The organism is Centipeda flueggei ATCC 43531, from assembly GCF_000160695.1.
GTDB classification, from domain to species: Bacteria; Bacillota; Negativicutes; order Selenomonadales; family Selenomonadaceae; genus Centipeda; species Centipeda flueggei.
The window spans coordinates 426,532-484,202 of the sequence record NZ_GG694006.1; the positions used below are offsets into that span (position 1 = coordinate 426,532).

At 54.2% G+C, this 57,671-nt stretch carries 54 protein-coding genes (1 of these 54 running past the window's edge); 3 read left to right on the forward strand and 51 right to left on the reverse strand.

Annotated elements, in window-relative coordinates:
• Window positions 1–42: 42 nt before the first annotated feature.
• From HMPREF0908_RS02080 to HMPREF0908_RS02295, 44 genes are all read right to left on the reverse strand, one after another.
• On the reverse strand, window positions 43–1,431 hold the full coding sequence (locus HMPREF0908_RS02080) for an aminopeptidase (protein ID WP_006689769.1): 1,389 nt from the start codon (window positions 1,429–1,431) through the stop codon (window positions 43–45).
• 16 nt (window positions 1,432–1,447) lie between these two features.
• Window positions 1,448–2,410: a tRNA dihydrouridine synthase DusB gene (dusB, locus tag HMPREF0908_RS02085; RefSeq protein ID WP_006689770.1), complete on the reverse strand. Its 963-nt coding sequence runs from the start codon at window positions 2,408–2,410 to the stop codon at window positions 1,448–1,450.
• Between the two features lie 5 nt (window positions 2,411–2,415).
• Window positions 2,416–3,183: a type III pantothenate kinase gene (locus HMPREF0908_RS02090; RefSeq protein ID WP_006689771.1), complete on the reverse strand. Its 768-nt coding sequence runs from the start codon at window positions 3,181–3,183 to the stop codon at window positions 2,416–2,418.
• Window positions 3,184–3,249: 66 nt separating this feature from the next.
• Complete coding sequence (locus HMPREF0908_RS02095; protein WP_006689772.1) at window positions 3,250–4,221, reverse strand: biotin--[acetyl-CoA-carboxylase] ligase; 972 nt, start codon at window positions 4,219–4,221, stop codon at window positions 3,250–3,252.
• Between the two features lie 90 nt (window positions 4,222–4,311).
• Entirely contained in the window at window positions 4,312–5,667 is a 1,356-nt protein-coding gene (locus tag HMPREF0908_RS02100) for a glycosyltransferase (protein ID WP_040572336.1), read from the reverse strand.
• 21 nt (window positions 5,668–5,688) lie between these two features.
• Entirely contained in the window at window positions 5,689–6,477 is a 789-nt protein-coding gene (gene rfbF / locus HMPREF0908_RS02105; protein WP_006689774.1) for a glucose-1-phosphate cytidylyltransferase, read from the reverse strand.
• A 53-nt stretch (window positions 6,478–6,530) separates the two neighbouring features.
• Window positions 6,531–7,397, reverse strand: coding sequence for an NAD-dependent epimerase/dehydratase family protein (locus HMPREF0908_RS02110; protein WP_006689775.1), 867 nt, complete (start codon window positions 7,395–7,397; stop codon window positions 6,531–6,533).
• On the reverse strand, window positions 7,394–8,689 hold the full coding sequence (locus HMPREF0908_RS02115) for a glycosyltransferase (protein WP_040572337.1): 1,296 nt from the start codon (window positions 8,687–8,689) through the stop codon (window positions 7,394–7,396). Before HMPREF0908_RS02115 ends, HMPREF0908_RS02110 begins: the two co-directional genes overlap by 4 nt.
• 11 nt (window positions 8,690–8,700) lie before the next feature.
• Window positions 8,701–9,249, reverse strand: a complete 549-nt coding sequence (locus HMPREF0908_RS02120) for a dTDP-4-dehydrorhamnose 3,5-epimerase family protein (protein ID WP_006689777.1) — start codon at window positions 9,247–9,249, stop codon at window positions 8,701–8,703.
• Window positions 9,250–9,261: 12 nt separating this feature from the next.
• Window positions 9,262–9,858 (reverse strand): HD domain-containing protein, encoded by a 597-nt coding sequence (locus HMPREF0908_RS02125; RefSeq protein ID WP_006689778.1) that lies wholly within the window; start codon window positions 9,856–9,858, stop codon window positions 9,262–9,264.
• 192 nt (window positions 9,859–10,050) lie between these two features.
• Entirely contained in the window at window positions 10,051–11,115 is a 1,065-nt protein-coding gene (locus HMPREF0908_RS02130) for an FkbM family methyltransferase (protein ID WP_006689779.1), read from the reverse strand.
• A gap of 12 nt (window positions 11,116–11,127) precedes the next feature.
• Window positions 11,128–11,400: a hypothetical protein gene (locus HMPREF0908_RS02135; RefSeq protein ID WP_006689780.1), complete on the reverse strand. Its 273-nt coding sequence runs from the start codon at window positions 11,398–11,400 to the stop codon at window positions 11,128–11,130.
• 12 nt (window positions 11,401–11,412) lie between these two features.
• Window positions 11,413–12,423: a radical SAM/SPASM domain-containing protein gene (locus HMPREF0908_RS02140; RefSeq protein WP_006689781.1), complete on the reverse strand. Its 1,011-nt coding sequence runs from the start codon at window positions 12,421–12,423 to the stop codon at window positions 11,413–11,415.
• A complete protein-coding gene (locus tag HMPREF0908_RS02145) occupies window positions 12,420–13,439 on the reverse strand; it encodes a radical SAM/SPASM domain-containing protein (protein WP_006689782.1) in 1,020 nt (339 codons plus the stop codon). The genes HMPREF0908_RS02140 and HMPREF0908_RS02145 overlap by 4 nt, the downstream gene beginning before the upstream one ends.
• Before the next feature lie 12 nt (window positions 13,440–13,451).
• Window positions 13,452–14,480, reverse strand: coding sequence for a radical SAM/SPASM domain-containing protein (locus HMPREF0908_RS02150; RefSeq protein WP_006689783.1), 1,029 nt, complete (start codon window positions 14,478–14,480; stop codon window positions 13,452–13,454).
• Between the two features lie 39 nt (window positions 14,481–14,519).
• A complete protein-coding gene (locus HMPREF0908_RS02155) occupies window positions 14,520–15,671 on the reverse strand; it encodes an FkbM family methyltransferase (RefSeq protein WP_006689784.1) in 1,152 nt (383 codons plus the stop codon).
• The gene (locus HMPREF0908_RS02160) at window positions 15,668–17,233 is read right to left on the reverse strand and encodes a glycosyltransferase (RefSeq protein ID WP_245522896.1); all 1,566 of its coding nucleotides are present in this window, start codon (window positions 17,231–17,233) and stop codon (window positions 15,668–15,670) included. The genes HMPREF0908_RS02155 and HMPREF0908_RS02160 overlap by 4 nt, the downstream gene beginning before the upstream one ends.
• A gap of 46 nt (window positions 17,234–17,279) precedes the next feature.
• Entirely contained in the window at window positions 17,280–19,130 is a 1,851-nt protein-coding gene (locus HMPREF0908_RS02165; protein ID WP_040572338.1) for a glycosyltransferase family 2 protein, read from the reverse strand.
• Window positions 19,131–19,251: 121 nt separating this feature from the next.
• Window positions 19,252–21,246 (reverse strand): ATP-dependent zinc metalloprotease FtsH, encoded by a 1,995-nt coding sequence (gene ftsH / locus HMPREF0908_RS02170; protein ID WP_040572339.1) that lies wholly within the window; start codon window positions 21,244–21,246, stop codon window positions 19,252–19,254.
• Window positions 21,247–21,258: 12 nt separating this feature from the next.
• A complete protein-coding gene (gene hpt, locus HMPREF0908_RS02175; protein WP_006689788.1) occupies window positions 21,259–21,804 on the reverse strand; it encodes a hypoxanthine phosphoribosyltransferase in 546 nt (181 codons plus the stop codon).
• Window positions 21,801–23,192 (reverse strand): tRNA lysidine(34) synthetase TilS, encoded by a 1,392-nt coding sequence (tilS, locus tag HMPREF0908_RS02180; protein WP_006689789.1) that lies wholly within the window; start codon window positions 23,190–23,192, stop codon window positions 21,801–21,803. The genes hpt and tilS overlap by 4 nt, the downstream gene beginning before the upstream one ends.
• Before the next feature lie 170 nt (window positions 23,193–23,362).
• Window positions 23,363–23,809, reverse strand: a complete 447-nt coding sequence (locus HMPREF0908_RS02185) for a S1 domain-containing RNA-binding protein (protein ID WP_040572340.1) — start codon at window positions 23,807–23,809, stop codon at window positions 23,363–23,365.
• A gap of 106 nt (window positions 23,810–23,915) precedes the next feature.
• Complete coding sequence (locus tag HMPREF0908_RS02190) at window positions 23,916–24,215, reverse strand: FtsB family cell division protein (protein WP_040572341.1); 300 nt, start codon at window positions 24,213–24,215, stop codon at window positions 23,916–23,918.
• A gap of 13 nt (window positions 24,216–24,228) precedes the next feature.
• Window positions 24,229–25,353: an MGDG synthase family glycosyltransferase gene (locus HMPREF0908_RS02195; protein WP_006689793.1), complete on the reverse strand. Its 1,125-nt coding sequence runs from the start codon at window positions 25,351–25,353 to the stop codon at window positions 24,229–24,231.
• A gap of 88 nt (window positions 25,354–25,441) precedes the next feature.
• A complete protein-coding gene (locus HMPREF0908_RS02200; RefSeq protein WP_006689794.1) occupies window positions 25,442–26,218 on the reverse strand; it encodes an SDR family NAD(P)-dependent oxidoreductase in 777 nt (258 codons plus the stop codon).
• A gap of 59 nt (window positions 26,219–26,277) precedes the next feature.
• The gene (locus tag HMPREF0908_RS02205; RefSeq protein ID WP_040572342.1) at window positions 26,278–26,550 is read right to left on the reverse strand and encodes an HU family DNA-binding protein; all 273 of its coding nucleotides are present in this window, start codon (window positions 26,548–26,550) and stop codon (window positions 26,278–26,280) included.
• Window positions 26,551–26,707: 157 nt separating this feature from the next.
• A complete protein-coding gene (locus tag HMPREF0908_RS02210; protein ID WP_006689796.1) occupies window positions 26,708–27,391 on the reverse strand; it encodes an SAM-dependent methyltransferase in 684 nt (227 codons plus the stop codon).
• A complete protein-coding gene (mfd, locus tag HMPREF0908_RS02215) occupies window positions 27,384–30,677 on the reverse strand; it encodes a transcription-repair coupling factor (protein ID WP_006689797.1) in 3,294 nt (1,097 codons plus the stop codon). Before mfd ends, HMPREF0908_RS02210 begins: the two co-directional genes overlap by 8 nt.
• Window positions 30,674–32,281, reverse strand: a complete 1,608-nt coding sequence (locus HMPREF0908_RS02220; protein ID WP_006689798.1) for a CTP synthase — start codon at window positions 32,279–32,281, stop codon at window positions 30,674–30,676. The genes mfd and HMPREF0908_RS02220 overlap by 4 nt, the downstream gene beginning before the upstream one ends.
• Before the next feature lie 22 nt (window positions 32,282–32,303).
• Window positions 32,304–32,633: a DNA-directed RNA polymerase subunit delta gene (gene rpoE, locus HMPREF0908_RS02225; protein WP_006689799.1), complete on the reverse strand. Its 330-nt coding sequence runs from the start codon at window positions 32,631–32,633 to the stop codon at window positions 32,304–32,306.
• Window positions 32,634–32,662: 29 nt separating this feature from the next.
• Window positions 32,663–34,321 carry an arginine--tRNA ligase gene (gene argS / locus HMPREF0908_RS02230; protein ID WP_040572343.1) on the reverse strand — a complete coding sequence of 553 codons (1,659 nt, stop codon included), beginning with the start codon at window positions 34,319–34,321 and terminating at the stop codon, window positions 32,663–32,665.
• Window positions 34,299–34,769 carry a YwiB family protein gene (locus HMPREF0908_RS02235; RefSeq protein WP_006689801.1) on the reverse strand — a complete coding sequence of 157 codons (471 nt, stop codon included), beginning with the start codon at window positions 34,767–34,769 and terminating at the stop codon, window positions 34,299–34,301. The genes argS and HMPREF0908_RS02235 overlap by 23 nt, the downstream gene beginning before the upstream one ends.
• 78 nt (window positions 34,770–34,847) lie before the next feature.
• Complete coding sequence (locus HMPREF0908_RS02240) at window positions 34,848–35,312, reverse strand: chemotaxis protein CheX (protein ID WP_006689802.1); 465 nt, start codon at window positions 35,310–35,312, stop codon at window positions 34,848–34,850.
• 3 nt (window positions 35,313–35,315) lie between these two features.
• Entirely contained in the window at window positions 35,316–36,179 is an 864-nt protein-coding gene (locus tag HMPREF0908_RS02245) for a response regulator (protein WP_006689803.1), read from the reverse strand.
• Between the two features lie 65 nt (window positions 36,180–36,244).
• Complete coding sequence (locus tag HMPREF0908_RS02250) at window positions 36,245–36,610, reverse strand: VOC family protein (RefSeq protein WP_006689804.1); 366 nt, start codon at window positions 36,608–36,610, stop codon at window positions 36,245–36,247.
• 105 nt (window positions 36,611–36,715) lie between these two features.
• Window positions 36,716–38,188 carry a sodium/proline symporter PutP gene (putP, locus tag HMPREF0908_RS02255; protein WP_040572344.1) on the reverse strand — a complete coding sequence of 491 codons (1,473 nt, stop codon included), beginning with the start codon at window positions 38,186–38,188 and terminating at the stop codon, window positions 36,716–36,718.
• 178 nt (window positions 38,189–38,366) lie between these two features.
• Entirely contained in the window at window positions 38,367–38,528 is a 162-nt protein-coding gene (locus HMPREF0908_RS02260) for a rubredoxin (protein WP_006689806.1), read from the reverse strand.
• Between the two features lie 127 nt (window positions 38,529–38,655).
• Window positions 38,656–39,423 carry a response regulator transcription factor gene (locus tag HMPREF0908_RS02265; RefSeq protein WP_006689807.1) on the reverse strand — a complete coding sequence of 256 codons (768 nt, stop codon included), beginning with the start codon at window positions 39,421–39,423 and terminating at the stop codon, window positions 38,656–38,658.
• Entirely contained in the window at window positions 39,416–41,110 is a 1,695-nt protein-coding gene (locus HMPREF0908_RS02270; protein WP_006689808.1) for a sensor histidine kinase, read from the reverse strand. Before HMPREF0908_RS02270 ends, HMPREF0908_RS02265 begins: the two co-directional genes overlap by 8 nt.
• 252 nt (window positions 41,111–41,362) lie before the next feature.
• Window positions 41,363–42,376 (reverse strand): extracellular solute-binding protein, encoded by a 1,014-nt coding sequence (locus HMPREF0908_RS02275; RefSeq protein ID WP_006689809.1) that lies wholly within the window; start codon window positions 42,374–42,376, stop codon window positions 41,363–41,365.
• A gap of 361 nt (window positions 42,377–42,737) precedes the next feature.
• Window positions 42,738–44,567, reverse strand: coding sequence for an excinuclease ABC subunit UvrC (gene uvrC / locus HMPREF0908_RS02280; protein WP_006689810.1), 1,830 nt, complete (start codon window positions 44,565–44,567; stop codon window positions 42,738–42,740).
• A 1-nt stretch (window position 44,568) separates the two neighbouring features.
• Complete coding sequence (locus tag HMPREF0908_RS02285) at window positions 44,569–46,236, reverse strand: 2-isopropylmalate synthase (protein ID WP_040572493.1); 1,668 nt, start codon at window positions 46,234–46,236, stop codon at window positions 44,569–44,571.
• A 36-nt stretch (window positions 46,237–46,272) separates the two neighbouring features.
• On the reverse strand, window positions 46,273–47,181 hold the full coding sequence (locus HMPREF0908_RS02290) for a DUF2156 domain-containing protein (protein WP_040572345.1): 909 nt from the start codon (window positions 47,179–47,181) through the stop codon (window positions 46,273–46,275).
• Between the two features lie 83 nt (window positions 47,182–47,264).
• Window positions 47,265–48,230 (reverse strand): type I phosphomannose isomerase catalytic subunit, encoded by a 966-nt coding sequence (locus tag HMPREF0908_RS02295; protein ID WP_006689813.1) that lies wholly within the window; start codon window positions 48,228–48,230, stop codon window positions 47,265–47,267.
• Window positions 48,231–48,436: 206 nt separating this feature from the next.
• On the opposite strand from HMPREF0908_RS02295, the gene uraA reads away from it, so the two are divergent.
• Window positions 48,437–49,696 carry a uracil permease gene (gene uraA, locus HMPREF0908_RS02300; RefSeq protein ID WP_040572346.1) on the forward strand — a complete coding sequence of 420 codons (1,260 nt, stop codon included), beginning with the start codon at window positions 48,437–48,439 and terminating at the stop codon, window positions 49,694–49,696.
• Window positions 49,693–50,577, forward strand: coding sequence for an RluA family pseudouridine synthase (locus HMPREF0908_RS02305; protein ID WP_006689815.1), 885 nt, complete (start codon window positions 49,693–49,695; stop codon window positions 50,575–50,577). The genes uraA and HMPREF0908_RS02305 overlap by 4 nt, the downstream gene beginning before the upstream one ends.
• A 67-nt stretch (window positions 50,578–50,644) precedes the next feature.
• Here the strand turns inward: HMPREF0908_RS02305 and HMPREF0908_RS02310 are convergent, their stop codons facing one another.
• The 4 genes from HMPREF0908_RS02310 to HMPREF0908_RS02325 form a co-directional block, all read right to left on the reverse strand.
• Window positions 50,645–51,415, reverse strand: coding sequence for a basic amino acid ABC transporter substrate-binding protein (locus HMPREF0908_RS02310; protein ID WP_006689816.1), 771 nt, complete (start codon window positions 51,413–51,415; stop codon window positions 50,645–50,647).
• 148 nt (window positions 51,416–51,563) lie between these two features.
• A complete protein-coding gene (locus HMPREF0908_RS02315) occupies window positions 51,564–51,860 on the reverse strand; it encodes a zinc-ribbon domain containing protein (protein WP_006689817.1) in 297 nt (98 codons plus the stop codon).
• Between the two features lie 244 nt (window positions 51,861–52,104).
• The gene (locus HMPREF0908_RS02320; RefSeq protein WP_006689818.1) at window positions 52,105–52,797 is read right to left on the reverse strand and encodes a response regulator transcription factor; all 693 of its coding nucleotides are present in this window, start codon (window positions 52,795–52,797) and stop codon (window positions 52,105–52,107) included.
• Window positions 52,769–54,283, reverse strand: coding sequence for a HAMP domain-containing sensor histidine kinase (locus HMPREF0908_RS02325; RefSeq protein WP_006689819.1), 1,515 nt, complete (start codon window positions 54,281–54,283; stop codon window positions 52,769–52,771). The genes HMPREF0908_RS02320 and HMPREF0908_RS02325 overlap by 29 nt, the downstream gene beginning before the upstream one ends.
• Before the next feature lie 166 nt (window positions 54,284–54,449).
• On the opposite strand from HMPREF0908_RS02325, the gene HMPREF0908_RS02330 reads away from it, so the two are divergent.
• Complete coding sequence (locus HMPREF0908_RS02330; protein ID WP_006689820.1) at window positions 54,450–55,031, forward strand: hypothetical protein; 582 nt, start codon at window positions 54,450–54,452, stop codon at window positions 55,029–55,031.
• Between the two features lie 77 nt (window positions 55,032–55,108).
• On the opposite strand, the gene HMPREF0908_RS02335 is transcribed toward HMPREF0908_RS02330, so the two are convergent.
• The 3 genes from HMPREF0908_RS02335 to HMPREF0908_RS02345 all read right to left on the reverse strand — a co-directional run.
• A complete protein-coding gene (locus HMPREF0908_RS02335) occupies window positions 55,109–56,035 on the reverse strand; it encodes a DUF1848 domain-containing protein (RefSeq protein ID WP_006689821.1) in 927 nt (308 codons plus the stop codon).
• Window positions 56,036–56,129: 94 nt separating this feature from the next.
• On the reverse strand, window positions 56,130–57,416 hold the full coding sequence (locus HMPREF0908_RS02340) for an ArsB/NhaD family transporter (protein ID WP_006689822.1): 1,287 nt from the start codon (window positions 57,414–57,416) through the stop codon (window positions 56,130–56,132).
• Between the two features lie 33 nt (window positions 57,417–57,449).
• Window positions 57,450–57,671 carry the 3' portion of a hypothetical protein gene (locus HMPREF0908_RS02345; protein ID WP_039980991.1) on the reverse strand. Its footprint extends 75 nt past the window's final position, so 222 of the gene's 297 nt are visible here — the last part of the coding sequence; the start codon falls outside the window, past its right edge; the stop codon is at window positions 57,450–57,452.

The window sequence follows — 57,671 nt, forward strand, 5'->3', positions numbered from 1 at the left end:
GTACACTGCGTGCTTTTTTACCGTGTGGTGGAAAATAAAATCTCAAACACTTTGCAGGAAGGTATCATATCCCTTTTTCATTTCATAGATGTCCGCCTTGCTCGTAACCTCCCACGGTGCATGCATGCTCATCACTGCAACCCCGTTGTCGATCACGTTCATCCCATAGCGCGCCATAATGTAGGCAATCGTCCCGCCGCCGCCGAGATCGACGCGTCCAAGCTCTGCAAGCTGATAGCGGACGCCGTTTTCATCCATCATGCGGCGCAGTTCGCCCAGATACTCTGCACTCGCGTCACTGGAGCCGGACTTGCCGCGTGATCCCGTGAACTTGTTGAATACCATTCCTCGTCCAAGATAGGCAACGTTCTTCTTCTCAAACGCATCCGCATAGAGCGCGTCATAGGCGCTCGAAACATCCGAGGAGAGCATCCGCGAACAGGCGAGCGTACGGCGCAGGGAGAGCTCCGTATACTGCCCGCAGGCAGAGAGCACCTCGGCGACCATGTTTTCAAAGAAGCGCGACTGCATCCCTGTCGCGCCGACGCTGCCGATCTCCTCCTTGTCAACGAGGAGGCAGCACCCCGTACGCCGCACATCCGCCGTCTCAACCATGGAGCGGAGTGCCGTATAGGAGCAGACGCGGTCATCCTGTCCGTAGCCGAGCACCATGCTGCGGTCAAATCCCAGCTCACGCGCACGGCCTGCCGGAACGAGGGTCAGCTCTGCCGACTGGAAATCCTCCTCATCAATGCCGTACGTCTTCCGGATGAGAGCCAGCACGCCATCCTTGACGGACTCTTTTTCCTCCTTTGCGAGGGGGATTCCGCCGATCAGCACATCGAGTTTCTCACCCTCGATCACCTTTGCCGCTTTTTTCTCCAGCTGCTCCTGCGAGAGATGGACGAGCAGATCCGTCACGCAGAACACGGGGTCGTCCGCCTTCTCCCCGAGCGTGATCGTGACCGTTGTGCCGTCCTTCTTGACGACAACACCGTGCAGGGCAAGCGGAATCGTCACCCACTGATACTTCTTGATGCCGCCGTAGTAATGCGTATCAAAGTACGCCAGTCCGCCGTCCTCATAGAGCGGATTCTGCTTCACATCAAGGCGGCACGTGTCGATGTGTGCACCGAGGATATTCATGCCGTGTTCCATCGGCTCTGTGCCGATATGAAAGAGCACAATCGCCTTTTTCATATTGACGGCGTAGACCTTGTCCCCCGCGCGGAGCTGCGTCCCCTCAGCGATAATGTCCGCCAGATCGCGGTAGCCCGCCGCCTCAGCAGCACGTACCGCCTCCTGCACACTCTCACGCTCCGTCTTGCAGTCCGAGAGGAAATCAATATAGCCGCGTGCGAGCGCATCCACCGCTGCGCGTTCCTCTGCCGAATAGCCCGTCCAAACGGACTTTTTCTTATCGTCACTCATAATGGTTCCTTTCTACCTATACTCCCCATGCCCCATGGAGAATCTCTGCAAACTCTGTCCGCGATGCCGCGCGGTTGAATCGCTCACGCAGCTCTGCGCTGCCCTTCAGACCGCGCGTGTACCACGCCGCATGCTTGCGCATCTCGCGGATCCCAATGTACTCGCCCTTGTACCCGACTAAGAGATCGAGATGGCGCAGAATCACCGCCGCACGCTCCGCCAGCGTCGGCGGCGGCAGCTCCTCCCCCGTATGCAGCCAGTGAATCAGCTGCGGAAAAATCCATGGATTTCCCTGCGCACCGCGCCCGATCATCACTGCATCTGCCCCCGTGATCTCAAGTGCACGTTTGAGATCGGCAGGACGGCGGACATCCCCGCTCACGATGACGGGAATCCCGACCGCACGCTTCACCGCGGCAATCGCTGCATAGTCCGCGCTGCCGCTGTAAAACTGCTCGCGCGTCCGCCCATGCACGGCGACCGCGTCCACGCCGACCGCCTCCGCCATGCGTGCGATTTCCACTGCGTTGCGCGAGGCATCGTCCCAGCCGAGCCGCATCTTCACCGTGAACGGCAGACGCGTCGCACGGCGGATCGCCGTCAAAATCTCCTCCGCCCGCTTTGGGTCACGCATCAGTGCTGATCCTTCGCCGTTCCTGACGACCTTCGGTGCGGGACATCCCATATTGAAATCGAGGATATCCGCCGTTCCAAGCTCCTCGATATACGCCGCCGCCTCGGCTGCCATCCTCGCCGACTTGGCAAAGATCTGCATCGCAATCGGACGCTCATCCGGCTCCGTACGCAGCATATTCATCGTGTGCTCATTGCGGTAGTGAATGCCCTGACTGCTGACCATCTCCGCGAAGGCGAGCGGGCAGCCCATTCCATGCGCAATCACGCGGTAGGAAGTATCCGTGACCCCCGCCATCGGCGCGAGAAAAATCGGATCGTCAAAGGCAAACGCGCCGAGTTTCATTGGGTTCACGGCAGATTCCTCTCATAGAGGACGCGCAGACCCGTCAGCGTCAGAAAGTGATCGACCTTGTCGATGGTCTGGGACTCCTTTGCTACCATACGAGCAAACCCGCCCGTGGCAACGACCTTCATCTCCATCGCGAGCTCCGCCTTGATGCGGCGCACGATTGCATCAATCTGACCCACGTAGCCATAGATGATGCCCGCCTGCATGCCCTGAATCGTACTGCGGCAGACCACCGTCTTGGGCGGTACGAGCTCGATGCGCGGGAGCTGCGCTGCCCGCTGAAAGAGCGCTTCGGCACTTGAGCCAAGTCCCGGTGCAATCACGCCGCCGAGAAAATCTCCGTTCTCTGCCACAATGTCAAATGTCGTCGCCGTTCCAATGTCGATCACGATCAGCGGGCCGCCGTACTGCTCATGTGCACCGATGACATTCACAATACGGTCTGCACCGATGGACCGCGGATTCTCGTAGTTCAGCCGAATCCCCGTCCGTATCCCGGGACCGACGATGAGCGGGCGGATGTGGAAATATCGCTCGCACATCTTGCGCAGTGGGACGACCAGCGGCGGTACAACCGACGAGATAATGACGGCCTGAATATCCGACAGAGAGAGCCCCTGATAGTGAAAGAGCTCATTGATCAGGATGCCATACTCATCTCCTGTCTTCTGACGATCTGTCGAAATGCGCCAATGCCGCAGGAGCTTCGCCCCGTCATAGGCCCCCATCACGATATTGCTGTTTCCGATGTCCAGTACAAGCAGCAAATTCCTTCCTCCATACAAACGTCTCTGCCATTCTGTCACGTAAACGCTTTGCGCACGTATACGTACTCATTTCTTCGGACGAATCGAAACGTCTCCTGCGAGCACGCGCCGCCGCCCCATCTTTGTATCGACAAAGAGCGCTCCGTCTGCGTCAATATCCGCCGCAACGCCCTCGAACTCCTCGCCTGCCGGGCCTATAACGCGTACCGTCTGCCCGAGCGTCACGGCATACTTGCGCCACGCTGCAAGCACAGGAGCAAAGCCTTCCCGCTGTACCTCCTGATAGAGCACATCCACCGCACGCAGGAGCTCCTGCAAAAATGCTACGCGCGGCAGCGGCGTCCCCTTCATCTGCATCAGCGATGTCGCCGTGTCCCGCAGTTCCTCGGGAAAATCCTCACGTGCAATATTCACGTTGATGCCGATTCCGATCACGACATAGTCCACGCGATCCATCTCTGCACTCATCTCCGTGAGAATACCGACCAGTTTACGCCCCTTATGAATAATATCATTCGGCCACTTGATTGCTGCACGCAGACCGAAATGCTCCATCGCGCGCGCAACGGCAACCGCCGCCATCAGTGTACACTTTGGTGCATCCTGCGGCAGAAACGTCGGGCGCAGGAGAATACTCACCCAAATTCCTTTGCCCGGCGGTGAGAAAAAATGCCGCTCCATACGCCCGCGTCCCGTCCCCTGGCTGTCGGCAACAACGACCGTGCCGTCCTCTGCGCCCTCATGTGCCAGCTGTTTCAGGACAAGATTCGTCGAATCCACAGCATCATAGCAGATGATCTTTTTCCCAACGAGTGCCGTTCCCAGATCCTTTGTGATCTCCGCCTCAATCAGCCGATCCGGAGCAGCCCGCAGGATGTATCCGCTGCGCGGTGCACTTGCAATGTCATAGCCCGCCTCACGCAGTGCCGCAATCTTCTTCCACACTGCTGCGCGCGTCACACCGAGCCGTGCCGCAATCTTCTCCCCCGAAACACAGCCCCCTGCCTCACGCAGCAGTTCCAATACATCGCTCCGCATCGCCGCACCTCCAAACAAAAAGTGATCTGCCCCATTATACAGCAGATCACTTTTCCACGCTACAAAAACATTGAACGATAAATCCGATCTCTAAACACGCTTCGCCCGAACAAGCCACTGATAGGCATCGAGGTCCTCCGCATCCACAGAGATCGTTTGGAGTGACAGAAGTTCCTCGCGCAGCCGTTTCCCTATGTCAGGAGATGGAACGGTTACGTATCTCATGTCCTGGATATCAAATTGGGCTTCCTGAAAGAGCTTGATTATCTCTTTTTTCGTAAAAAACCGGAAGTGCGTCCGATCCAAAATTCCCATATCTTCGTAGGTCCAGCGGCCGGAAAGAAGACCATAAAACGTGCTGATATGGGCCACATTGGGAATACTCGCGATAACTTCTCCGCCGGGAGCGAGCAGTTCCCGCATATTCTCGATTGCTTTCCATGGATTCTGTAAGTGCTCAATGACATCGCCCATGACGATATAGTCGAAGCGTTCGGCAACTTGTGATGGATCAAGACGCTCTACATCCATCGAAAGAATCGTCGCATACGGTGCAGCAATTTCTGCTGCCTTTTCGTTCAGTTCCACACCATAAAGACGTACTGATGGATTTTGTGCACCGATTTCCCGCAGGGTCGCCCCACAGGCGCAGCCGATCTCAAGGACACGCAAACCAGCTTTTGAGAAGTCCATCAAAGACATAAGATCTCTGCGCGGGAAAAATGAATAGTCCAGTGAAACGCCCCATTTTTCATGGAAGAAATCACATTCCCGTCGATAGCTGTCCGACGTCGTATCGGGATTTTCTCCATCACGATGCACATAGGTGCTCGGCAAGGACGCCAGCCCATAGCCTGCCCGTGTCATACGGACCGTAAAGTCATAGGACGCGAGTGCAGGAAGAGAGTAACGCTCATCGAGATTTCCTGCCGCCGATACGGCATCTCTCCGTGCCATCAGCGCAAACATCTCCACAAAGATTTCTGGACGAGGCGGATTCCCCTGCGCACGAATCTCCTCCGCCACATGCACATAGTCATTCCACGAGAGATAGTCGTTCGGTGGGATCAGCTGCGCCCTCCGATATGCCACAGGGGCAACGCCAATCACTGCCCCAACGTTTGGGTCCGCAATGAGCACATCCAACATATCCTCCACCGTATGCTGCGCGAGCATCACATCTGCATGAAGGAAAAGAAGGACCTCCCCCTCTGAGGCTCGAATCCCCTCATTCACCGCATGTGCATAGCCATGATGCTCCTCACTGCGAAGTATACGAACATGGTCCATCGCATCAGATGTAAAAATCTGCTCATCTGCCGACGAACCATCATCGACAACAATCACTTCATACGGAATACGCACTGTATTCCGTACAGAAAAGAGGCAGCGTTCCAGATGTTCCCGCATGTTGTAAACCGGAAGGATAATGCTTAATTTTGCCACCTGATTACCTCACAATCTCTGCTATGCCCACAGCTTCCACGGAGCACTGTTCTTATTCCACATATCATTCAGCCGCAGCTTATCTCGCTGGGTGTCCATGCACTGCCAAAAGCCGTTGTGTTTATAGGCATGCAGCCCTCCCTCTCGTGCAATGCTCTCAAGCGGTGTCGTCTCAAAAACACACAGATCATCATCCCGCAGATAGTCAAATACTGTCGGCTCAGCAACCATAAAGCCGCCGTTGATCCATCCGCCGTCTTCCTTCGCCTTTTCGACAAAACGGTTAATTTCGTTCGTTCCAGAATCAATATCCAACACGCCAAATCTGCCGCCGGGCTGAATCGCTGTCATCGTCACCACGGCTTTTCCATGATTTTTTTTATGTGTGTCGAGCAAATCATGAATGTCTACATCGCTCACCCCATCACCATAGGTCAGCATAAAGGCCTCATTTCCAATATACTTCTGCACGCGCTTAATACGCGCGCCTGTCTGCGCATCAAGCCCTGTATCGACAAGCGTTACCTTCCATGGTTCAGAGACATTGTTGTGCACGGTCATGCGATTGCCCTGTGTAAAGTCAAAGGTAACATCTGAGGTATGCAAATAGTAGTCTGCAAAGTATTCCTTGATCATATACCCTTTATAGCCAAGGCAAATGACAAACTCATGAAACCCATAGTGGGAGTAAATCTTCATAATATGCCAGAGAATTGGTTTCCCACCGATTTCAATCATGGGCTTTGGTCTGGACACAGACTCCTCGCTGATGCGCGTTCCACGTCCACCTGCCAGAATCACGACCTTCATACAGTTTCTCCCCTCTGCTGCCAACAGACCGGCATCAACAACGCCTGAGATGCTTACATCAATTCTTTATACATTCGCTCCCAACCTGGCAGAATCCTGCCTCCGCGCCATGGCATCATCACTTCACGCGCCCGATATGGCTTTGCCCCCCAGTCCACAGGAAACTTTACCCCCAAAAGGAGTTCATAGCGACGAACCAATTCCTTCAGCATAATGGCATGCCCTGATGACACAGCATAGTTGCCGCATCGCTCAATATGCCCTTCTGCAAGATACTGTCCTGCCAATAGAAAAGCTCTTGCGGCATCCTTTACATGGACAAAATCCACGTACTGCTCTCCTTCTGACAGAGCAAGCCGTTTTCCCTGCGCAGCAAGTGTCGGCAAAACGGCAAGAAGCTTATTCCTGCGATCATGTTCTCCATACGTATCAAACAGAGTCAACCGGATGCTGTGCAGATCGTGCGCCGACTCATAGAATCGAACCATCGCATCAAACGCCTCTTTTGATGCCGCATACAGATTCACCGGCTCATATGCATCACCACGATAGTACTGCCACGAAGACCGCGCATACACGAAATTTTGTACGCCATGCTGTGCCATGGCGTCGAGCAGCTTTGTCCCAAAGGTGATATTGGCGGAAATCAGTGCATCAATTTCCGCCGGAGAATGTACCGTCGTATAGTACGTGGCGAGATGAAAGACAACATCCGGCGCAGCTGTACGCACGATCTCCAAGAGAGGCATTTGATCTGCATCATAAAACTGCATATCGTCCCGCACCGTCGGCGGCAGCACATCGCGCTGCGATGTCGAGCGTACAACGGCCGAAACATGCCACCCCTCCGCATGCAGACACTCCGCCACATATCCTCCGACAAAGCCTGTGGCGCCTGTAATCAATGCCCGGTACTTCATTGTTCTCCTCCGCAAAACTCATTCCGCCATTCCTGCAGCTGAACATCCGCAGGAAACACACGCGCAAAATGCGGCAGTGAGCTTTTGTTCTCTTCCCTGAGGATCGGCGGCAGTTCACGCATGACCGGTTTTTGTCTGCAAAAAAGATCACGCAGTTCAACAGGCAGTCCATACAGAAAGAACTCATGCGGTACGCGCCCAACGGCATGACAAAAACAATACTGCCGCTCATCCTCTTGGAGCACTTCGTCATAGAGCTCATGCAGCTGCCGCACCGTATTGGCAACAGAGAAATCATGCCGGACTTTTTCCCGCGCTGCATTCCCCAAACGAACACGCTCCTCCGGATGTGCAAAAAGGAACTCAATGGCCCGGCGGTAATCGTCCCTGTTTTTAATCAACATGCCCGTTTCATTATGTGTAATGAGATACTTTTCCGCACACTGATCAAGTGCAATCACAGGAAGCCCTGCTGCCATGGCCTCCAGAAGTGCATTCTCCGTCGTACCAAAATGATGGGAGCTCAGCAGATAGCCGAATACATCCATCTTCGCAAGCTCCGCACTCACATCCCGCACATAGTCAACAAAGCGGAACTTTTCCTCAATCCCAAGGGAGCGCGCTTCCGCGCGAATCTGCGTCACGTTGGTCAGATCGCCGACCAAAACGAACTCAATCCCAGGGACATGCGACACGGCCGCACAGTACCTCACAAAGTCCCGATTCATCTTCGCATAGGACTGGGTACCAACATAGCCGACAACGAATCGGTCACTACGCACACGCGGCTCATGTGGACGGATCGCATCGAATCCGCCCGAACTGTGGATCATCGACGTATGCGCACGCGCCCATGTGCGCTCTGCTTCACTCCAATAAGGATTATCCAGTGAGTACGGCGATGTAAAAATAAAACGCTGCGGCACACGCAGGAATGCAGGCGAAATATACGGATACCAACAGCCGGAGACATGTGCCCAGACCGTCAGATGCATCCGTGTCTGCGGAAAATCTGCCAAAAAAGCCGCCATGCGCGGATGGTGCCACCATTCGATCTGCACAACATCCGCAGCATGAACGGCTGCCTCAATTTCCTTTCTGCCCGGTGCGCAAAGAATCTCCACCCCATTCGCACGGCAGGCATCAATAAAGTTCATCTTTTGCGGCTGCTCCAGCAGCAGAATGCGGTGCCGATACGGGGCGTTTGTGCGTGCCGCATACGATGCAGCGCCCGAGAGCACCTTGCCGACACCGCCGCCCATATGCGTCGTAATATGCAGTACTTCGCGCATAGAGGTCTCCTTCACTCGAACACAAACGGGCTGACAAACTCATCCAGCAGAGGAAACAGCGCATCCCGTGCCGACAGAATAGGATGAGCGGCGTTCCACGGAATTCCTGCCGAATCCCATCGTACACCTGCATCACAGTCCGGTGCATAGACACTCGTTACCTGATACATCATCAATGCATTTTCACTGAGCACATAAAAGCCATGCGCCATCCCTTTCGGGATATAGATCATTGTGCCCTCTCCCGCGCACAGATGAAAGAGCTCGTGCTGTCCATACGTCGGCGAACCGCAGCGCAGATCAACAACCGCGTCCAGGACTTCCCCCTGTGCACAATAAACGATCTTTTCATGATCCATTGGTGGGGTCTGAAAGTGAAGTCCGCGCAAAACACCACAATGGGAAACAGAAAAATATTCTTCCGCAAAGGACGTGGGGAGCCCCAATCGCCGAAACTCCTCAACATGAAAGGTCTTGATGAATATGCCGCGCTGGTCTGCACGTACAACGGGACGAATTCTCAGACATCCGGGCAGCAAGGTCTCCTCTGCATCAAACATACTTACGCCTCCTCACAGCGGCACAACAGTACAGAGCCCGAGCACAGACTCCACCGACCGTCCCATCCTGCGCTCGAATTCTGCTTTCATCGCAAACAGCTTCCGCCAGCGCGGCATCGAAGTATGATCTACGCCATAGCGGAGCATGATATCCATCATACGCCGTTCAATCGCCACAATCCCCTCATGGGTCGCCATCGCGTCGCAAAGCTGAATGAGCTGATCATACAGTGTATAGGTTCGCTTCTGCAGAAAATGATCCAAAAACGCATAATCCTCATCGCTCAGATCCCATCCTCCGTTAACGCCCGTGATGTCCTGCACGGGAAAAGAATGCGTCAGGCATATCTCTGCAGCCTCTGCATCGCCCTCTGCCAGCAGAAAGCGATAGCCTAGGATCACATGATTCATGCCCATCTCGCCAAATCTGCGTCCAATATCGTGCAGAGCGCCAAGAACAAAGGCACGTTCTGCATCCAGTTCTTCGATATGGACAGCGATACGCTCCGCCGCCGTTCCTACGGCAAGCGAATGGAAAATCCATCCGCCATTGTTAAGAGTACGCGCTTGATCCAGATGGCACAAAGCGTCCCTGCGTGAGATTTTCACATTTGACCTCTTCCGCACACAATGATGGAATCACTGATAAAATGCGGTTGCCAGATTGGCGTAGATTTTTTGTCCGATTAAGGCAGCAAACCGGACGCAGGGCAGAGGCTATGTGGAGGATTTGCTAACGATAAGCGGGCGAAAAAGATGCGTCAAGATGGTTGTTCCGAATTTATCAGTGCTTCCTTATATTCAAACTGCATAAAATACAGACTCTCCGCTCGTCACACTGTGATGACGGAAATAGAAGCGATATCCGCCATAAAACGACTGAATCAACAGCGGTATACGAATATAATCTTCAAGGCTGTGATAAACGCAGACGGCAAGTTTTGGATGAGACTCACGGATTGTCCGCTCTGCCCCATGGAGAGCATTGTACTCTGCCCCCTCGATATCCATCTTAATCAGTGTCGGCGCTTCGGTCATCACTGCATCGAGCGGCATTGCCGTGATCTGCGCCCCATCTCCGTCTCCCTCAATCCCCAAACGAGAAGCAGAGGGGGTTGCCTGATTTCCTGAAAACGAGAGCCGCTCCTCCACATTCCAAAGAGCATAGGGATAGAGGGAGACCTGCGGAAGATCCACATATTTTTTCTTGAGCAGCTCACAGCTCTTCCCATCCGGCTCAAATGCATGCACGCGGACTTTTGGATTCATGGCGAGTGCCTTGTCGATCTCCTCACCGCCGCATACGCCCGCATCCACAAACACCTCGTCATCACGAAGCGTCGGAATCACATCGTTGGCAAAGTACTGATTGGCATCAACAAGCGAGAAATCCACCGGCCGACCATGAACCATATTATCAATCAGGCTGCGATAGAGTCGGCGTGATTTCTCATCGGCAAATGAGGCACAGATTGTATCAATATCCTGCTCATGCTCCGCAAAGTAACATGACGCATCCATCTGAACAGCAGATCGTATATCCGCCTTTACTTCCTGCTTCTCCAACTGAGAGATGATTTGCAGCAGATTGATGCCGGTGACCCCAACAATGATAACAAGAGGCTGATCCGTCAAATAATACCGGCGGCAAAGCTCGAAGATTTGCTCAGATGACTGTACTTCGATTCCGTCAATCGTTGTGCCCTGCTTACTTTCTGCGTTATCACAGTAATAAAGCGGTTTCTGCAGCATGTTCCGCTCTGCGCAGTATCTCCGATAAAATGCGCGCGCCACACGCCCTGTCCCCCAGAGCACATAGTCCCTCCCGCACAGCTCAGCAAAGACATTCGTTCTTTCAGCACACATGCGTCTCACTCCTCAGTGGGTTGAATCAGATCCAATATATTGATGATATAGAACCATTCCTATGTTGTACTTCTTGAGATATGCCTGCACCGTCTCGGCAACATTCCCCTCCTCATGGTTCATGTTGACCGTATATACTCTCAGCCCTGCCGTCTTCATACAGGAGGATGCATAAGGGATACTCAGCGGGAACTGATACCATTCACCGACTTTGTCAACGAAACGCGGCATTACCAGTATATAATTCAACAAAAGTGCCCTCAAATAGATTATCAGCGGATTCACCCGAAATATCTCCTACGCAATCACACCGCGTGCCAACAGAGCCGCAACATCCGCATCAAGGATATCTTCCTCAAACATGGCATACTGATATTGTTGGCATTTTGCACAAATTGGATACTGCCCTTTATGAAATTCCAGTTGTGCGCGGCGAAACAGTTCCATCTTTTTCCCTTGCCAGATCGACCGCATGGATTCTTTGGAAAGGTCACCAAGAATATAGGGCGTTTCCATCGAACAGCAGGGCACGATCATTCCATCAGGGTTCAGCTGCATCATATAGAAAGGCTGCGGACAGACAGCGGCGTGTCCAACGGCAGCGCCGTTCTGCGTCACGTCCGCAGTGCCGCCAAGACTGTCATAATCAATCTGTGATACGGCGGGGATAAGATGCTCCACGGCAATGAAGTCAGAAATGTCCCCAAATGTATCCAGAAAAGTCTGCTCCTCCCCCTCTTTCAGGGCACAGTCAATAATCTTTATATAGACCTTTGACGATTGACGATGCTCATAAAAAAAACGAATCTGCTCAACGAGTGTACGAAAAATACCGCTGCGTCGTGTATGTGCGTATGCCGCATCATCAAGTCCTTGTATTGATATACGAATGCGTCCAATCCGTGCTGCAATAAGCGCACGCGAAAGTTCCTCCGTAAGGGCAAGCCCGTTCGTCACGATATCGATGGTATCGGCAACACCACGCTCTGCGGCATAGGCAACCATATCGGCGATACGTGGATGAAGCAGCGGCTCACCTGTCCCGGCAAAACGGAGCATCTTCAATGGATGCGGGAACTCCATCAGCCCGTCAATACATTTCCGATAGATTTCGTCATCCAACACAGCCTTGCCCGCAACAAATCCGCGCTGTTCCGTCGGAACAGAGTGAATGCAGTACGCACAGGCAAGATTGCATCCGTAGATGGGAAATATTTGCACAGAAAAAGGCGTGGAAAGCGGCAGCACGTCAGCGAGACGAGTGCGTTTTCCTCCCGGAGTCTGTCCGTCAATGCGCTGTGCTTTCATCGATGCACCTCCGCGAGACGTGACAAAATCCCCTGTGCCGCATCATCAAGATGATCCTCCGGATGTGCTACGTCATTCGGCGCACAGCAGTTTGCACAGCGTATATTCTCACTGCGACGGCCTTCCAGCTGCATCCGCCAAAACTCATGCATCTTTTCACCATGCCACATATCCAGAATATGACCATGATGAACGTTGCCGAGTACAATGGGCTTATAAATGGTGTCGCACGGCTCGACATCACCATTCGGAAAAACTCCGAGCATGTAGAATGCAAGCGGGCATACCTGATAAATACGATCGGTCTTAACGCCGTTGCGGTCAGTCTCGATCACCATATCCTTTGTCATCTCAACACCATCATAGGCGGGCAGCATGTGCTCGATGTACATCCGATCGGTACAGTCGCTAAAAAGGCGATAAAACTGCTCCTCTTCCCCCTCATCCAGGGCAACATCCATCACCTTGAGGAAGAGATTGGTCTGTTTCTTATGTGCATAAAAATAGCGAATGTTTTCGACAAATTCATCAAAATCTACCTTTGCCCGACAGATATCCTCATATTTTTTTGAGGAGAGTCCCTGCAAAGAAACACGCAGCGTATCCAGCCCCGCATCGATCAGTGCATCAGAAAGAGTCGGGCGAAGCAGCGATGCATTCGAGATAATCTCAATGCGCTCAGCGACATTCTTCTCCTTGGCGATGCGCACCATATCGGCAATGTGAGGATTCAGCAGCGGTTCCCCTTGCCCCGTGAGCGAGAGCATTTTGAGCTTCTGCGGGAACTCGGCAAGCTGTTCGATGGTCTTCTCATAGGTCTCCATCGTCATGTGCTCAGGTGTGAAGTCATACTGTTTCTTCATCTCAGTGAAGCCGAGCGAATGGCCGCAGTAGGCGCATTTGAAGTTGCAGAAAGTCGTTGGAAAGACAAATGCACTGTATGGCGTCGCAAGGGGGAGCACTGAGGCAAGCTGGACACGGTCTGTCCCGTAGATGGGTTTAATCTCTGATGCCATAACTCCTCCTCCCTAGTCTTCAAAGAGCGGCAGCAGACGTTCTGCATCGTCATCCAGCTGTTCCATCGGATTGTTGATCGCATTAAAGCATGTACACGTTGCACAGTCCGGAATTTGATCCTTCTCTTTCTTCAGCATCTTGCGCAGAAATCCCCTGCGTCGGCTGCCGTTCCAAATCTCCACGAGGGTATGCTCTTTCGCATTTCCCATGGAGAGATTCCTGCCAAGCCCCGGGACAGGACAAGGAAAGATATCTCCCTCGCAGCCGATCTGCATAAAGTAGAAGGACTGAGCACAGACCTTACGATTTACGTCAAGCTCTTCTCCATAGAAATTCTTTGTGCCGTCAACAATCTCACGCAGTCCATCCATCTGCTGCTGCATGACAACGAGATGCTCAATGTAGATGCGATCGGCAAAGGGGCTGAAAATCCGGAAAAATTTCTCCTCGTTTTCCTTCGTTTTGAGCGTCGCGTCAATCGCCTTGATGTAGATTTGTACGTTTCCCTTATGTTCGTAAAGATATTTCAAATTCTCCAAATAATGGTCAAAGTCAATACGGACACCGCAAGTTTCCTGATAGCCCTCGGCGTCCAGTCCCTGCACAGAGATATTGATATTTGTGATGCCTGCTTCTACAAGTGCTTTACTTTTCTCCGGTGTCAGAAGGAGCCCGTTGGTGATGACCTCGACGCGTCCGGCAATCCCCGCCTCTACTGCCATCCGCACATAGTCCGGCAGACGCGGATTCATCAGCGGCTCACCGAGTCCTGAGAATACGATTCGTTTGATTCCCCCCTGCGGAAATGCTTTCAGATCATGGATGATCTTCTCAAAAAAGCCCTCGTCAATGTGCTGCATACGATGTCCGAGTGCGCGGAACTCCCCATCCGCCTCATCACGTGTGGAGTGAATGCAGTAGAAGCATTTGAAATTGCAATATTTCGTCTGCTCAATATAGACGGTAAACGGAGCGGCGAGCGGGATGATCTCCGCAAGCTTCTTCCTCTTCGTATCATAGTTTGGCTTAATCTCTGCCATTACTCTTCTCTCTCCTAGCGGCGATCCTTCGCCACGTGGTCATGGAACGGCATACACGACCGTTTCCAGCCCCATAAATTGATAGTTGCGGATATAAATGCGATATCCGTCATACAGCGACTTGATCTGCAGAGGGATCTCCCACAGATGCGAAATATCGTGATAAACACATACGGCAAGCTGCGGATGATACTGACGGATGAGTCCTGTTGCTCCTGCAAGTGCCAGTGGCTCCATCCCCTCGATATCCATCTTGATCATCGTCGGTGCGAAGCCGTGCAGTACACCGTCAAGCGGTACGCATTGAAGTATCGCCGTCCCGGATGGATCTGCTTTCGCAGCCGATCGCCCATCCGACGTCTCAGTGAAGTGCAGCTGCTCATAACAATCCGATACCCCCAGCGGAAGAATATATGACTCAGGAATATCATCTCGCTGCTGAACAAAGGACTGAATCCCCGCACAAAGATCACTCTGCGGCTCAAATGCAGCATACGCCTCAATTCTCCTGCCGTGATGAAGCAGACTTCGCAGAGTATCACCATCGTAGGCACCGCAGTCGATCAGGCGCCGATAGTCCATCTGTTCCGGGACATCTTCCGCAAGATACTGCCCTTCAAGAGGAAGAGGCACAGGAAATCGTGTGACATCACCTGCACGATATGCCATGAGGACGGCGAGAAAAAACGCCCGCTCCTCTTCCGTCGAGAACAGTTCGTATGCTGCCCTTATCTGCTGTTCATCACGTGCGAGATTGGCAGAATCATAAGATCCGATAAACAGATGAGACAGAAAGGATTGACTTTCGATGGTCTGCCAGTTGATTTCATGGAGGGCATATATATGACGAAACCCCTCCTCCTGTAGGCAGTGCCGTATCATGGCATCCTGTGTCCGTCCGAACAGTCCTGCCAAGATGACAACCGCATCCTCATGGAAAGGCTCCAGTTCCTTTGCTGTCGGAATAAAAGCCGATACAGGCGTGCTGCAAGCAGCAGCATTCCGATCAATAAAGCAGCTCGGCTGCACACCATTTTCCATGAGACACGCATACAGCTTTCTGCCAAGATTGCCCGCCCCATAGAGCAGTATCTTGGATTCTTTCCATGCAGAAAATCCGCCAACACAGCCGGCTCTTGGCTTCTCCGCAAAGAAGCGGTTCAAGGACTCACTGTCTCCAAAATGCTTCATTGCGTTTTCCTCAGCAGAATGACATATTTCGTCATTAATGTATCAAACCGCTCTTCCGAATACAGTGCCCTCATGTGTGCATCCGTATGATATTCCTCTATCGATGCCAGTTGATCAAAGAAAGCCTGTTTCACCTCGGCAGGAAATTCCATATAGGGAAACAGACGAATCTCATAGTTCATCTGCTCCAACAGGGGAATCAATGCATCCACGTGCCATGAAACTTTTGGGGGCGTGTCCCTTAGTGCATTTGCGATTTCCTGCAGATCCTCCGACACATCGTAATACCTGACTTTTAATGCCAAAACACCGCCATCGGAAAGCAGATCAGTAAGATCTTGTATCAGTGCAATTGGATTCTCATAGGTATCCGGAAATTCTCCCAGAATAATGGCATCATATGGATGTCCGCCTGCTTTGTTCTTCACACGATCCGCATCGCCGCAGAATGCTTCCCCTTCGCAGACAAAATACAGATCCTGCCAATACTTTGGCGTGGTTGTATAGGCAGCTAAGGAAGTATCCGCTATTCCTCGCGAACGCAGCATATTCTTCACTTCGAGAAGCGGAGTGCCGCACCGCACATCAACCCCTAGTATGTGTGGAGAATTCTGTCGAAGCAGCTCCGACTCATGAAGGAGTACATCCAGCATAGACTCTTCATAATTAACTACATCAGACCAAGCGTCAATCCCACAATACTTTTGCTGAAATAGTCTGCGCCCTTTCGCCAGATCTTCTGCCTGCTTCACAGGATCAGCACCGACAACAGTACTCCCCTCATGATGAACAAACACATCCCCGCAGAGCACGTTGCGGTAGCCAAGCCGACGATAGGCAAACGAAATATCATCATCGGCAAAATTATAGTAAAAGGCATAGTCTGCTTCATAAAATTCACGCAAAGATGCACGAATCATACAAACCGTCGGAATCAGACGTATACGGTCATACCATTTGGATGGATCGGATTGGTTGAACTGCGCCGCCTTTTTTTGCATATCTTCAAAATCAGTATACCCCAAATCCACATCCTGAAAGTTTGATACATGATCCGACATGGGGACAATAAATCCAATACGTTCATCAGACTCCGCACAGATCAGCATGTTTTTCAGCCAGTTTTCGGTAACCAAAATATCATTCGGCACACCGACAAAATATTTTCCGCGTATAAAGCGTCCGCATGTCGCGTTTTTTGCACCAAAATACCCGTATAGAGCACCAATATTTTTTGTAATGCGATAAATGCGTTTTCTTGGGTGATCGAGACTTTTGAAATATTCAAAGGTCCCATCGGTCGATCCGTTATCCACTAAGATCAGCTCATAATCAATATCCTTCGTATAGCGAAAAAGCGCCTCAATCGCTGGTTTTGTATAGTCCTCCAGATGATTGTATGCCTGGAAATAAATACTGACATAAGGATCATCCGTTTCGGCGATCGTCTCCATATTCTTCTCACGGTTTGCATAGGGATTTAATACATCTCCATAAACGATAGGCTCTTTCTCATCCGAGTCTACAATGCAAACCATACCATCGGCCGCAGCTGCTCTCACAGCGCCTCACACTCCCCTCGTATCCCTGACGCGTTTCACTTATACATTATCGGACACACAGCATGACGACATCTCCTGCCAATAAATAATGCAGATCGCTTGATGCCCCGAGAATCTGTGTCACCATCTGCTCAAAACCAGTTATATCCTCAAAATAATGAGCACGCGTCCAATAGCCGACATGTACACGTTCAGCGGAGAACTGCTCTTTCAATGCATGGACAAGGCGCGGAATGGGAAAAACGCGTCCTCCATTTAACGACAGAATGCTGTCATAGATGAGACAAGGTATATCGTTGGGGAGATTCTCCATTACATGTTCAAAGCTGTTGTAATTGAGCAGAGATACATAAATAGATCCATTAGATTTCAGGATGTCATGCATTTGTATGAAGAATGGAACAATCCCTGAAATGGGCAGCACATTGAGAAATGCTCCCAAGATGACAGCATCATAGTTCTCTTTCACTTCATCCGGCAGGTTGTCAAGAGCTGTCAGTCGCAGGACCGTGTCTGCCATATACTTTGCTTCAGTCAAATATCTCTCATTGCAGACAACAGCATCGATCACGACCTTCTTCTGAATACGGCGGAAGTAGTTGCGAATGGTCAAAAGGCCCTCGCCAAACATTGGTTCAATGAAAAGAATACGCGCAGGAACTTCACCCGCAGGAATGCTCTCCAACAATTGATCCAAAAAAGGCAGATGACCTCGTGACTCCCACGGGTCGACACCCCATTTGCTTTGAAAGACCGGACGCATGGATATAATGGTCTTATAATTTCCGCGCTTCGTGCGCACCTCGTTTAAGGTTACTCCCCCGAAATGATGGACAAAGGTATCCTTTGCGAGAATTTGACGAAATCCCGATCGGCGTAGTGTTGCAGAAAAATCATCATCCTCAAAATCACAGAGGACATAGCGATAGTCTGCACGAATCTCGGGCACATCAAAAAGATTTGGCACAACGCTCACAAAGGGCATAAGAACGGCCCGTTCCTCCCAGAGGAGTGGGTTCGACACATTATGCGCTGCAGCAAACGCCTCCATTTCCGGCATTGCCTCAAACCGATTTTCATAGTCTACCGGAATTCCTTGGCGATTGGAGATGCAGTTCTCATTACACGTGGGAACGACCCAGAAGACATCCTTCTCCGCCTGGTGCACGGCAAGGAGATTTTCCAGCCAATGCGGTGTGGCGACGGCATCGTTGGAGAAGTAGACGACGTACTCGCCCTCTGCGATATGACGGGCTATCCCCCACCCGAGGTGATTGTATACGTTGTACTTCAGATTGATTTTCTTCTCGTGAGGCAGGCTGTTAAAATACGCCTCTGTTCCATCCGACGATCCATCGTTGATCGTAATGAGTTCAATATCTCCATGTGAAAAGTCCGTATGGCGAAAGAGGCTGTCAATGGCACAACGCGAATACTCCACTTTGTTGTAGGCAGGGACGATGATCGACACGCGGTATTTGAAGTCCGTCCGGCGCGGTCTCTTCCGCGCCGCCTCAAATGCCGCAATCGTCTGCGCCAGATAGGCATCCCGTCCTTCTGGATGCTGCAGGATGTGATATTCCACATCCAACTGATAGCGCAGATCCAAAAAGAGCGGCCGCAATTCGTAGAAAAAATACTTCCTCGCATCCCGTGCGTCTTCCGCAGCCAACGCTTTCTGTCCACTGCACGCTGCATTCAGTGCATAGCGACGGCACTTTTCCATGAGCGTCCCCTTCTCCTGGGATAAGCGCTCTGCAACTCCGTTCATCGCCGCAGCAAAATCCGTCAGCACCTGACGCGTCGGTTCTTCCATGCTGCCGTCTGTGGAAAGCGCACTGCCGATGTACTCCACAGCTTCCTGTGCTGTGTCCATGATCTCCTCATACCACTGCATACAAACCTCTCTGTCCCCCTGCTGAACCCTTTTCCCTATATTATAACTATCGGAAGAATCATACATGATTTAAAGAAAAAAGGCACTGTCGCTCACCTTTCCTTGCGGCAATGCCTTTCCATTATTTATCCCACTGGGTTACGTTGAACTTCGGTTCTGGTGCGGCGACTGGCGCAGGGCGTTCTTCGGCGGCACGCTCTGCCTCCTCGCTGGTCTGGGTGGAGTCATCAATCACGACATCGACAGGAATCGGCGCGGGATTTCCCATGTCGTCCGTATCGTCATCTTTCTCATCCTTGTCGCTGATCGAGCCTTTCGTCATCAGCTCCTCAAGTTCAGCCGCACTGAGCGTCTCACGCTCGAGAAGTTCCTTGGCGATCAGGTCGAGTTTGTCACGATTCTCCACGATGATCGTACGGCACGCTTCATACGCCTCTTCGATGTAACGGCGCACCTCACGGTCAATCTCGCCCGCAATCTCCTCGGAGTAGTTCCGCTCGCGATTCAAATCACGGCCGAGGAACACCTGATGATTCTCTTCACCATAGGCAATCGGGCCAATTGCATCGCTCATGCCGTACTCCATGATCATGCTGCGGATGATGCGCGTTGCCTGCTGAATGTCACTGGACGCGCCCGTGCTGATCTCACCAAGGACGACCTCCTCCGCAACACGTCCGCCGAGGGCGACCTTAATGCGGTCGATGAGCTCAGAGCGCGTGCGGTAGGAACGATCTTCCTTCGGCAGGGAAAGCATATAGCCGCCCGCGCGCCCGCGCGGAATGATCGTAACCTTATGTACGGGATCGGCGTGTTCGAGCAGGAGTCCAACGAGGGTATGTCCGCCTTCATGATACGCGGTAAGACGCTTTTCCTCATCCGTCATGACATGTGACTTGCGCTCCGGACCTGCGAGGACGCGCTCTATCGCCTCTTCCATCTCCGCCATCGTAATCTTCTTCTTGTCACGGCGTGCGGCGAGGAGTGCCGCCTCATTTACAAGGTTGCTGAGATCCGCGCCGGTAAAGCCGGGCGTTCGCCGTGCGAGCACATCAAGGTCGACATCATCGGCAATTGGCTTCCCCTTGGTATGCACTTTAAGGATTGCCTCACGTCCGCGCACATCCGGCTTATCGACAACAATCTGCCGGTCGAAACGGCCGGGACGCAGGAGTGCCGGGTCAAGTACATCGGGACGGTTCGTCGCTGCGATAATGATGATGCCCTCATTGGAGGCAAAACCATCCATCTCAACGAGGAGCTGATTAAGCGTCTGCTCACGCTCATCATGCCCGCCGCCAAGTCCCGCACCACGTTGGCGTCCAACAGCATCGATCTCATCGATAAAGACGATACAGGGTGCCGCCTTCTTTGCCTGCTCAAACAGATCACGCACGCGTGACGCACCGACACCGACGAACATCTCAACAAAGTCCGAACCACTGATGGTAAAAAACTGAACGCCTGCCTCACCTGCGACGGCCTTTGCAAGAAGTGTCTTACCTGTACCCGGAGGGCCGAAGAGGAGAACCCCCTTCGGAATGCGTGCCCCAAGCTCGTTGAATTTATCCGGCGTCTTGAGGAATTCGACGACTTCTTCGAGTTCCTGCTTCGCCTCGTCCGCGCCCGCCACGTCAGCAAACGTTACCTTTTTCTTGTCACTCACCATGAGCCGTACGCGCGACTTGCCGAAGTTCATCATACGGCCGCCGCCCATCTGAGATTGCTGCATGATGAAGAACCAGAACCCGATCAGCAGTGCGATTGGAATCAGCGATGTGAGGAGTGTCTGCCACCACGGCGGCTCCGGCGGATTTTCCGCCGAGATGGATACCCCTTTCTCTGAGAGGCGCGTATAGAGATTACGGTCACTGCTCGGCGCATCCGGCGCGATCGTGGTGAACTCCGTTCCATCCTTCAGTGTGCCGCGGATGTTGTTTTGGACGATAACAACTTTGTCCACTTCACCGTCTGTTACTTTTTCAGTAAAATCACTGTAACTGAGTGCTGTTGCCTGCGCTGTTTGATGACTGCCAGACATATAGTCAGCGACGGTCCAAACGACGAAGAACATGAGCGCATAGAACGCAAGATTGCGCAGTAATGATTGATTCAAAACACTCCTCCTTCATTCGTAAACGGAATGCCGAAGCACTCCAATATAGGGCAGATTTCGATATTTCTCCGCGTAGTCAAGACCATAGCCAACAAGGAACTCATCAGGAACCTCATACCCAAGATAGTCAATCTTCACCGGCGTTACACGGCGTGACGGCTTCGATAGAAATGCACAGAGGCGGATGCTCTTGGGATGTCGTCCCTGCAGCAATCCTTTCAGGTAGTGCATCGTTGTCCCCGAGTCGATGATGTCCTCAACAATGAGGACATGCTTTCCTTCGATGGAAAAATCAAGATCTTTCAATATCTTGACCTGCCCACTGGACACAGCGGCATCCCCATAACTGGACACAATCATAAAATCAAAGTCAACCGGACGGTCAATCGCACGTACAAGGTCCGTAAAGAAAACGGCTGCACCCTTCAGAATACCAACGCAGTAGACCGTCTCCTGTGCATCACAATAGTCCCGCGTGATCTGCGCACCAAGTTCCCGTACGCGCGTATGGATCTCCTCGGCCGAGAAAGATATGCGCTCAATATCATCACTCATCATGATGTTGTATTCTCCTTTTCCCACTCAACGGCCAAAACAGTACTATGCTCCGTCACCGGTGCAAGGATGCTTCGCCTTCCCCCGACCATCCAAAAGATCTCACTGCTGCCTGCAACGGCAAGCACCGGAATACTGTCCCGCGTTTCACGCGGGATCTTATCATCGATCATAATCTCTTTGAGTTTTTTGCATCCGATGGGGAGCTGCATATAGTCTCCTGGCCGCCGCGTTCGAAGAACAAGCGGCGGCAGCTCCGCCGCATCAGCATAGACAGCCTTTCCGCACACTGCCTTCTGCCATTCGTCCGCCCGCATAACGATCCCCCGCCGCAGAGAAAATAATCTTCCTTTGAAGGTCATTATATCATATTCGCAGTGCAAGGGAAGGAAAATTTCTTCCGCATCCCCCTGCGGCTGTTTCGTCGGACATGCTCCATGCTGCAGGAAGAGCATATCATAGCGCAGGACAGCAGTCCATCCATGCGGCAGGCTGCACTGCGCCGTTCCCCGGGAAGCGAGAAGCGCACGCATCCGCTCCTCTTGATGATACGAAAAATCCTGCTCCTTGGTTGTCGATGCCCAAAAAAGCCGCAGGACACGCCGCTGCATCGCAGGATGCAAGGCACGCACAGCGGCGGCAGAAAGTCCATCCCGACACACAGCCCGCCGCAGCTCTTCCGCAGCAAGCTGTGCGAGATAATCATCCTCTTCCGCGGAAAGTATACTGAGACGCACAAGTGCATCGTCTACGGCAGGATTGCCGTAGGTACGAAGCTCCGGCAGCAAGGCATGACGAATGCGGTTGCGCTGGATATCCTGCTGATCATTCGTCACATCATGGCAGGGACGAAGATTGTGCTCTCGGATGTACACCTCAATCTCAGCACGTGCCGTAAAGAGAAATGGCCGCAGGTGCACGCCGTCCCACACACGCATAGCGGCAAGCCCCGCCGGCCCCGTCCCGCGAAGGATGCGCATCAGCACCGTTTCTGCGAGATCGTCTGCATGATGGGCAAGTGCGATGCCGTCGCACTGCTCACGGATATGTACCCGATGGAGGAAGTCATAGCGGCAGACACGTGCCGCTGTCTCTATCGAGCACTTATGTGCGCGCGCATAATACGGCACATCCCCCGCCTCGATCACGCACGGAATATGGTGCTCCGCACAATACGCGGCAACAGCATCTGCGTCCGCCCGTGATGATCCTCCGCGAATCCCGTGTTCATAGTGGGCACACATCACGTGCGGCCCCCCCTCTGCACGTAATCTCATGAGAACGTCAAGCAAAGCGAGGGAGTCCGTCCCCCCTGAGCAGGCACAGAGCACAGAGCTGTTTGGAGTATAGAGATCATGTGCACGCAGGACATCGGTCACCCGTGCGTTCAATATGCTCTCCTGATTACAGGAGTTACGGATAAAGCTTCGCATATTCCCGCCTGCCTTATGAACAACCATCGAGGAGATTTATCCATTCATGATTCCATAAAAAAGGCACTCCATATGGAGTGTCTTTTTTCTCCTCATATCCCATCGGGTTCAAAAGAGATGTGCCAAGATCAGCCGCGCCGTGACCCACGCCCTCCGCGCTTAGAATCCGTCTTGCGGCGCAAATCTGTCAGCCGCTCATCGCTGTCCTTCAAAAACCGCGACAGCTTATCCTCAAACGAGGGCGAACCGATCTGTCGTGATGCCGCCGTGCGGCGCATATCACGCGACGGGCGTGGGGGGCGCACTGGAGCTGCAGCAGCCTGCTGCCCCGCTGACGGTTTATCCTGAAGTGCCTTGATCGACAGGCCGATCTTTCCACGTTCGTCAACGGTGAGCACCTTGACCTTGACTTTGTCATGCTCCTTGAGGAAATCATGGACATCATTCACATAAACATCGGCAACCTCAGAGATGTGAATCAGCCCCGTCTTTCCTTCCGGAAGTTCGACAAAAGCGCCAAAATTCGTAATTCCTGTGACGACGCCTTCCACTACGCTGCCAACTTCAATGGCCAAAGCAACTCTTCCCTTCAACTACAAATCACCGAGGGAACTCTCCCCCTGTCAGACCCGTTCATTATACAGGTCATACGCCCAACCTGTCAAGAAGATGCATGCCGTATCAGTTGCCGCCTGAACGTTTTCCGGGGGCATAAGGAAGTTCTCCTGCCCCTGTCATGCCAAGTTCCTCACGCGCCAATTTTTCAATGTATGGAAGTTCGCCAAGATGTGTCTTTTCCGCCTGCAAATGATTGTTTTCCTCCTGTGCCGCAGCGAGGCGTTCAGATGCCGCGTGCTGTTCCGCGCGGACATGAAAAAGATAGATTCCCTGCGATATGATCATCGTACCGAAATAGCCAAGGATCAGCAGCATAACGACCATAAACCAACGCGGCCGCCGCGCACTCTTTTTCCGAGTCATCCGTATGTATTCCTCACTTTCCCCTCAGCATCTCCATCAGTATCCCTGCTGCACGCTGTGCCGCTTCCTCTCTGGCACAGGCGTGTGCCGCTCTGCGCATCGCCGGAAGCCGATGGGCAAGGATCTCCTCCACAGCAGGAGCCATGCGCTCTCCCGGATGCAGCCACACCGCCGCACCGCAGCGCGTGGCATAGACGGCATTCTCCGTCTCGGGGCCGGGGATCGGATCGTGCAGAAGAAGCGGCAGACCCGCCGCGAACGCCTCACTGATCGTGAGTGCACCAGGTTTTGTAATAAGAAGATCCGATGCACGCATCAATACCGCTACTTCATTGGTATACCCACGAACATATACCGCATGGTGCGAACGCTGTGCCATGACCCGCGCACGTTCCTCAAGTGCGGTATTGCGGCCGGCCACCACAAGTATGGAAAGCCGCTGCTCTACCTGCTCTAATGCCGCAAGAGTCGTGTCCATATCGCCAAGACCGAGCCCTCCGCCCATGAGGAGCAGGGTTGGCAGATCCTCCGAAAGCCCCGCCTGTTCCTGCGCCTCACGACGTGCCAAGCGGCTTGCGGTAAGAGTGATGGGAATCCCCGTCGCATAAATCTGTTGACGGTCGAAGCCAAACGCCGCCATATCATCGGCCATTGCCTCTGTCGCAACAAAGTAGGCATCTACGTCACGAACAAACCAGATCGCATGAAGAGCATAGTCCGTGAGGAGTGCCGCAAGCAGAAAGTGCGCGTCATGCCGTATGCGCCACAGCGCTGCCGCCCCTTCAGGAAAAGGGTGGGTTGCGACCACAAGATTGGGCTGATGCCCCCGTATGATGCGCCCCATCGTGCGCACCATTACCCAAGCAAATGCAGCACGCACCATGCCTCCGCCGGCTCTCTTTCCTGCCATACGGAAGAACACATCATAGAGATTGGGCACAAAACGAAGCATCGTCAAATAAACGCGTTTCATAAGGTAGTGAATCATGGACACGTCACGCGACATAAAGTCCACAACGCTGATCTCCAGTTCTGCTGCCTCCGGCCGCGCCATCAGGGCTGCACGGATTGCCTCCGCCGCCCGCGTATGCCCCGATCCGATGGAGGCGGTTAAAATGAGAATGCGGGCTTGCCCCATCGGACACCTCCTCGTTCGAATACAATTATTTTAGCACAATTTTGAACAATGGACAAAATTTTTTACGCAGGACACAGCTATATGGAGATTACGCCGTCAGCCCGCCGTCAACTGTATAAACACTTCCTGTGATCCATGCCGCCGCGGAGGAGGCAAGAAAGACGGCGACGGCAGCGGCCTCTTCTGCCGTGCCGATGCGTCCAAGCGGGTAGATGGACGCCATCTCCCGCAGCTGATCCTCACGTGAAAGATGTGGGCAGAGCTGGTGCTCCGTGAGTGGGGTGAGCACATCCGCCGGTGCAACAGCGTTCACACGCACACCGTCATGCGCCGTCTCAAGGGCAAGCGAACGCGTCAGCGCGACGACAGCCCCCTTAGTTGCTGCATAAGCCGCACAAAAATAATTCCCATGCAGACCGGCATCGGAGGCGATATTCACGATATTCCCGTGCGTCTGCCGCAGACACGGGAGTGCAGCCTGGGTCAGATAAATTGTTCCCTTGAGATTTGTATCAATCAGCGCATCCAGTTCTTGCGGAGCAATATGGTCAATCGCCCCCTCTTCGTAGACTCCTGCCGCATTGACAAGGATGTCGAGTGCGCCGCAGCAGGCCATGGTCTTCTCAACAGCGCGTCTGCAGTCCTGAGAGAAGCGCACGTCTCCCGCACAGAACGATGCCCTCTCTGCCCCCGAGAGGAAATGGAGTGCTTCGCTCCCGCGCTCCTCATCACGCCCCATGAGTACGACCTGTGCGCCGGCATCCAGAAAGATTGCGGCGGCCGCACGCCCGATGCCGGATGTCCCTCCGGAAATCAACGCTGTCTTCCCGGCAAATGCATCCACGGCAAAGACTTGGTTCTTCATATTTATTCCACAACGCAGAAAAACCGGACTCCCATCGGAAGTCCGGTCACTCTGCAAAATCAGTTCACAGAATCCTTCAGAGCCTTGCCCGCCTTGAACACAGGGTTACGCGAAGCCGCGATTTCAATCACCTTGCCCGTCTGGGGGTTGCGGCCCTTGCGCGCCTTACGATCCTTTACCTCAAACGTGCCAAACCCGATCAGCTGAACTTTGTCACCCTCGGAAAGCGCACCCTTGATCGTCTCGAAAAGGGCGTTGACTGCCTTCTCCGCGTCCTTCTTCGTGAGACTTGCCTGCTCTGCTACGTTTGCGACCAATTCCTGCTTGTTCAAAGTAGCATCCTCCTTTAAGATATTTTCCATTTTCCTCGCGACTCTATGGGGTCGCGCTGTCATGAGAGAATTTAACAGAATTACCCCGAAAAATCAAGGGGAAAAATTAAAAAAAGATGATTTTTCCCAAAAACATGTCGATTTTTTAGCTTTTTTTTCAAAAAAACGGTGAATAAGGGACAAAAATGGTGGTCAAATGGTCCATATTGTCCTGCCGATCCAGTTCAAAAAGCGGTATGCGCCGTACCTCCTGATCGGGCAGACTGAGATGATGCAGATAGTATACCTCCTGCATATCGGAGAGGTGTTCCATCAAGAGGAGCTTGAGATCAGACGCAATTGCACGGGAATATACCTGCGTGAAGATGCAGTCCTGCCTCAGCGGTGCACTGACCTGTTCCTCGTTCAGCGCGTCGAGAATGGAAAGTCCATTTACGGGATCGATGCCAACTGCTGCAAAGAGCGGATCCAAAAAGCTCATGCCCGGCAAAATCTCGAGAGAGATTGCCTCTTCCTCTGCTGCCGTACGCAGGAGCTGCACCGTACGCTCCGCAACGTGCGGGCTGCCGGGAACGAGATAGAGCAGATTTCCGGTACGGGCACGCGTACAAAGATCGGTGACAATCGCCGCATACAGCGTCTCAAAGTCCGCCGTCTTCTCATAGAGTCCGTCATACGACTCATAGTCAATGTGCGCAGTATCCAGTGCTTCTGCACTCGGGTGGATGTGCGTACGCAGGACAATCTGCTCCGCCTGTTCAATCCGCGTCCATGTTTCACGCGTCATCAGCCCTGCATCACCGGGGCCAAGTCCCGCGACGGTCAAACGATAGTTATTCATGCTGCTCTCCCGTGATCAGCTGTACAACCTCCAGCACCGTATCCAACACGTTTTGGCTCTCGCGTGCCGACAAGCGGATACGGTAGCCGCTCCCCTCCGGCAAGGGACCAATACGCCTCCCGAAAACATGATCGAGGCGCATAAGTGCGGGCAGCGGCAGTTTCTCGTCCGTCGGCAGCGCAATGTCGAGTGCATTCTCCTTCAGCACGATACTCCGCGCATGAAACGTCCGCGCTGCATTCTTGATGCGTGCGATATCAAGCAGAGCAAGGGCAGGCGTACTCGGCTCGCCAAAACGATCGATCAGCTCGTCAAGAAGCGCATCGAGATCTTCCTCCGTCTGCACAGCCGCAATCTTCTGATAGATCTCGATCTTATGCATGGCGTCCTCGATATAACCACCGTCCAGATACGCCTCCACGGGAAGGTCGATGACGGTCTGCACAGGCGGCGGAGCAGGCTTCTCTCCCCTTTTGCGTTCCACTGTTTCCTCGAGCAGCTTCACGTACATCTCGAATCCGACACCCGCAATATGCCCGTGCTGCTGCGCTCCGAGAAGGCTTCCTGCCCCACGAATCTCGAGATCCCGCATAGCGATCTTAAAGCCTGAGCCGAGCCGCGCAAACTCCCTCATTGCCTGCAAACGCTTCTCCGCCATTTCACTGAGCACCTTGTCGCGGCGATAGGTAAAGTAGGCGAACGCCATCTTTGCTGAGCGTCCCACACGCCCGCGCATCTGATAGAGCTGTGAGAGCCCGAAGCGATCCGCATCATAGATAATGATCGTATTCGCATTGGCAACGTCAATGCCGTTCTCAATGATACTCGTTGCAAGCAGAATGTCATAATGGCCCTCGTAAAAGTCCATCATAACCTGCTCCAAGATATCCTCACTCATCTGCCCGTGTGCAGAAGCGATACGCGCCTGCGGGACAAGCTGCAAAAGATGTTCCCGCATCCGGTCGATGCTCTCCACACGGTTGTAAATAAAGTAGATCTGCCCGCCGCGCGACAGCTCACGCTCGATCGCACCGCGCATCACGGCATCGCTGCTCTCCACCACGTAGGACTGTACCGGAAGGCGCTCGGCCGGCGGCGTCTCAATGACACTCATATCGCGCGCCCCTGCCAGCGACATATGCAGCGTGCGCGGGATCGGTGTCGCCGAGAGCGTCAACACATCGACACCTGCAGCGAATTCCTTGATTCTCTCCTTCTGCGTAACACCAAAACGCTGCTCCTCGTCCACGATGAGCAGTCCAAGTTTATGAAAGCGCACGCGCTTTCGGTTGAGAATTGCATGTGTCCCGATGAGAATATCCACGCGCCCGCGTGCCACATCCCGCAGTGTCTCCGCCTGCTCCCTCAGCGTGCGGAAGCGGCAGACCACATCCACCTTCGGTGCAAAGTCGGCAAAACGCGCAGCAAACGTCTGATAATGCTGCTGCGCGAGAACCGTCGTCGGCACGAGCACGGCAACCTGATAGCCGTCCATCGCTGCCTTATACGCCGCACGGATCGCAACCTCGGTCTTACCGAAGCCGACATCGCCGCAGAGCAGACGATCCATCGGCTTCTCGCTCTCCATATCGTTCTTGATCTCGGCGATGGCACGCAGCTGATCATCCGTCTCCTGATACGGAAACGCCTCCTCGAACTCACGTTGTCCCGCATCGTCCGGCGCAAAGGCATGTCCCTTCGCCAACCGCCGTGCGGCATAGAGCTCAAGCAGGTGATCGGCAATGTCCTCGACGGACTTCTGCGCCTTGGCACGTGCACGCGCCCAGTCCGCCGACCCCATGCGGTGCAGTCGCGGTGCACTGCCCTCTGCACCAATGTATTTCTGAAGGAGACCGACCTGATCCGTCGGGACAAAGAGCTTGTCATCTCCGCCATACTGAATGTGCAGGTAGTCGCGGTGCACTCCTGCAACCTCGATGGTCTCCACGCCCAGATACTTTCCGATGCCGTGTGAAACATGCACGACATAGTCACCGGGGGCAATCTCGCGAAAATGACGGATGCGCTCTCCTGCCGATGCCGTGCGGCGTAATTTTGCCTTGTGACGCCCGAAAATATCCTGCTCCGTCAGAACAGCAATGCGGGACGCACTCAACTCAAAGCCCGCGCGCAGCGTCCCGGAGGAGACAGTGACAGCATTGTCAGGCGGCGCATCGGTACCGCGCGACACAGCAGCGGGAATCTTCCAGCGTGCCAGCATATCGCGCATTCGCACCGCCTGCTCTGCTCCGCCGGCAAGAACGAGAACGCGCGCCCCCTCGTCCAGATAACGGTGCAGCTCGCTTTCCAGAAGTGAAAACTGCCGTTGAAACGCGGTCATAGGTACCATCCGGATGTCAATGAGTGTCTGCGGAGTGCACGCAGGAAAGGAACGGTTCATCAGAGAGATGAACACTTCATGCCCCTCCATGCCGGCTGCGGTCATCTCCGCCCATGTAAAGCACCGCGCCGCCCGCACGGCATCCTCATGCACGGCATCCTGCAATGCCGCCATCAGGCGCGACGGCTCATCGAATACACTCGTCCCTTCTGCGCCGAGGTAGCTCAAAAAACAGGCTTCCCCATGGTCATCCGCAGCGCGCAGCGGCATAATGGAAGCCGTACCGACATTCTTAATGGAGCGCTTGGTCTGGGGATCATACTCCCGCATAGAGTCGATCTCCGTATCAAAAAACTCGATGCGCAGGGGCGAAAGTGCATTGATGGGAAACACATCGACAATACCGCCGCGCACACTGAATTGCCCAATGTTCTCCACCTCAGGCACATGTTCATAACCAAGCGCTGTCAACCGCTCCATCAGGGTATCACGCGGAATTTGCTCCCCCAGCCGCAGAGAAAGTGCGGCACGGGAAAACTCCGCCGTACTGAGCCCTTTCTGTGCCGCTGCACCGATATCCGCCAGCACAATGATCGGTTCATGGCGCAGAAGGCGTGCGAGAATATTCATGCGCTGCGCTGAGCGTTCCAGTCCCTTTGCTGCGCCTGGCGCGGCGAAATCGATGCGGTCAAGCTCCGGCAGCTCATAGATATCCGCCTCGGGAAGGAGTGCCGTTAGATCTTCCTGCCAGCCGCGCAGAGCTTCCCGTCCCGCTGTCACAACGGCAAGCGGACGTGGAGCGGCATCATAGGAAGCAGCAGCAGCGGCGTGTTTTAATGCCCCTGCAGCACCGTATACCATGGTCTGCTCCGCCGCCCGACCAAACACCTCTGTCAGCCGTCGAACAGCAGAATCATACCGCAGGAGAGAAAAGAGTGTATTCATTTGGACGCGGCGAGCGCCGCACAAATAAAGCCGGCAAAGAGCGGATGCGGATGATTCGGCCGTGACTTCAGCTCCGGATGGAACTGTGAAGCGACAAACCACGGATGATCTTCAATTTCCACGATCTCCACGAGCTGATTATCGGGACTTGTTCCCGCGATGCGCAGCCCTTTCTCCGTCAGCTGTGTACGATAGGCATTATTAAACTCAAAGCGGTGACGATGACGCTCACTGATCTCGCTCTCGCCATATTCTTCACGGGAATGCGAGTCCTCCGCCAACACGCAGGGATAGGCACCGAGGCGCATCGTACCGCCCTTCTCCTCCACGCCCTGCTGTTCCTCCATGAGAGCGATGACCGGGTGCGGCGTCTCTGGAACAAACTCTGTACTGTGTGCTCCCGGCAGTCCTGCCACATGCCGTGCAAACTCGATTACAGCGCATTGCATACCGAGACACAATCCAAGAAATGGAATGTCGTTCTCACGCGCATACTGAATCGCACGGATCTTGCCCTCAACGCCGCGGTCACCAAAGCCACCGGGAACCAGGATGCCCTTACAGCCAACAAAAAGCTCATCGAGATCCGCATTCGGGTCCTCCAGCTCCTCTGCATTGATCCATGCGATCTTGACCTGTGCGTCATTCTCAATGCCGCCGTGATTAAGTGCCTCCGTCACGGACATATAGGCGTCGGGCAGAGCTACGTACTTTCCGACAACGGCGACCTTCACCTTTTTGGCCGGGTGATTGATCTTAAAGACCATCTTCTCCCATGCTTCCATGTTGGAGGGGTCAAAATCCATCGCCATCTTTTCGAGGACAATGCGGTCAAGCCCTTCCTGCTGCATCATCAGAGGAACCTCGTAGATCGTCGCTGCCGTACGATTCTCAATCACCGCATCAGCATCCACATCACAGAAAAGCGCAATCTTCTCCTTCATCTCGCGCGGGATCGGCTGCTCTGTCCGGCAGACAAGAATGTCCGGCTGAATGCCAATGGCGCGCAGCTCCTTGACACTGTGCTGCGTTGGCTTCGTCTTGAGCTCTCCTGCCGCCGTGATATATGGGAGCAGTGTCACATGAATGTAGAGAGCATCATTTTTTCCAACTTCCTTCTTGACCTGGCGGATTGCCTCAAGGAACGGAAGGCTCTCGATATCACCGACCGTCCCGCCGATCTCTGTGATAACGACATCCGCGTTATCTGCCTTTGCCACATCATAGACGCGCTGTTTGATCTCATTTGTAATATGCGGAATCACCTGCACCGTCGAGCCAAGATAGTCTCCGTGCCGTTCCTTGTTGAGCACAGAGGCATACACCTTCCCTGTTGTAATGTTCGATCGTTTCGTCAGGTTTATATCGATAAAGCGCTCATAGTGGCCAAGATCCAGATCTGTCTCCGCACCGTCGTCCGTGACAAACACCTCGCCGTGCTGATAGGGACTCATCGTTCCCGGGTCGATGTTGATGTAGGGGTCGAACTTCTGGATGGTCACCTTAATGCCGCGGTTCTTGAGCAGGCGTCCGAGAGACGCCGCCGTAATGCCCTTGCCGAGAGATGAAACAACGCCGCCCGTAACAAATATATACTTTGCCATATCGTTCCTCCGCCGAGTCCAGTCAGTTTTGAATACTCTCAAGCTTTTTTTTGCGTGTCGTCTCCTTTGCGGCAGCTGTCTTGGATGAGCCGGAGGATGACCGTGACGAGGAGCGCTTCACCTCGGGCGGCACCCACTCCGTCAGTCCCCACTTGCTCTCCCCTTCATAATGGAAACGGCTGTCCATATTGATCAGCGTATAAATCTCTGAAATTGCCATCGCCAACGACTGCACCGGACGGTGCGTCGCCTCAATCACCGCCGTGATGAGATCCTTGTAATGCATCGGCTCTTTCTTCTCTGTCAGGATATGGTAGGCCGTATCGACCTCCGACATATGTTCAAAATCCATGGATAAACTCCTTTCACACCAGCGTCATATTACATCTTCTCCGGAGCTGAGACGCCCAGGATACCAAGACTGTGACGAATCACGTGCCCTGTCGCAAGCACAAGAGAAAGTCGCGCCGCTGCAAGAACGGGCTCCTGTCCGACAATGCGGCATTTGTTGTAAAACGAATGGAACGCTGCAGCAAGCTCATGGCTGTACCGTGCAATACGCTGCGGGGCAAGTTCCGATGCTGCGCGCTCAATCTCCTCTGGATATGCCCCCAGCTTCTTGATGAGGGCTATCTCCGTCTCATCTGTCAGGACATCCAGTTTCTCTCCTTCGGCAGGGTCAATTCTCATCTCGGCCGCTTGACGGAAAATGCTCGAGATGCGCGCATGTGCGTACTGGATGTAGTACACAGGGTTCTCATTCGATTTCTTTTTCGCGAGGTCAAGATCAAAATCGAGCTGACTGTCGAGAGAGCGCATCAGGAAGAAATATCGTGCCGCATCAACGCCGACCTCCTCCATCAGCTCCCGCAGGGTAACCGTCTCGCCCGTACGCTTGCTCAGCTTGACAACCTCGCCGTCCCGATAGAGGCTCACCATCTGGAGAAGCAGCACCGTCAGCTGCTTTGAATCGTGCCCAAGCGCTTCCATCGCTGCCTTCACACGGGCAACATAGCCATGATGATCTGCCCCCCAGATATTGACGAGCCGGCCGAAGCCGCGTGCATACTTATTATCGTGATAGGCAATGTCCGCTGCGAGATACGTCGGCACACCGTTATCGCGGAAAATCACGCGATCCTTATCGTCCCCGTAATCCGTTGAGCGCAGCCACACTGCACCATCCTTCTCGTAGGCTGTGCCGCGTTCCAGCAGCACATCAACAACGCGTTGCACCGCCTCCGGATGAAGCGTGCGCTCACTGAACCAGCGATCGAATGTCACCCTAAAATCCGCCAGATCTTCTCTCAGAACCGCGAGCTTCTCTTTATAGGCAATATCCTTGAACTTCTCCAACCGCTCCTCTTCGGACAAGGCGAGATAGCGATCCCCATCCCGGTCAATGATGCGCTGTGCTGTATCGATGATGTCCGCACCGTGATAGCCGTTCTCTGGAAATACAATCTTCTGTCCGAGTCGTTCAAGATAGCGCGCATTCACCGATATGGCAAGCAGATCCATTTGCTTCCCCGCATCGTTGACATAATATTCACTCTGGACCTCATAGCCTGCCGTACGCAGCAGCTTCACCAGTGCCGAGCCAACCGCCGCACCGCGTCCATGTCCGACGTGGAGGGGCCCCGTCGGATTCGCACTGACGTACTCTACCTGTATCGGAGGCAGATCTTTCGGCGGAAGCGCGCCATAGTTCTCCCCTGTACGGAGAATGTCGCGCAGCGTATCTGCAATCACATCTTTCTTGAGATAGAAATTAAGAAAGCCGGGACCCGCCACCTCTGCATGATCAAGCCATGAGCCCGTGATGTGAGTCCCCAGAATCTCCGCGATCTTCTTCGGAGGTTGATGAAAAATACGTGCCGACTGCATGGCGAAATTTGTTGCAAAATCGCCAAGTTCCTTGTTCGGCGGTTCCTCCAGAAGAATGGGCGGAAGCGTACCGCCCTCCGAAAGTTCTCCCGCTGACACCGCCGCTTTTACGGCATTGATGAGCGCCTGCTCAATCTGCTGTTTGATATCCACCTTGATTTGGTCTCCTTTGCATTGGCTCAATTCGTATCTCAAGGGTATTGTCACTCTGGCGCATACCGTCAACATAGAGTGTATAAAAAATATATGCCTCCTCCACCCCATTGGAGAGCGTGCGTACACGCAGGCGGCGCGTCAATGTAGAGAGCGAGAACCGCCCATAGGGTGTTCGGTAGTCTCCGTGCCGTTCCTGCCCCGGCACAAAACTCTGTGTACAGCGCACAACGCCGCGCCGCTGCAGGCGCACTTCCTCCGTATTGATGCGCAGAATGGTCGGCACCGTCGCTCCTTCAATCAGCTCAGCATCGTCATAGCTTACATAGCGGCTCTCTCCACGCAAAAAACGCCGTCCCATAACGGACAGCGTAATACGGCTCTCCTCACCCGCAGCATCTACCTGTCTTCCTCTAAAAAAGACACGCACCTGCTCTGCACCCTTCATCGAACAACCCCTCCGATAAAAAGTGTTCTGCGCAGCGAAAGCATGACAGAAAGCTGCATATCTGTCATCCCTTCGATACTAAACCTGGTCAACAGCGATATCCAGCTCGACAAGTTTCCCGCTCAGATCCATGGAAACGACGAGATATTGTCCATCGCAGACCTTTACTTCGAAGTCGGCACCAACCGTCAGCGAAGGAGTCGAAATATCAACATCCAGCTCCAGTGCCGTGATGTTCGTTGCCGTATGTGCCGTCAGCATATTACTGAGCTCCGAGATTGCACTCTGCGCCATCTCGTCAAACGACTCAACCGGCATCCCCATCATCATCTGGGAGGCAATGAACTTCGCCGTATCTTCGCTCATATTGTAAACCACATTCCCACGAATCTGCTTCGTAAAGCCGACCAGCATGGACACGCCGTGGCTTTTAACCCGGCTCGACGCCGCATAGAGCTTTGTGCGCGTCGGTTCTGGAAACCCCAGCATCGGCATGACCGTTGTAAAGGCATCCACAAAAGGATTGATCAGTTTTGCGTCCATCGATTACTCTCCTTCTGCAAAGCCCACATTCATCTGGACCGTCCCTATCGGCAGCTGTATGCTGATACAGAACGTCGTCATGCGGGGACTCACAATATGCACTTTTGTCCCACAGATCGTTCCTGGAGGAGTCAAGCGCAGTTCCTTCCCGTCCAGCACATTGTTGATCTTCGAAACGGCCCGGCCTGCAATGATGTTTGCAGCTTCTTCCACTGCATCCACTGCCTCATTTTCACCAAGTTCCTCCACCGTGGAGCGCCCGAGCATATGCATAGTAAAAAGGCGTACTACCGGCTCTTCTGCATAGAGAATGACACGACCAGTGGTATACCCCGTGATCCCAATGATGACAGCGGCACCATTCACATCAAGCGTACGCGGCACATAAGGTGTGATTTCCGTTTCGCCCTCCATCTTAAGAAGGCCGGCCGTTCCCTGCTGAAGTGCCCGTGCAAATGGCTTTGCATAAAGTTCACGGAAAGCAGCCTCCCTGCTTTCCGTTCCGTGTGCGATCAGATGCAGCGTATCCACCAGATCATGCTTCGACACCGGTTTTTGAAGGAATGCACGTACCCCAACTGCCTTGCCCTGGGTGATAAGCTTCAAATCCTTCATTGCACTGATCATTAGAATCCGTGCATCTGCATTCTGTATAAGGATACGTCTGCTGCACTCCAGCCCGTTGGTGTCCGGCAAATTCATATCCATTGTCACGAGATCTGGCTGCATCTCTGTATAGAGCTTCAGTGCCTCTGCTGCATCGCCAGCCATCCCACAGATCTCGAAATCCGTCTCCCTTAGGTTCTCAGCAAGCATCACGCGGCTGATCTTGGAGTCATCCACGATCAGCACCCGCAATTTTCCCATTCAAGCGCCCCCTCTGCTGTGAACAATCGGCTTGGAATATATTATACACAAAAAAGAACCGTTCGTCACATGTTTTTTGGGAGAACTTCAATCCAATAACCATCCGGATCCTCTACAAAGTAAATTCCCATCCCTGCGTTTTCATAGCAGATGATTCCCATCTCCGTATGTCTTTCATGTGCCGCTTTGTAGTCATCCGCATGAAGTGCCAGATGGAACTCTTTTTCCCCAAGATTATAGGGGTCCTTGCGTTCATGCAGATACGTCAGCTCCAGTTCAAAGTCCGTCGTGCCATCCGTCAGGTAAACGAGGGTAAAGCCCTCCGCCTCCAGACGGCGCTTCTCCCGAAAGCCAAATGCCATCTCATAAAACGCCATGCTGCGTTCCAGATCAAGTACGTTGAAATTCACATGTGTAAAGGTAAACGCCATAATATCCTCCCCATCGTCGTAAGCACCAAGAGGCGCAGGCTGAATATCAGCACTTCTTCTATATCGGCAAATTCCGTCATCATCATAAGAGCATCGCGCCGTTCTCTACTGCCGATTCACACGGTCAAAGAGCTCCGTCACGGCCACAGGCGGCTCTGCATCCATCCAACTCACAAGGCAGACGGCGAGAAGTGCCAGCAGAAAGCCCGGGACGATTTCATAGAGGCCGAAGAAGGCAAACTGCTTCCAGACGAGCACGGTCATGCCGCCCGTCACAATGCCTGCGAGCACACCACGTGCCGTCGTCCGCCGCCAAAAGAGGCACAGAAGAAGCGCAGGGCCAAAAGCGGCGCCGAAGCCTGCCCATGCGTATGCCACCATATCGAGGATAAAATTGTCCGGGCTGAGTCCGAGGTAGATTGCCGCCGCCGCAATGACAAGAACGGACAGGCGGCTTACCCAGACCAGTTCCCCCTGCTGTGCCGCAGGGCGGAAGCTGCGCCGATAGATATCCTGTGCGAATGCCGAAGCCGCGACCAGGAGCTGTGCCGATGCCGTACTCATAATCGCCGCCAGCACCGCCGCCAAGATCAGTCCTGCGACGATTGGCGGAAAGAGCTTGCCCGCCATCGTGAGGAACACAGTCTCTGCAGCCGTACCCAGCAGCGGAACCTCAAGATATACCGCTCCCACCATGCCGACGAGAATCGCCGCCGAGAGGGAAATCACTACCCACGACATGGCAATGCGTGTCGCCTGAGGGAGCTCATCTGCATGGCGGATCGCCATAAAGCGCACAAGGATATGCGGCTGTCCAAAGTAGCCAAGCCCCCACCCCATCAGCGAAATGAACTCGATGACCCCCAGCGTGCTGCCGTCCGCTTTCATTAATGGTGAGAAAAATGCGGGGTGCTGCGTATAGATCAGATCCGCCGTTGCCGTGAATCCTCCCAACATCAGTGCTGCTCCCACGGGTACCACAAGGATGGCAAAAAACATCATTGCGCCCTGAATAAAATCTGTGCGTGACACGGCGAGAAATCCGCCGACCAGTGTATAGAACACGACAACCGCCGCACCGAGCAGCAGTGCTGTCAAATACGGGAGCTGAAAGATCATCTCAAAGAGACGCCCTGCCGCCACAAAGCCTGACGAGGTATAAAGAATAAAAAAGATAAGAATAAAGATCGCCGGAACAACGCGCAGTGCGCCCGAATGGGCAAAAAAACGATTTTCAAAGAAATCCGGCAAAGTCAGGGAGTTCTGTGCCAGCTCCGTATAGACACGCAGACGCGCCGCGACAAACTGCCAATTTGCCCATGTCCCAAGCGCAAGACCGAGCGCAATCCACCCGGCATTGAGCCCTGCCACATAGGCGAAGCCGGGCAGCCCCATCAGCATCCACCCCGACATATCTGATGCTTCGGCACTCATTGATGTCACCCAGGCGCCAAGCTTCCGATTGCCGAGGAAGTAGTCACTCATATTGCGTGTCCGCCGATAATAGTAGACACCAATCCCCATCATTATGAGCATATAGACGAGAAAAATGGCACTGATCTCAATTCGCTCTGCCAACAACAAATCTCCTAACTGCACAAAAGAAGCACCGATAAAATCTCCGCAGTCCGTGCTTCTCAAAATATCCAGTTCATTATACGGGATTTCGGAAGGAAAAGCAAAATATTTCCCAGCCCTTCTGCTCTGTCATACAAAAAGCCCCGCGCACGCGCGGGGCAAGAGCAGAAGTATCCTGTCACTCCTGCTGCTCAAACATGCTCTTATCCACCCCACAGAGAGGGCAGACAAAATCCTCCGGCAAATCATCGAACGCTACACCGGGAGCGAGATCGTAGTCTGCATCCCCTTTCGCCTCGTCATACACCCAGCCGCACACTGTGCAAACCCACGTCTTCATAAGAACTCCTCCTCATATATAATACACCGATAATCATTGATGATATTGGCTGCGTATCTACTAACCAATAACTATTATTATATTATAGCATCTTTCCCTTTTTGTCTATAGGGAGAAAGAAAAAATTTTACGAGTTTTTTCCGTAGCGATACTCTGTCGGCTTCATGCCCATGTGCTTTTGAAAGATCTTGCTGAAATACCGCGTGTCCTGATAGCCGCAGGCGGCAGCAACGGCATAAACCTTTGCATCACTCTCACGCAGCAGATGCCCCGCCCGGCGCAGACGGCACTCCGTCAAATAAGAGCTGAACGATGTTCCGCAGCGGGAAAAGAGCTTGTGCAGATAGCTGACGCTCAGCCCCAGCTCGTCGGCGACCTCACGTACCGTGATCGGTTCTGCTATATGTTCCTCCATGTGGCGCATGGCATGCAGGAGATACCCGCGCACAGGCTCTTCCTTGGGCAGAGCAATGTTCCCGCACATATCCTCCCTTTGATCAGGATGAATGTTTTCCGTACGGCGCCCCATGATATGCCCCGCAGCAAGCTTCATTGCGGCAGCCAGCTCTTCGTCATCCAACGGCTTAAGAAGATACGCACACACCCCGAGAGAAATGGCCCGTTGGGCATATTCAAACTCACTGTATCCGGACAGGATGATATACTCCGCATCCAGTTCACCGCGCAGACGGGAAATGACTTCCAGCCCCGTCAGCCCCGGCATCTTGATGTCCACAATCAGTATGTCGGGGCGGTGTTCCCGCGCCATGAGGATCCCCTCCATGCCGCTGCCGGCAGCGCCGACGACCTCAGCGCCAAAATCCTTCCACGGGGTCAGCTGCACAATGCCCTGTCGCTGCATTGGTTCATCATCAATGACAAGCACCTTAATCATCGCACGGAGCCTCCTTCATGTACTTCAACGTAAGCCGCACCTCAGTCCCCTTCTTCTCCACGCTGGAGAGATCAATGCCGCAGTCTGCATCTCCATTTAAAGCAGCGCGCATATGGACGTTATAGAGGCCGAAGTGATTGTCGTCCTTCCGCGCAAGCACTTCCCGCCGTCGCTCGTCAGACATTCCCTGACCATCATCTTTCACCACAAAAATGACATGACTGCCATCTTGCCGCCCCGTGACAGCGATGTGTCCACCGCGCTCCACACTCTCAATGCCGTGTTGTATCGCATTCTCAACGAGTGGCTGAAGGATTAGCTTTGGCACATAGCTTCCTGCAATTCCCGGCTCCACATTTATCGCCACCATCAGACGTCCCTCAAAGCGCCGCTGCTGGATTTTCAAATAAGTTCGCAAAAATGCCAATTCTTCTGCCACTGTGACAAACTCCTTCATAGCCATTGAAGCACGCAGAAGCTTTCCAAGCTGTACCGCAGTATCTGCAGCCCCCTCTGCATCACCGAGTTTGGCGCTCCACTTAATGAGATTCAGGGTATTATACATAAAATGCGGGCGAATCATCTCCGTCAGCGACTTGACCTCTGCCATGCGCAACCGCCGTTCACGCGCGCGGTTCTCCGCCAGAAGTATCCGTATATGCTCGACAAGGCTGTTGAACGTACGTGCCAGCTCGCCAATCTCATCGTGTCGCCGCGCATCCAGTTGTGTACAGAAATCGTCCGAGGTACGCACCCGCCGCATTGCTGTTGTCAGCGTGTGGAGCGGACGCCAGAGCCGGCGGCTGAGCTGCCATGTCAGATATGCCGTTACCGCCAGAGCAGCACCATCTACGGCGAGAACGAGGCGAAAGAGTTCATCCACCGGCGCAGCATCCATACGCTGACGCAGATGAACGGCAATCCCAGTTGCCGCTGAGGTGTACACATAGTCACGAAATACAGATGCTGATGTTTCCTCCTCTGCCGCAGGAGAAAAAAGTGCAGAAAATCCCTCACGGTGATGATCGAGCATATCCATCATCACGTAATGATGACGGTCCGTTAGGATGATCTGTCCCTCGTTGCCGTCCTGAACGCGCTGAATAAGCGGAACAAGAGCCTCACGGTGCACATCGACAACAACAACGCCGAGGAGTTTTCCGTCGTGTCTCAGTGCATGTGCCATCGAGAACACGGTATCCTGCTGATCTGGAGCAGAACGATCTGCCGCCAAAAGGGCCCAGTGATCCTCCGCCGTCGCCCTGCCAATCACTCCCCAATAAAGATTTTCCGGCAAACGATATGCACGTGGTACATCATCCGTGGCAACAGCACGCCTCCCATCCGCGGGGAGCAAATAGACGGCCGCCTCGCCGGAGCGTCCGGAGAGTGCTCCGTAAAGATCTGCATAGAGGTGAGCCAGATCCGTCTGCATGCCCTCCATATAGTCAAAGACCTCATCTCTGACAAGAAGAGGCATCATCAGTCGCTGATAGCCGAGGACGAGATGATCTATCTCACGTGAGATGCGCTGTACCTCTGCACGCCCTGCCTTAGCCTGCGTATCCTCATAGGCACGATCCGCAGCATAAAGGATAATCGCTGAGGCGATCAAAAGAGGAAAGAGCCCGCCCAGAAGGAGGTATGCGAACAAGCGCTTTTGATAGCTGATCGAATACCACTTCATTGGTGCAATCCACCTCGTTCAAAATCGGAGAATCATTCTATAAAATATCCGTCATAAAGAATCGCTCTATTCCTCAATCTTCAGACTATAAAGAAAGAATAAAGACAAATTCTTTCTCTGTCAAGTGAAAATTATCAATTCGTATATATTTTTATTGTGCTCCATTAAAAAAGACAAAGGAAAAACCGCCACGCAATGTGACGGTCTTGGAAGGGGAAAATATGGGAATGGGGGATGGGGGGAAATGGGGATTTATTTGATAACCGCAGCACGCCATTTGCTGAGAAATTCATCTCTGAAGGCGACGGCACGCCGGGCATCAAACCGTGTGCAACGAATCTCCGCCAGCGGCAGGAGATTCGGCGGTGCCGATACATCGGCACGCGCAGAACGTCGTTCATAGACGCCGAGGCGTTCATGAACTTGACGGCTCATAACAAAATTAAGAAATTTCTTTGCATTCTCCATATGCGGAGCATTCTTGATGACCGCTATTCCTGTGGAAGAAACACGCGTCCCTTCCTGTGGATAAACGATCTGTATATGTGCACCGGCAGCTCTGTACTTCAGTACCGCCTGCTCAGGAGTCGCAGTAACCATGTACGCTCCATCGGCGAGCGCCTTGATCTGCTCCGCCGATGTAGACGTGACGCGTCCATCCAACTGATCTGCCATACGGGAGATCACAGCAGAATCACCGCCAAGCACATCCATCATCGTAATGAGGACATCATAGGAAGAAATTGACTTCGTCGGGTCAGCAAGAGCAATATGCCCACGAAACTGAGGATTGAGAAGATCGCTCCATCCTGCAGGTGCATGCTCTGCATCAACAAGATCCGTATTGTAAGCAATTACATAGGGATCCATCGTCATAGAGCAGAATGCGGCACCCTCGCAGGAAAAATTCCCGCGCAGCGCATCCTTTTCCGGGTACTCATACCGTTCCAGATAGGATGCAAGGAATATGTAGGTATCCTCCATACCGCCCCACAGCACATCTCCACGCGGATTCTCCTGTTCCGTACGGACACGTGTCATGAGTGCATCGGACGAATCACTCACCAGCCTGACTTGAATGCCTGTCTCCTCTTGAAACTCCTTTGCAATGGGCGCTGTCCAATCCTCCGTGCCGCAGTTATAGACAACGACAAGGTTTTCATCATCCGCAGGATCCTGCCGAACAGTACCGCATCCGACGAGGATGAAATTCACGCCAAGGAGGAGTGCCGCACACAATATCTGCATACGTTGAAAGATGAGCATCGTGCGACACCTCCTAAATGAGATGTCATCAATTTCAAATCTTTTTGATAATTCTACAATAATCAGAACTGCAATTCAATCGTACAGTCCATCATTTTGGTGTGATAATCCTATCTTGATAATTCGCAACCATTCAAAACACACTGGCGATTACTGCATGTTCTCTGCGGTCCTTTGTTTCACGAGTCTCTGTTTTTCCGTACCTGATCGATGAGGTCTGCATTGTCCTCATCAGCCATATCCATAGTCCCCCCTATGATTTAAGGATGACAGCCATGGCATCAAGATCATCTTCCCCTACGCCGTTATTTCCTATCAGAATGCAGCGGAAGGTTTCCCGTTTATCGTTGGGGTAAACAGTCTACTGTTTCCCTCGCAATTCCTGCTGTGCGTCAAAGAAATGGCGTACTGCCTCCGCAGAAGTGCGATTCATGCCGGGGGCGGCAGCGAGTTCCTCCACGGATGCCTCCTTGATTTTTTCCAGCGATCCGAAGTGGGTGCGCAGGCTTTGCCGCCGTTTTGGACCAATACCGACAATGTGGTCGAGGACGGAGACGAGATTGCGCTTGCCGCGCAGTTTGCGATGAAAGGTGATGGCGAAACGATGCGCTTCATCACGGATGCGCTGGATGAGATAAAGTGCCTGACTGCGGCGCGGCAGTTCAACAGGATCTGGATTTCCCTCTGTAAAGACCAGCTCAAACTGTTTTGCAAGCCCGACAACAGGGACATCCTTATGCCCTGCTGCATGGCGGATGATTTCGAGGGCCGAGGAGAGCTGTCCCTTGCCGCCGTCAATGATGATGAGGTCGGGCAGTTTCTCCTCAGCCAGTCCTACATAGCGGCGTGTCGTCACCTCGCGCATGGAGAGAAAGTCGTCTGGCTTGCCCTCCGTGCTGCGGATCTTAAAGCGGCGGTAATCCGATTTTTTCGGAGCACCATCCTCAAAGACGACCATCGACGCAACGGTCTCCTGCCCCTGATTATGCGAGATATCAAAACACTCCATACGGCGCGGCGGATGCTTCAGTCCAAGATACCGCCCGAGTTCCTCCACGGCACCAAGCGTCTGCTCATCCATAAGGCTGCGCCGCGTCTCCTCATCTGAAAGAAATTTTTCCGCGTTTCCGGTCGCCATCTGCACAATATCGTGCTTCGTGCCGCGCTGCGGAGAGAGGAGCGCGACCTTGCCCCCCCCCTTGCGCGCAGCAAGCCACGACTCAATAGTCGCACGTGCCGTATCATCGATGTCCTGCGGCAGGAGGACCTCACGCGGTACAAAGGTCGCCTGATTGTAGTACTGTTCCAAAAAGGCACGCAGGATGTCCGCATTGGTCTCCTCCTCGCTGCCGCGCAGGAGAAAGTGTTCTCGGCCGATCATCTTGCCGCCGCGGATGAAGAAGATCTGCACACAGACGCCCGCCGCCGAGCGCGCCATGCCAATCGCATCCTGATCGCCTGCCCCCGTTACGATGTTCTGCCGCTCTGCCGCCGTACGCACAGCACTGAGCTGATCGCGGAGGCGCGCCGCTGTCTCAAAGTGATATGCCTCCGCTGCCGCGTGCATCCGCTGCTCCAGCTCACCCTCTACATCATCCGTCCGTCCTTCAAGAAAGAGCAGTGCAGCGCGGATCATCGCACGGTAGTCCTCCTCCCCCACCTTGCCGACGCAGGGGGCGAGGCATCGCTTGATGTGGTACTCAAGGCAAGGACGCTGGGGCATCGTGCGGCACGTACGCAGAGGAAAAAGACGCCGCAGGAGCTTCAAGCTGTCCCGCAGCGCCGTCACATTCGTATAGGGGCCGAAGTAGCGCGCGCCGTCACGCAGCACACGCCGCGTGATAAAGACGCGCGGAAATTCCTCCTGCACCGTCACCTTGACATAGGGGTAACTCTTATCGTCCTTCAGCCGTATATTATAACGCGGCCGATGTTTCTTGATCAGGTTCGCCTCAAGGATCAGCGACTCCACTTCGTTCGCCGTCATGATCGTCTCAAAGTCAGCGATATGCGAGACCATTGCGCGCACCTTTGGCGTGTGGTTTCGGCTGCTCTGAAAATACTGCCGAACACGGTTTTTGAGGACAATTGCCTTGCCCACATAGATGATTTTTCCGTGATCGTCCTTCATAATGTAGACCCCCGGACTGTCCGGCAGCAGCTTCAGTTTCTCTGCAACAATATCGGTCACATCAGTGCCCTGCCTTCATGCGGTTGATCGCGGAGAAGAGGGCCAAAATTGACGAGGTGATAATATCCGTATCCAACCCCGCTCCCCAGTATACGCTGCCATCTCCGCCCGTAATGCTGATATAGGAGATTGCACGGGAACTCTGCCCCAGCTCCAAGGCATGCTCACTGTACGTCAGGTTCGTATAGGAAAGGTGCAGATTCTCCTGCATCGCATTTGATACGGCATCAAGACGGCCGTTGCCGTGTGCCTCATAGGTACGATCCTCGCCGTCCACCCGCAGATGCACGTCGCCGCGCCGCGTGCCGTCCGGCTGCTTGTTCAGGCAGAAATCTGAAAGCTCGTAGGGAAATACAACATTGACATAAGTGTCCATGAACACCTTGTAGATCTCGTCCGGCTGCAGTTCCTTGTGTCCAGCGTCGGAGACAGCCTTGACGCGGTAGCTGAGATCTTCGCGCATCTTCTTCGGCATGTCGATGCCATACTGCTGCTCCATAATGTAGCCGACGCCGCCGCGCCCCGACTGACTGTTGATGCGGATGACATCACCGTCGTAGGTGCGCCCAATATCCTTCGGGTCGATGTAGAGATACGGCAGGCACCAATGCTCCGGCTTCTTTTCCGCCCAGTAATGCATGCCCTTCGCGATGGCATCCTGATGCGAGCCGGAGAATGCGGCAAAGACAAGCGAACCGGAGTATGGTTGCCGCGGATTGACCTGCATCCGCGTCACCTTCTCATAGACCTCGACGAGATGCGGCAGATTGGAAAAGTCCAGCTGTGGGTCAACGCCGAGGGCAAACATATTCATCCCCACCGTGATGATATCCACGTTGCCCGTGCGTTCCCCATTGCCAAACAGCGTTCCCTCAACGCGATCCGCCCCCGCCAAGAGGCCCATCTCCGTATCCGATACGCCGCAGCCGCGGTCATTGTGTGGATGGAGAGAGAGAACAACGGCATCACGGTACTTCAGATGATCGTTCATATAGGCGATCTGCATCCCGTAGACATGCGGCATCGACATTTGCACCGTCGAGGGCAGATTGATGATCGCCTTGCGGTCGGGCGTCGGCTGCCACACGTCGAGCACAGCGTTGCAGACCTCAAGGGCATATTCCGGCTCCGTGCCCGTAAAGCTCTCGGGCGAGTACTCAAAGCGATACGTCGCACCTGACTCCTCTGTCAGTTCCTTGAGGAGTTTTGCTCCGTCCACGGCGATCTTCAGGATCTCCTCCTTCGAGCGCGCGAAAACCTGCTCACGCTGTGCCGCCGAGGTGGGATTATAGACGTGGACGATAGCGTTCTTCACACCGCGCAGGGCATCGAACGTCTTGCGGATGATGTGCTCGCGCGCCTGTGTCAAGACCTGCACGGTCACATCGTCGGGGATGAGATCGTCCTCGACCAGGCGGCGCAGGAACTCATACTCCGTATCCGATGCCGCAGGGAAACCGACCTCGATCTCCTTGAACCCAACATGCACAAGGAGGTCAAAGAACGCAAGCTTCTCATCGAGGCTCATCGGGACGATAAGTGCCTGATTGCCGTCGCGCAAATCAACCGAGCACCAGATTGGTGCATGATCCGGTGCATCCTTTTTCAGCCAGTCCATGCGGATCTCCGGCGGCATAAAATAGCCCTTGGTGTACTTCTCGTAGTTCATCATGATCGTTTCCCCCGCATCCATATATTTCATCCATCAGCGCAGCCGCGCATTAAACTTCTCGATCAGCTTCTCTGGCTTGTATGACTCCTTCGCCTTGCGCAGCCCCTCGATGCCCATATCCTCCTCGCGGTTGATGTAGGTGAGATGACTCCATGCGTGCTCCACAAACCCCTGATTGATGGCAGGATACGCGCCGCGCACCTCTGGATCCGCCTTTTCCACATGGATGACTGCCGTATCCGTATTGAGCTGCTCCCCGAAGGTAAAGGCAACAATGCGTCCGCCCAGACGAATTGCTCCTCCCTGCAGACCGAAGTAGTCAAAGTCGTTCAGCACTTCGAGAATCGCCGTACGCTCATAGTCGATGAAGGGGTCGATTGTACCGTCCTCACGGATATGCTGCTTGTACCAACTATTCAGCTCCAGCTTGCACTGTGTGACGACGTCCTCCGTGATCGGCAGGTACTCCGCCTCGGGATGCTCCTTGCGGAATGCATTCAGATGGTTCTTCTTCGAGTGCAGCCTGCGCCCCGCGAGACTGATGAGTTTGTCCGAGAGATATACATAGTCATAGTTGTCGCGGTCGGCGACCACCTCGAAATCCGCGCAGGCGCAGCCGCGCAGGAAATCCGCGTAGCCGCGTTCCATATCGTAGATGTGGAATGGCTGCTCAATCTCCTCAAAGTAGGCGAGGATCTTCTTGGTCGCCTTAGGATAGCGGGCAGGATCGCAAAACGGCTGCAGCGCCGAAATGATCCCCTTCCACTCGCTTACTACATAGAGCACATCGTCCTCCTCGGCAATATGCACGAAGAACGGCGCACGCCACATATAAAGGTTGGTAAAGTTAAAATGCGAGTTTTCATAGTAATTCGCATGAAAATAACGGTCTAACAGCGGTTTATCTTCTTTTTTTAATGTTCGGAAGTCAATCATCCGCATCCTCCTCATGAATTTATCGTGTATCCATTATAACAAAGCCGTCAAGTACAGTGAAAGCCTTCCGTGTACGGTATTCACAGTGGTCACACCTTGCTGAGGATCAGCTCCCCCGCCCCGCGCAGGGTATATCGTCCAAAGTTCGCAGGAACAAAGACGCTCTCCCCCTTGGCGGCAGAGAGTTCTCCGTCTGCCCACGTCAGTGCAAATCCCCCCGCAAGGATCGTCAGGCAGTGGAATGAGTCTGTCTCCGCCTCACAAGTACAACAATGGCCGATGCGCAGATGATAGGCGGTAAAGTACGGGCATGCAGCGAGCAGACGCACCTCTGCGCCCGTAAAGGCATCCGCCGCAGGAAGCTGCTCCGCACGTGCAGAGACGGGAATAAGCGAAGTCACATCGAGGGCCTTGTCGATATGGAGCCCGCGCGGTTTTCCATCTGCTCCGACTCGCCCGTAATCATAGACACGATACGTTGCATTGGAGCTCTGCTGTATCTCACAGATGAGCAGCCCTTTGCCGATCGCGTGGAGCGTGCCTGCGGGGATGAAGAACGCATCCCCTTTCTTGGCCGGTACGTGATGCACAACTTCAAGGAGGGTATTGTCCCTGATGCGTTGCCGAAATTCACCCTTTGAAATCTTGTGGGCAAAACCATAGAGGATCTCCGCCCCTGGTGCTGCGTCCACGACATACCACAACTCCGTCTTGCCGTACTCTCCTTCCACACGCAGGGCATATTCGTCACTCGGATGCACCTGCACAGAGAGATTGTCATGCGCATCGATCAGCTTGATGAGCAGTGGGAAATATGGGAACTGCGCCGCCCGTGTGCCGAGTACCTCCGCACCCTCGTGCGCAAGCCACGACTCAAGCGTCTCTCCTGCTGATGCACCGCTTGCAATCACGCTCTTTCCGTCGCGGTGACAGGCGAGCTCCCAGCTCTCGGCCACCTTCGGCAGTTCCGTGTGCTTGCCGTACTCGTCCCGCAGGCGCGTGCCGCCCCAAAGATAGTCCTTCAGCGGAGCAGTCAGTTTCATCGGCTCATGCATCGGCAATTCCTCCTTGTTTTTCTAACATCTTATCGAAACCCTCTGAAATCTTCAAGGAAAAGATTTCGCTGTCCGTCGATTCCCTGAATTTCCCCGTAACCCCCTTACTCCTTCAAAAGTCCCGATTGTCCCTCACCTGCGTCTATGATATGATAAGAATCGCCGCCGCCCCACAGAGGGGCGATATATCTAAACGGGGTGATTTCATGTCTCAAACAAAGATCGACACCAACGAGCGCCCGCCGCTCCAACGAACCATTCCTCTCTCCCTGCAGCACCTCTTCGCCATGTTCGGCTCGACGGTGCTCGTTCCCATCCTCTTCCATGTCAATCCCGCGACTGTGCTGCTCTTCAACGGCATTGGCACACTCTTCTACCTCATCCTATGCAAGGGAAAAATTCCTGCCTACCTTGGCTCGAGTTTTGCCTTTCTCTCCCCTGTTTTTATTGTTCTGTCCGAGTACAGCTATGAGGCGGCACTCGGCGGTTTTATCGTTGTCGGCATGGTTTTCTGTCTGGTCAGTCTGATCGTTCACACCATCGGCACAAGCTGGATCGATGTGATCTTCCCGCCCGCCTCGATGGGCGCAATCGTCTCCGTCATCGGGCTTGAGTTGATGCCGACAGCGGCAGGCATGGCAGGTCTGACGGCAGAGAACGTCGATCCTACGGTTGTCTTTGTCTCCATCGCGACACTCGCGATCACAATTTTCGCCTCCATGGCATTCCGCGGGTTCCTCTCCATCATCCCGATTCTCATTGGTGTCATCGCAGGCTATCTCATCGCCTATGCTGTCGGCATTGTCGATCTCTCGCACGTCACCGCTGCTCCGTGGCTTGCCCTCCCGACCATCTACACGCCGACCTTCGAGCTGAACGCCGTCCTCATCATCCTGCCTGCCGCCATCGTTGTTGTTGTCGAACACATTGGGCACCTCATCGTGACGGGCAACATCGTCGGACGCAACCTCGCCAAGGATCCGGGACTTGACCGTTCCCTGCTCGGCAACGGCATCTCGACCATCTTCTCCGGCTTCTTTGGCTCCACGCCGAACACCACCTACGGAGAGAACATCGGCGTCCTTGCCATCACAAAGGTCTACTCGACGTGGGTCATCGGCGGTGCAGCGATCTTCGCCATTCTGCTTTCCTGCCTCGGCAAACTCGCCGCACTCATCCAGAGCATCCCGACACCGGTCATGGGCGGTGTTTCCATGCTGCTCTTCGGCGTAATCGCCGCCTCAGGCATCCGCATCCTCGTCGAGGCAAAGGTGGACTACAACAATCCGATGAACCTTCTCCTAACCTCCATTGTCATGGGGATCGGCGTATCGACCGCCAGCATCACCATCGGCACGGTGACCCTGCGCGGTATGTCGCTTGCCACCGTTATTGCCATCATTCTATCCATCTCCTTCCGCATCATCCTCGCCCTGCGGCGCAAGGATGCCGCCGCGCAGAAATGACGGAGATACATGTTGCCCTGCCTGCCGGCGAAACATGTTCCGCAAAGGCATATCTCATGCACGTGCACGGTATCTCAGGCAGTCTGTGGAGGCGCATCAAACACCATGGTGCATTCACGCTGAACGGCATCCCTGCCGTTGCCGCACGCACAATGCTAAAGGACGGCGACTGGATCGCATACGATCTTCCTATTGTCAGCAGCGTCATTCCCGAGTCACTGCCGCTCTCGATCATCTACGAAGACGATGATCTGCTCGTCCTCGATAAGCCTGCAGGACAGCTCGTCCACCCGACAACAAAGGAAACGCACGGCACCATCGCGAACGCCGTGCGCGGATACTATGCCGCATGCGGCGTGCATCTCGACTTTCATCCCTGCCACCGTCTCGACCGCAACACGAGCGGCCTGCTCCTCATCGCAAAGCATCCCGAAGTGCAGTACCAAATTGCCCAGCAAAATACACTGAGACGAGAATATCTTGCCTTGATCGCGGGTTCACTCACTCCACCCGAAGGATGTATCGATGTACCGATTGCGCGTGCCCTGCCGAGCATCATCCTACGCTGTGTCAGTACAGAAGGAAAGTCGGCATGCACCCATTACGTGACGGTGCAGACGGACGGCAGATACAGCCTCCTGCGCCTGCAGCTCGACACAGGACGCACGCATCAGATTCGCGTCCACCTCGCTCATCTGGGCCATCCGCTTCTCGGTGACGATCTCTATGGCGGCACACGCGCGGAGATCGCACGTCATGCACTCCACTCCGCTCATCTCACCCTCGTACATCCGCGCACGAAGAAAATGCTTGCGCTCTCCGCCCTGCTCCCTGCAGATATGGCGCGGATTACAGCGGAGATTGACAATAATACAGCATAAAGAATGGGCTGCTGCACGAGGGATGGTTACCTCGTGCAGCAGCCCACTTTATGCCCGATGCGATTCCTTACTTATTCGCGCCGAACCACTTTTGATAGATCTTATCGTACTCGCCGTTATCATGCAGCTTCTTAAGTGCCGCATTGATCTTCTGCTGAAGCTCGGTGTTGTCCTTCGCCATAGCGATGCCATAGTCCTCAGCAGAGAGGCGGTCTGCGAGTGTCTTCACACCGGTTGCCTGTGACTGATTGATGTAGTAGTCATTGACCGGTCGATCGTTGATCACGGCATCTACGCCGCCTGCTTTCAGCTCCATGAAGCAGTCCGCCGGCGTATTCAGTTCGCTGACGGTGACGCCCTCCATCTCCTTTGCCATCTTGGCACCCGTCGTGCCGATCTGAGCGGCGACCTTATGCCCCTTCAGATCGCTGAACGACTTGATGTTCTCCTCATCGCTGCGCACAACCATCGTCAGGCCGGACTGATAGTAGGGATCAGAGAACGCGACCTTCTCCTTGCGCTCGTCGTTGATCGTCATACCGCTGATGATCACGTCGATGTTCTTCGCCTGCAGGGCAGGAATCAGACCGTCGAAGCCGATGTTCTGGATCTCTGCCTCGCTGCCCATCTCCTTGGCAACGGCACGGATGAGATCCATATCAAAGCCCTGATAGTCCTTCTGTCCCTCATCCTGGAACTCAAACGGGGCAAAGTCAATCGATGCGCCGACGCGGAGCTTGCTTGCCTGCTTCGCCTGATCGCCGCCTGCGCCGCATCCGAGCAGGGAAAGGCTCACGAGTGCACCCGTCAGCACGAGTGCCAATTTCTTCAGCTTCATGGGAAACCTCCTCAAAAGATAAAGGACACACAGATAAATCCAGCCGCATTATTTCCAATCCAACGGGCTGTTTTATCCGTGATTCCAAAAAACAAAGGGGGATGCCGCACCGTCTGTGCTGCTATCCCCCCATGAAATCTAAATCGTTTTAGAAACGTGCTGCGCGCTTTGCATTGAAGCAGTCGCGGCAGTAAACCGGACGATCCGTCTTCGGCTCGAACGGGACTTCCGTGTCCTTGCCGCACTCGGCGCAGACCACATGGAACATCTGACGCTCGCCATGATTCTGATCGTCACGGCTGCGGCGGCGCTTGTCGCGGCAGTCACGGCAGCGCGCCGGCTCGTTCTCAAAGCCTTTCTCTGCGTAGAACTCCTGCTCACCTGCGGTAAACACGAAGTCCTTGCCGCACTCTTTGCATACGAGGGTTTTGTCTTCAAAAGCCATTCTTCCACAATCTCCCTTGAAAAATAATTTTGACTCTCCATTCGCCGCACTCGGAAAGCGTTCACTGAGATTATGGTTCGGGCAAACACTGCATATATAAACAGTGCTTCACTCGTTCATTGAACGACGATCAGGACTTGAGGAACGGATTTCAACGCTCTGTATTATACAGGCATTTTTCATGAAGTGCAAGCATTTTTTATTGTCGTTCAGATGGTAGGGCTGTCATGCCTTCATCTCCCTTTTACATTCCATCATTAAAGCGGTACCCTGCCCCCCAGACCGTCTGCAGCCACTGCGGATGGGCAGGATCACGTTCCATCTTTTCGCGCAGCCGATTGATATGGACGGAGACGGTCGCCGTACTGCCCATGGCATCCAGCTCCCAGACGCGGTCATACAGCGTCTCCTTGCTGAAGACGACCTGCGGATGCTGCGCGAGAAAGAGCAGAAGATCAAACTCGCGTGCTGCAAGAATCACCTCGTTTCCCCCAAGAAATACGCGCCGCGTCTGCGGCTGAATCTCAAGCGCGCCAAAACGCAGGACAGCCGCATCTCCTGCACTGCCTTTGAGGCGCTCATAACGCGCAAGATGTGCCTTGACGCGTGCCGCCAGCTCACTCGGACTGAACGGTTTGATGATATAATCATCCGCCCCCAGTCCGAGTGCGCGTATTTTATCGACATCCTCAAGACGCGCCGAGACCATGAGGATGGGGATATCGTATGCTTTCCGAACATCACGGCAAATGGCAAATCCATCCGCCCCCGGCAGCATCACATCCAGCAAAAGCAGATCATAGTCCCCCGTCATGGCGAGGCGCTTCCCCGCATCGCCGTCCGCGGAAATATCGACGGCGAAGCCATCTGCTTCCAGATAGTCACGCTCCAGCTCGGCAATAGCAGCGTCATCCTCGACCAGCAGTATCTTCTTCATGCGTGTCCTCCTTTTTCTGAATTGGCAGCAGCAGGACGATGCGCAGCCCTCCCATAGGGGATTCCTCTGCCCGCACACTGCCGCCGAACGTCGTCATCATCCGGCGCACGATCGCCAGTCCCAGCCCGCTGCCGTCAGCGACATGGGTACGCGCTGCATCCGTGCGGTAAAAGAGGTCAAACAGCCGCTCCCGTTCCTTCTCGCGCACGCCAACGCCGTCGTCGTCACAGCGGATGGAGAGAAAATCTCCCTCATGAGAAAGCGACATACAGACGTGCGCTCGTTCCCCGCGGCGGTACTTCCCGCTGTTTTCCCATAGATTTTCGAGCACGCGGGCGAATGCACTGCGGTCAATGCGAATGTATGTCTGCTCCCTGTCTTCTTCCATCGACAGCTCAATGCCCCGCTCGCGAAAGTCCGCCGCATGTGCATCAACAAACGCATTGAGCCATGTCTGCGCCTCAACGACCTCCCATGTAAGCGGCACCTCGCCTGTCCCCGTGCGCAAAAAAGAGCGCAGCTGTGTGGTCAGCCCCTCCATCGTCACCGCCGCACGGGCGATGCGCTCAGCATAGGCGCGCTGCTTCTCCGGCGTCGCAGCGATCCCGTCGATCAGGCCGCTCGCATATCCCTTGACGGCGGTCAGCGGCGTTGCGATGTCATGGAGTACACCGATGAGGAATTCCCGCCGCCGTGCCTCCTCCTGTTCCTCCCGCAGGCGTGCGCGCCGCAGATCGCTGCGCATGGCATCAAAAGCGCGGCAGGTCGCCCCCACCTCATCACTGCCCATCGGAGGCATGGCATGGTCGAAATCACCATGCTGCATGGCAGCAGAGGCATCACGTATCGCAGCAAGCGGTGCAAGAATCTGCGCCGAAAGGAGGCGGGCAAGATAACGCCCGAGCAGTAAAATCCCTGCCGAGGTGATGACGATGAAGAAAATAAACACAGCGTTGATCACCGTCTCCCGCATCGGCGGCGAAATGCGCATCTCATCGTGATGCCGCATCATAGGAACAGCGCCTGCCCCCATGAAAACAATGCCGCTGCGGTCCCCCTCATAGCGAAAAAAAAGTCCCGCATCGTTCCATGTCAGTGCGGAGCCGCGCGCCCCGCATTCACGCATGACCGCATACCGAATGTCATCGGCATCTGCCCCATCGGTCAGATAGAGGAGACCATCCTGCACGATAGAGACGCGGACGCCTGCCGACTCCAGCAGATGAACGTCACGCTCAACATGATTCCATTTGAACTGCTTCCTCTCTGCGGCAGCACGCAGAGAACTCAGTGCAAAGGGTACAGAGAGATTTGTCCCCTTCTCCGGCCAGAGCAGTTCAAGTGCCTGCTGCTGCAGCGTTCCTGCATGGCGCAGTCCGCCAAGAAGCGCCGCACCGATGGCGACAAGGACGCAGATCGGTATGACGACCATCAGCGCATTGGTCAACAGGAGCTTTATTTTCAGCGACAAATCACGCAGGTGCATATCGACACCTCACTTTCATGATGCCATTATAATGGATTCAGAAGAAAAAATCCGCGCTGTCCGTCGATTTTTGAAAAAGTTTTACGCGTGTTTACACTTTGTTTAACTTTCTCCGATAGGATGTACCTGTCAGCAAAAATGTGACGAACAAAAGGAGGATTTCATCATGGAAGCACAGAAAATCAAAGAACAGGTCAAGGGCGTATTCAGTCCCGCACATCTGAAGAAGGCAGCAGCTCTCGCTGTTCTCGTCGGCGTCGCCACCGCCGGCACAGCCTACTTCCACTATCAGCAGGCCGAGGCACAATCCCTCATGAAGCGGCAGGCTCGCTCGGAAATGATCGCTGCTCAGGCAGCACAGCGAAACATTGTTCTGCTCGATGAGGACAAGGTGCGGTCGATTGCCGCCGACTCCATCGGAAAATCCGAGGCAGAGCTGACCTTCCGCCCACTCGAACTGAAGCTGAACGATCACGACGGCGATCGTGACCACGACCGCAAAGGGCACAAGAAGGGGAAGCACGGAAATCGGGACCACAGAGGACAACAGGCACAGTCCGCACCTGCTGCAGCGGCGCAGGACGCAGCGGCACCTGCCGTGCCTGCTGATCCTGCCGCACAGACAGACTTCCGCCCATTCTACAAGGTGAAATGCACGGCAAACAACATCACCTACAAGCTCCGCATCGACGCCGTGACCGGCGCACTCCTCGCGAGTGACGCTGATACAGACGACCATATTTTCTAAACAATAGAGGAATCGCATCAACGGGAGAGTCATGCACAGACCAATCGTCTCGCATGGCTCTCCCGTTTTTATATCCGCTAAAATAAATTCTCCTGCCGTTCGAGCCAGCTTTCCTGCCGCGCCTCATGGATACGGTCACCCTCCTCCGCATGGCCGATGAGAAAGGGGGATGCGGGATCGTGAGCGAGACGGCTGCGGCGCACACGTGCAGGATGCCTATTGGCGTAGCAGTAGCGGCAGAGATGCGGGCAGCTGTCGTATGCGCCGATGTCCGCGCCAAGATAGCAGCGACACTCCCTGCGCTGGGGCTGATAGCGCGGGAAGTGAATGCGCCGCCCAAGTGCCCGCTCATAGATGCGAGGGGTCATGCAGCCGCCCGTATCCGCCCCGTATAGAGCGAGTGCATCACCGCCGCCGCACGGATAGACGGTCATACCGCACCGCCGTGCCGTCTCAATGATAAATGCACCGAGCTCCATGCGCTCTGCGTGCGTGACATCACGTCCCTCGGGAAAGTTGCGGCGCGTCTTGGCATAGCGCGTGAGAAAGCTGATGACGACCACCTCCGTCTGCCCCGCCAGCTGCTCTGCCATCGCGGCAAACATTGTTCTGTGCCACGCCAGCGTATGATGTTCGTCAAGGATGATCGGATCGTAGCGCCACCCGACGGCGCGCGTTCCGAGAGCAGCCGAGAGCTGATGAAATGAACGCACAACTTCCTCCCATGGCGGAACATGGGGCTCAATATCCCTGCCATAGGGCGTGATGGTGACGTACCAGAACTGCCCGAACGGTGCGAGGAGATCCATATAGGGGAGCATCGGTGCGGGATTCTTCGTACAGAAGCCGATGAGGTCAACCACGCGCGGATCAAGGCGATAGCGCGTCACCTGCTGTGTGTCATAGGGATTACGGACACAGACCTCGCCCGCACGCAGCCGATTCGCCAGCCACGGCGCATAGAACGCCGGAATATCCGTACGCATGCCCGTGTTGAGTATCATCGTTCATCCCCCCTTTTTCACAGAATAACACGAATGGAAGGAAAAGGAAAATCCCCGGCTGCAGAAGCAGTCGGGGACAGTATTCTACATATTCTTAAAGATACCGAATATAAACGTAGATGTTCGAGACGATGATCGTGAACACCATGACCGGGAACGCGACCTTCATGAAGCCAAGGAAGGAGATCGGACGGCCGCGCTGTGCCGACATCGACGCGACAACGACGTTCGCACTTGCACCGATCAGCGTTCCGTTGCCGCCGAGACACGCGCCGAGAGCAAGCGACCACCACATCGGATCGAGGTTGCTGAGTCCCATCTGCCCCATATCCTGAATCAGCGGAATCAGTGTGGCGACGAATGGGATGTTGTCGATAAAGGCAGAGGCAAAGGCACTCATCCACAGAATGAGAATGGCGGTTGCCTCGACATTGCCGCCCGTCGCCTTGATCGCCTCAGCCGCAAGCATACGGATGACGCCCGTCTCTACGAGTGCACCGACAAGGATGAAGAGCCCGCCGAAGAAGAAGATCGCGGGCCACTCAATCTTTGAGAGCACCTTGACGATCGCGCCCTCATCGCGCGTCGCCGTGAGAAGGAGGAGGAGCCCTGCGCCCGAGAGTGCGACCGTCGCGGACTCAAGGCCGAGACTGCCGTGCAGGACAAAGAGCGTAATCGTGAGGAAGATAACGGCAAGGCACTTGCGCAGAAGAGCATGATCGGTGATCTGTGCGCCCGCAGGGAGACGCATGATCTTATCCTGCAGCTCCGGCTGGGTATGCAGGCCCTTATGGTAGAGGCCAATAAGAATGAATTGTACCAAGATAAAGATAATTATCGAGATCAATGTAAGGTTCTCAACGAACGCCATGAAGTCGAGCCCGACCGCACTGCCGATCATGATGTTCGGCGGATCGCCGATGAGCGTTGCCGTACCGCCGATGTTCGACGCCAAAATCTGCGAGATGAGATACGGCATGACGTCGACCTTGAGCTGCGATGTGATGCTGAACGTGATTGGCACGGTAAGCAGAACCGTCGTGACGTTGTCCAGAAGAGCCGAGCAGACCATCGTAATGGTCGAGAGGACGACGAGGAGCGCAATGGGCTGCGCCTTGACCTTCTGCGCCGCCCAGATGGCGAGGAAATTAAATAGCCCCGTCTCACTCGTAATATTGACGATGATCATCATGCCCATGAGCAGTCCGAGCGTATTGAAGTCGATATGGTGAACTGCGACCTCCTGATCGATGATCCCGAAGAGTATCATGAGCATCGCGCCAAAGAGTCCCACGATGGTGCGGTGCACCTTTTCGGAGATGATGAGCGCGTATGCGACGACGAATATGACAATCGCCACAATCGTTGCTGTTTCCATCATTACACATCCTTACTTCTCGTTATGAGAAATCCATCACGTCGCCGTGATAATCACCTGTCGGCCGCTGCGGCGGATCTTCAGCTTGACATTTGTCTCGCCCTCCTGCGCGAGTGCCAGCTTCAGCTCTAGCAGAGCCTTGCCGAGTTCTTCTGCCTGCGCGGCGCTGAGTCCCGCACGCGCGAGATCGGCGGGCGGTTCCTTTGCCGCTGCCGCCTGGGCGCGTTCCTCTGCCTGCCGCTCCTGACGCAGCATAGT

Excerpts from the sequence above, each read along its gene's own strand:
- HMPREF0908_RS02080 (WP_006689769.1), bottom strand. The coding sequence starts at position 1,431 with ATGAGTGACGATAAGAAAAAGTCCGTTTGGACGGGCTATTCGGCAGAG.
- dusB (WP_006689770.1), bottom strand. The coding sequence starts at position 2,410 with ATGAAACTCGGCGCGTTTGCCTTTGACGATCCGATTTTTCTCGCGCCG.
- HMPREF0908_RS02095 (WP_006689772.1), bottom strand. The coding sequence starts at position 4,221 with ATGCGGAGCGATGTATTGGAACTGCTGCGTGAGGCAGGGGGCTGTGTT.
- rfbF (WP_006689774.1), bottom strand. The coding sequence starts at position 6,477 with ATGAAGGTCGTGATTCTGGCAGGTGGACGTGGAACGCGCATCAGCGAG.
- HMPREF0908_RS02110 (WP_006689775.1), bottom strand. The coding sequence starts at position 7,397 with ATGAAGTACCGGGCATTGATTACAGGCGCCACAGGCTTTGTCGGAGGA.
- HMPREF0908_RS02115 (WP_040572337.1), bottom strand. The coding sequence starts at position 8,689 with ATGCGCGAAGTACTGCATATTACGACGCATATGGGCGGCGGTGTCGGC.
- HMPREF0908_RS02120 (WP_006689777.1), bottom strand. The coding sequence starts at position 9,249 with ATGTTTGATGCAGAGGAGACCTTGCTGCCCGGATGTCTGAGAATTCGT.
- HMPREF0908_RS02130 (WP_006689779.1), bottom strand. The coding sequence starts at position 11,115 with ATGTGTGCTGAAAGAACGAATGTCTTTGCTGAGCTGTGCGGGAGGGAC.
- HMPREF0908_RS02140 (WP_006689781.1), bottom strand. The coding sequence starts at position 12,423 with ATGAAAGCACAGCGCATTGACGGACAGACTCCGGGAGGAAAACGCACT.
- HMPREF0908_RS02145 (WP_006689782.1), bottom strand. The coding sequence starts at position 13,439 with ATGGCATCAGAGATTAAACCCATCTACGGGACAGACCGTGTCCAGCTT.
- HMPREF0908_RS02150 (WP_006689783.1), bottom strand. The coding sequence starts at position 14,480 with ATGGCAGAGATTAAGCCAAACTATGATACGAAGAGGAAGAAGCTTGCG.
- HMPREF0908_RS02155 (WP_006689784.1), bottom strand. The coding sequence starts at position 15,671 with ATGAAGCATTTTGGAGACAGTGAGTCCTTGAACCGCTTCTTTGCGGAG.
- HMPREF0908_RS02165 (WP_040572338.1), bottom strand. The coding sequence starts at position 19,130 with ATGCAGTGGTATGAGGAGATCATGGACACAGCACAGGAAGCTGTGGAG.
- hpt (WP_006689788.1), bottom strand. The coding sequence starts at position 21,804 with ATGATGAGTGATGATATTGAGCGCATATCTTTCTCGGCCGAGGAGATC.
- HMPREF0908_RS02190 (WP_040572341.1), bottom strand. The coding sequence starts at position 24,215 with ATGACTCGGAAAAAGAGTGCGCGGCGGCCGCGTTGGTTTATGGTCGTT.
- HMPREF0908_RS02195 (WP_006689793.1), bottom strand. The coding sequence starts at position 25,353 with ATGGGGCAAGCCCGCATTCTCATTTTAACCGCCTCCATCGGATCGGGG.
- HMPREF0908_RS02200 (WP_006689794.1), bottom strand. The coding sequence starts at position 26,218 with ATGAAGAACCAAGTCTTTGCCGTGGATGCATTTGCCGGGAAGACAGCG.
- HMPREF0908_RS02210 (WP_006689796.1), bottom strand. The coding sequence starts at position 27,391 with ATGAATAACTATCGTTTGACCGTCGCGGGACTTGGCCCCGGTGATGCA.
- mfd (WP_006689797.1), bottom strand. The coding sequence starts at position 30,677 with ATGAATACACTCTTTTCTCTCCTGCGGTATGATTCTGCTGTTCGACGG.
- HMPREF0908_RS02220 (WP_006689798.1), bottom strand. The coding sequence starts at position 32,281 with ATGGCAAAGTATATATTTGTTACGGGCGGCGTTGTTTCATCTCTCGGC.
- rpoE (WP_006689799.1), bottom strand. The coding sequence starts at position 32,633 with ATGGATTTTGAACATATGTCGGAGGTCGATACGGCCTACCATATCCTG.
- HMPREF0908_RS02235 (WP_006689801.1), bottom strand. The coding sequence starts at position 34,769 with ATGAAGGGTGCAGAGCAGGTGCGTGTCTTTTTTAGAGGAAGACAGGTA.
- HMPREF0908_RS02240 (WP_006689802.1), bottom strand. The coding sequence starts at position 35,312 with ATGGACGCAAAACTGATCAATCCTTTTGTGGATGCCTTTACAACGGTC.
- HMPREF0908_RS02245 (WP_006689803.1), bottom strand. The coding sequence starts at position 36,179 with ATGGGAAAATTGCGGGTGCTGATCGTGGATGACTCCAAGATCAGCCGC.
- HMPREF0908_RS02250 (WP_006689804.1), bottom strand. The coding sequence starts at position 36,610 with ATGGCGTTTACCTTTACACATGTGAATTTCAACGTACTTGATCTGGAA.
- HMPREF0908_RS02260 (WP_006689806.1), bottom strand. The coding sequence starts at position 38,528 with ATGAAGACGTGGGTTTGCACAGTGTGCGGCTGGGTGTATGACGAGGCG.
- HMPREF0908_RS02265 (WP_006689807.1), bottom strand. The coding sequence starts at position 39,423 with ATGATTAAGGTGCTTGTCATTGATGATGAACCAATGCAGCGACAGGGC.
- HMPREF0908_RS02270 (WP_006689808.1), bottom strand. The coding sequence starts at position 41,110 with ATGAAGTGGTATTCGATCAGCTATCAAAAGCGCTTGTTCGCATACCTC.
- HMPREF0908_RS02275 (WP_006689809.1), bottom strand. The coding sequence starts at position 42,376 with ATGCTCATCTTTCAACGTATGCAGATATTGTGTGCGGCACTCCTCCTT.
- HMPREF0908_RS02285 (WP_040572493.1), bottom strand. The coding sequence starts at position 46,236 with ATGAACTACGAGAAGTACACCAAGGGCTATTTTATGCCGCCGGAGATC.
- HMPREF0908_RS02290 (WP_040572345.1), bottom strand. The coding sequence starts at position 47,181 with ATGCGGATGATTGACTTCCGAACATTAAAAAAAGAAGATAAACCGCTG.
- HMPREF0908_RS02295 (WP_006689813.1), bottom strand. The coding sequence starts at position 48,230 with ATGCATGAGCCGATGAAACTGACTGCTCCGCTGAAGGACTATCTTTGG.
- uraA (WP_040572346.1), top strand. The coding sequence starts at position 48,437 with ATGTCTCAAACAAAGATCGACACCAACGAGCGCCCGCCGCTCCAACGA.
- HMPREF0908_RS02305 (WP_006689815.1), top strand. The coding sequence starts at position 49,693 with ATGACGGAGATACATGTTGCCCTGCCTGCCGGCGAAACATGTTCCGCA.
- HMPREF0908_RS02310 (WP_006689816.1), bottom strand. The coding sequence starts at position 51,415 with ATGAAGCTGAAGAAATTGGCACTCGTGCTGACGGGTGCACTCGTGAGC.
- HMPREF0908_RS02315 (WP_006689817.1), bottom strand. The coding sequence starts at position 51,860 with ATGGCTTTTGAAGACAAAACCCTCGTATGCAAAGAGTGCGGCAAGGAC.
- HMPREF0908_RS02320 (WP_006689818.1), bottom strand. The coding sequence starts at position 52,797 with ATGAAGAAGATACTGCTGGTCGAGGATGACGCTGCTATTGCCGAGCTG.
- HMPREF0908_RS02325 (WP_006689819.1), bottom strand. The coding sequence starts at position 54,283 with ATGCACCTGCGTGATTTGTCGCTGAAAATAAAGCTCCTGTTGACCAAT.
- HMPREF0908_RS02330 (WP_006689820.1), top strand. The coding sequence starts at position 54,450 with ATGGAAGCACAGAAAATCAAAGAACAGGTCAAGGGCGTATTCAGTCCC.
- HMPREF0908_RS02335 (WP_006689821.1), bottom strand. The coding sequence starts at position 56,035 with ATGATACTCAACACGGGCATGCGTACGGATATTCCGGCGTTCTATGCG.
- HMPREF0908_RS02340 (WP_006689822.1), bottom strand. The coding sequence starts at position 57,416 with ATGATGGAAACAGCAACGATTGTGGCGATTGTCATATTCGTCGTCGCA.